The organism is uncultured Bacteroides sp. (assembly GCF_905207245.1).
Lineage (GTDB): Bacteria > Bacteroidota > Bacteroidia > Bacteroidales > Bacteroidaceae > Bacteroides.
On sequence record NZ_CAJLKP010000024.1, the window covers coordinates 1 to 57671 of the forward strand.

The 57671-nt window shown below is 43.8% G+C and carries 46 protein-coding genes and 1 pseudogene (1 of these 47 running past the window's edge); 15 read left to right on the plus strand and 32 right to left on the minus strand.

Annotated features, from left to right (window positions below; all coding sequences use genetic code 11):
- The 5 genes and pseudogenes from QZ135_RS09480 to QZ135_RS09500 form a co-directional block, all read left to right on the plus strand.
- Positions 1–339, plus strand: a pseudogene (locus tag QZ135_RS09480) (glycoside hydrolase); the annotation flags it as partial.
- Positions 340–537: 198 nt separating this feature from the next.
- A complete protein-coding gene (locus QZ135_RS09485; RefSeq protein ID WP_294608348.1) occupies positions 538–1590 on the plus strand; it encodes a glycoside hydrolase family 43 protein in 1053 nt (350 codons plus the stop codon).
- Between the two features lie 29 nt (positions 1591–1619).
- Complete coding sequence (gene xyl3A / locus QZ135_RS09490; protein WP_294608349.1) at positions 1620–4208, plus strand: xylan 1,4-beta-xylosidase; 2589 nt, start codon at positions 1620–1622, stop codon at positions 4206–4208.
- Between the two features lie 97 nt (positions 4209–4305).
- Complete coding sequence (locus tag QZ135_RS09495; RefSeq protein WP_294608351.1) at positions 4306–5637, plus strand: family 43 glycosylhydrolase; 1332 nt, start codon at positions 4306–4308, stop codon at positions 5635–5637.
- Positions 5638–5666: 29 nt separating this feature from the next.
- Positions 5667–9764: a two-component regulator propeller domain-containing protein gene (locus QZ135_RS09500; protein WP_294608353.1), complete on the plus strand. Its 4098-nt coding sequence runs from the start codon at positions 5667–5669 to the stop codon at positions 9762–9764.
- A gap of 85 nt (positions 9765–9849) precedes the next feature.
- Here QZ135_RS09500 and QZ135_RS09505 read toward each other — a convergent pair whose 3' ends face one another.
- Entirely contained in the window at positions 9850–10320 is a 471-nt protein-coding gene (locus tag QZ135_RS09505; RefSeq protein ID WP_294608355.1) for a hypothetical protein, read from the minus strand.
- A 112-nt stretch (positions 10321–10432) separates the two neighbouring features.
- Between QZ135_RS09505 and QZ135_RS09510 the strand changes: the two genes are divergently transcribed.
- Positions 10433–12073, plus strand: coding sequence for a tetratricopeptide repeat protein (locus QZ135_RS09510; protein ID WP_294608357.1), 1641 nt, complete (start codon positions 10433–10435; stop codon positions 12071–12073).
- A gap of 6 nt (positions 12074–12079) precedes the next feature.
- Here QZ135_RS09510 and QZ135_RS09515 read toward each other — a convergent pair whose 3' ends face one another.
- Positions 12080–14386 (minus strand): TonB-dependent receptor, encoded by a 2307-nt coding sequence (locus tag QZ135_RS09515; protein ID WP_294608359.1) that lies wholly within the window; start codon positions 14384–14386, stop codon positions 12080–12082.
- A 393-nt stretch (positions 14387–14779) separates the two neighbouring features.
- Here QZ135_RS09515 and QZ135_RS09520 point away from each other — a divergent pair, with 393 nt between their 5' ends.
- From QZ135_RS09520 to QZ135_RS09530, 3 genes are all read left to right on the plus strand, one after another.
- Positions 14780–15988 (plus strand): ATP-binding protein, encoded by a 1209-nt coding sequence (locus QZ135_RS09520; protein ID WP_294608362.1) that lies wholly within the window; start codon positions 14780–14782, stop codon positions 15986–15988.
- 64 nt (positions 15989–16052) lie between these two features.
- On the plus strand, positions 16053–17471 hold the full coding sequence (locus QZ135_RS09525; protein ID WP_294608366.1) for a BatD family protein: 1419 nt from the start codon (positions 16053–16055) through the stop codon (positions 17469–17471).
- 14 nt (positions 17472–17485) lie between these two features.
- A complete protein-coding gene (locus QZ135_RS09530) occupies positions 17486–18262 on the plus strand; it encodes a VWA domain-containing protein (RefSeq protein ID WP_294608368.1) in 777 nt (258 codons plus the stop codon).
- Between the two features lie 132 nt (positions 18263–18394).
- Here QZ135_RS09530 and metK read toward each other — a convergent pair whose 3' ends face one another.
- From metK to QZ135_RS09575, 9 genes are all read right to left on the minus strand, one after another.
- Entirely contained in the window at positions 18395–19687 is a 1293-nt protein-coding gene (gene metK / locus QZ135_RS09535; protein WP_294608370.1) for a methionine adenosyltransferase, read from the minus strand.
- Between the two features lie 265 nt (positions 19688–19952).
- The gene (locus QZ135_RS09540; protein WP_294608372.1) at positions 19953–20963 is read right to left on the minus strand and encodes a lysylphosphatidylglycerol synthase transmembrane domain-containing protein; all 1011 of its coding nucleotides are present in this window, start codon (positions 20961–20963) and stop codon (positions 19953–19955) included.
- A gap of 87 nt (positions 20964–21050) precedes the next feature.
- On the minus strand, positions 21051–21515 hold the full coding sequence (folK, locus tag QZ135_RS09545; protein WP_294608374.1) for a 2-amino-4-hydroxy-6-hydroxymethyldihydropteridine diphosphokinase: 465 nt from the start codon (positions 21513–21515) through the stop codon (positions 21051–21053).
- Positions 21515–22573, minus strand: a complete 1059-nt coding sequence (gene queA, locus QZ135_RS09550) for a tRNA preQ1(34) S-adenosylmethionine ribosyltransferase-isomerase QueA (protein WP_009130071.1) — start codon at positions 22571–22573, stop codon at positions 21515–21517. Before queA ends, folK begins: the two co-directional genes overlap by 1 nt.
- 116 nt (positions 22574–22689) lie before the next feature.
- Positions 22690–23385 (minus strand): tRNA pseudouridine(55) synthase TruB, encoded by a 696-nt coding sequence (gene truB, locus QZ135_RS09555; RefSeq protein WP_294608378.1) that lies wholly within the window; start codon positions 23383–23385, stop codon positions 22690–22692.
- A 3-nt stretch (positions 23386–23388) separates the two neighbouring features.
- Complete coding sequence (locus tag QZ135_RS09560; RefSeq protein WP_294608381.1) at positions 23389–24192, minus strand: undecaprenyl-diphosphate phosphatase; 804 nt, start codon at positions 24190–24192, stop codon at positions 23389–23391.
- Between the two features lie 49 nt (positions 24193–24241).
- Entirely contained in the window at positions 24242–24484 is a 243-nt protein-coding gene (locus tag QZ135_RS09565; protein ID WP_294608384.1) for a DUF3098 domain-containing protein, read from the minus strand.
- A 45-nt stretch (positions 24485–24529) separates the two neighbouring features.
- Positions 24530–25411 carry a permease-like cell division protein FtsX gene (locus tag QZ135_RS09570; protein ID WP_294608386.1) on the minus strand — a complete coding sequence of 294 codons (882 nt, stop codon included), beginning with the start codon at positions 25409–25411 and terminating at the stop codon, positions 24530–24532.
- Positions 25412–25435: 24 nt separating this feature from the next.
- Positions 25436–26338, minus strand: a complete 903-nt coding sequence (locus QZ135_RS09575; RefSeq protein ID WP_294608389.1) for a class I SAM-dependent methyltransferase — start codon at positions 26336–26338, stop codon at positions 25436–25438.
- A gap of 433 nt (positions 26339–26771) precedes the next feature.
- On the opposite strand from QZ135_RS09575, the gene QZ135_RS09580 reads away from it, so the two are divergent.
- Both QZ135_RS09580 and QZ135_RS09585 read left to right on the plus strand, forming a co-directional pair.
- Positions 26772–27269 (plus strand): DUF3836 domain-containing protein, encoded by a 498-nt coding sequence (locus tag QZ135_RS09580; RefSeq protein ID WP_294608390.1) that lies wholly within the window; start codon positions 26772–26774, stop codon positions 27267–27269.
- Between the two features lie 177 nt (positions 27270–27446).
- Entirely contained in the window at positions 27447–27905 is a 459-nt protein-coding gene (locus tag QZ135_RS09585) for a DUF3836 domain-containing protein (protein WP_294608392.1), read from the plus strand.
- 67 nt (positions 27906–27972) lie between these two features.
- Here the strand turns inward: QZ135_RS09585 and QZ135_RS09590 are convergent, their stop codons facing one another.
- From QZ135_RS09590 to QZ135_RS09670, 17 genes are all read right to left on the minus strand, one after another.
- The gene (locus QZ135_RS09590; RefSeq protein WP_294608394.1) at positions 27973–28374 is read right to left on the minus strand and encodes a zf-HC2 domain-containing protein; all 402 of its coding nucleotides are present in this window, start codon (positions 28372–28374) and stop codon (positions 27973–27975) included.
- On the minus strand, positions 28371–29567 hold the full coding sequence (locus QZ135_RS09595; protein WP_294608396.1) for a hypothetical protein: 1197 nt from the start codon (positions 29565–29567) through the stop codon (positions 28371–28373). The genes QZ135_RS09590 and QZ135_RS09595 overlap by 4 nt, the downstream gene beginning before the upstream one ends.
- Complete coding sequence (locus tag QZ135_RS09600; RefSeq protein ID WP_294608398.1) at positions 29564–31045, minus strand: hypothetical protein; 1482 nt, start codon at positions 31043–31045, stop codon at positions 29564–29566. The genes QZ135_RS09595 and QZ135_RS09600 overlap by 4 nt, the downstream gene beginning before the upstream one ends.
- Positions 31045–32835 carry an SH3 domain-containing protein gene (locus QZ135_RS09605; RefSeq protein ID WP_294608400.1) on the minus strand — a complete coding sequence of 597 codons (1791 nt, stop codon included), beginning with the start codon at positions 32833–32835 and terminating at the stop codon, positions 31045–31047. The genes QZ135_RS09600 and QZ135_RS09605 overlap by 1 nt, the downstream gene beginning before the upstream one ends.
- A gap of 174 nt (positions 32836–33009) precedes the next feature.
- Positions 33010–34329, minus strand: a complete 1320-nt coding sequence (locus QZ135_RS09610; RefSeq protein ID WP_294608402.1) for a hypothetical protein — start codon at positions 34327–34329, stop codon at positions 33010–33012.
- Positions 34330–34352: 23 nt separating this feature from the next.
- Positions 34353–35333, minus strand: coding sequence for a hypothetical protein (locus QZ135_RS09615; RefSeq protein WP_294608404.1), 981 nt, complete (start codon positions 35331–35333; stop codon positions 34353–34355).
- Between the two features lie 21 nt (positions 35334–35354).
- On the minus strand, positions 35355–35750 hold the full coding sequence (locus QZ135_RS09620) for an energy transducer TonB (RefSeq protein WP_294608406.1): 396 nt from the start codon (positions 35748–35750) through the stop codon (positions 35355–35357).
- A 31-nt stretch (positions 35751–35781) separates the two neighbouring features.
- Positions 35782–36837, minus strand: a complete 1056-nt coding sequence (locus QZ135_RS09625) for a carboxypeptidase regulatory-like domain-containing protein (RefSeq protein WP_294608408.1) — start codon at positions 36835–36837, stop codon at positions 35782–35784.
- A 29-nt stretch (positions 36838–36866) separates the two neighbouring features.
- Entirely contained in the window at positions 36867–37766 is a 900-nt protein-coding gene (locus QZ135_RS09630) for a DUF5683 domain-containing protein (RefSeq protein ID WP_294608411.1), read from the minus strand.
- A 15-nt stretch (positions 37767–37781) separates the two neighbouring features.
- Entirely contained in the window at positions 37782–38429 is a 648-nt protein-coding gene (locus QZ135_RS09635) for a hypothetical protein (RefSeq protein WP_294608413.1), read from the minus strand.
- Between the two features lie 538 nt (positions 38430–38967).
- Positions 38968–40263: an HlyD family efflux transporter periplasmic adaptor subunit gene (locus QZ135_RS09640; protein WP_294608415.1), complete on the minus strand. Its 1296-nt coding sequence runs from the start codon at positions 40261–40263 to the stop codon at positions 38968–38970.
- 21 nt (positions 40264–40284) lie between these two features.
- Positions 40285–42471, minus strand: a complete 2187-nt coding sequence (locus tag QZ135_RS09645; protein ID WP_294608456.1) for a peptidase domain-containing ABC transporter — start codon at positions 42469–42471, stop codon at positions 40285–40287.
- A 46-nt stretch (positions 42472–42517) separates the two neighbouring features.
- Positions 42518–43723, minus strand: a complete 1206-nt coding sequence (locus QZ135_RS09650) for a TlpA disulfide reductase family protein (protein ID WP_294608417.1) — start codon at positions 43721–43723, stop codon at positions 42518–42520.
- Positions 43724–43893: 170 nt separating this feature from the next.
- Positions 43894–44103, minus strand: coding sequence for a hypothetical protein (locus QZ135_RS09655; protein WP_294608419.1), 210 nt, complete (start codon positions 44101–44103; stop codon positions 43894–43896).
- Positions 44104–44196: 93 nt separating this feature from the next.
- Positions 44197–45735 (minus strand): vitamin K epoxide reductase family protein, encoded by a 1539-nt coding sequence (locus QZ135_RS09660; RefSeq protein WP_294608421.1) that lies wholly within the window; start codon positions 45733–45735, stop codon positions 44197–44199.
- A gap of 24 nt (positions 45736–45759) precedes the next feature.
- Positions 45760–46170 (minus strand): DUF3244 domain-containing protein, encoded by a 411-nt coding sequence (locus QZ135_RS09665; RefSeq protein ID WP_294608423.1) that lies wholly within the window; start codon positions 46168–46170, stop codon positions 45760–45762.
- A 74-nt stretch (positions 46171–46244) separates the two neighbouring features.
- A complete protein-coding gene (locus tag QZ135_RS09670; protein ID WP_294608425.1) occupies positions 46245–47981 on the minus strand; it encodes a hypothetical protein in 1737 nt (578 codons plus the stop codon).
- 361 nt (positions 47982–48342) lie between these two features.
- Between QZ135_RS09670 and QZ135_RS09675 the strand changes: the two genes are divergently transcribed.
- On the plus strand, positions 48343–49431 hold the full coding sequence (locus QZ135_RS09675; protein ID WP_294608427.1) for an acyltransferase: 1089 nt from the start codon (positions 48343–48345) through the stop codon (positions 49429–49431).
- 186 nt (positions 49432–49617) lie between these two features.
- On the opposite strand, the gene QZ135_RS09680 is transcribed toward QZ135_RS09675, so the two are convergent.
- Together QZ135_RS09680 and QZ135_RS09685 are read right to left on the minus strand one after the other, a co-directional pair.
- Positions 49618–49752: a hypothetical protein gene (locus QZ135_RS09680; RefSeq protein ID WP_294608429.1), complete on the minus strand. Its 135-nt coding sequence runs from the start codon at positions 49750–49752 to the stop codon at positions 49618–49620.
- A gap of 372 nt (positions 49753–50124) precedes the next feature.
- On the minus strand, positions 50125–51405 hold the full coding sequence (locus QZ135_RS09685; RefSeq protein WP_294608431.1) for a nucleoside hydrolase-like domain-containing protein: 1281 nt from the start codon (positions 51403–51405) through the stop codon (positions 50125–50127).
- Between the two features lie 79 nt (positions 51406–51484).
- Between QZ135_RS09685 and QZ135_RS09690 the strand changes: the two genes are divergently transcribed.
- Positions 51485–52333 carry a helix-turn-helix domain-containing protein gene (locus QZ135_RS09690; protein WP_294608433.1) on the plus strand — a complete coding sequence of 283 codons (849 nt, stop codon included), beginning with the start codon at positions 51485–51487 and terminating at the stop codon, positions 52331–52333.
- A gap of 361 nt (positions 52334–52694) precedes the next feature.
- Here QZ135_RS09690 and miaB read toward each other — a convergent pair whose 3' ends face one another.
- Positions 52695–54062: a tRNA (N6-isopentenyl adenosine(37)-C2)-methylthiotransferase MiaB gene (miaB, locus tag QZ135_RS09695; RefSeq protein ID WP_294608435.1), complete on the minus strand. Its 1368-nt coding sequence runs from the start codon at positions 54060–54062 to the stop codon at positions 52695–52697.
- Positions 54063–54387: 325 nt separating this feature from the next.
- On the opposite strand from miaB, the gene QZ135_RS09700 reads away from it, so the two are divergent.
- Both QZ135_RS09700 and QZ135_RS09705 read left to right on the plus strand, forming a co-directional pair.
- Positions 54388–54831 (plus strand): hypothetical protein, encoded by a 444-nt coding sequence (locus QZ135_RS09700; protein ID WP_294608436.1) that lies wholly within the window; start codon positions 54388–54390, stop codon positions 54829–54831.
- Positions 54832–54913: 82 nt separating this feature from the next.
- Positions 54914–56410, plus strand: a complete 1497-nt coding sequence (locus QZ135_RS09705) for an acetyl-CoA hydrolase/transferase family protein (RefSeq protein ID WP_294608438.1) — start codon at positions 54914–54916, stop codon at positions 56408–56410.
- 117 nt (positions 56411–56527) lie between these two features.
- Here QZ135_RS09705 and dacB read toward each other — a convergent pair whose 3' ends face one another.
- Positions 56528–57671: the 3' portion of a D-alanyl-D-alanine carboxypeptidase/D-alanyl-D-alanine-endopeptidase gene (gene dacB / locus QZ135_RS09710; RefSeq protein WP_294608458.1), read on the minus strand. The gene runs 278 nt beyond the window's last position; only the last 1144 of its 1422 coding nucleotides appear in the window; its start codon lies beyond the right edge, outside the window; it ends in the stop codon at positions 56528–56530.

Consider the following 57671-nt stretch of genomic DNA (forward strand, 5'->3'; position numbering starts at 1 on the left):
TGCATTACGAACTACCTGCTCTATCGTTCGTTCCCCGAACTGATAGATACTGAATATATCTACAGAGGACTGAACTATCTGTACGGTTGCCATCCGTGCCACAATCTGTCCTTTGTTTCGGGAGTAGGCGCACAGCCCAAAAAGGTAGCCTATGGTAACAACCGCGCCGACTTCAGTTTCATTCCCGGAGGTGTAGTGCCGGGCGTCAGGATATTGAAACCGGACTTCCCCGAGAACAGAGAGGATTATCCTTTCCTCTGGAGCGAAAATGAGTATGTAATAGATTTGGCAGCAAGCTACATCTACCTGGTGAATGCAGTCAACAGCCTGCTGAAATGAAGTGCTTGATGCTCTTCTTTTACAGAACACTTATGCCCCGTCAAAGGGGCACAAGTGTTGCATAAAAGCCCTGCCAGCAAGAAAAATCCTCCTAAAAAACAATTTAGTACCCCTCTCAGAAGGTATTACCTGCTACATTTGCAGTCAACATCAGTATTTGAGAAGTTTTTTTGAAAAAGCATAAAAAGAACTACAACTATGAAGAAATGGTTTCATGTCCTACCGGCTTTATTTGTTCTTTGTCTGATCGCCTGCACTCAGACAAAGAACACAGAGCTACAATACACGTTTATCGGTGGCGGAGAAGGGAGCAAAGCAGACACCACTTGTTTCGACTCTTTGCAGATGAGCGACCCATTCATCCTTGCAGATGAAGCAACACAAATGTACTATCTGGTCGGAAGCGGTGGCAGTTTATGGAAAAGCACGGATATGAAGATGTGGACAGGTCCCTATCAATACATCACCGTAGATACAACTTCGTGGATAGGAACCTCCCCAAGAATATGGGCGCCGGAACTCCATAAATATAAAGGCAAATATTACTGTTTCGTCACCTTTACCAATCCCCAGATCATTGTGGATACTGTGCCCAACAGGTATAACGTGCAACGCCGCGCCACTCATATTCTTGTATCCGACAAAGCCGCAGGTCCTTATCATCCCATCAGCGACAAGAACTATTTACCAGAGAACTGGTCTACACTCGACGGCAGCTTTTGGGAAGAAGACGGGGTGCCCTATATGGTCTTCTGCCACGAATGGATGCAAACCATCAATGGAATGGTCAATTATATCAGGCTTGCTCCGGACTTATCAGAATCAGTGGGAACCTCCACCATCCTTTTCAGAGCATCCGAAGCCACATGGCCAAGAGACATGAGGGTGATAGGCGAACTTACTTTCGGTATGGCATTAGGAGGATATGTAGCAGATGGTCCATTCTTGTTCAGAACGGACACAGGGCGTTTGGGAATGCTCTGGTCCAGTTGGAGCGACAACCGTTGCGCCCAGGGAGTAGCCTACTCCGAGTCGGGCAAGCTGGCGGGTCCCTGGATTCAGTACAATACCCCTTTGGTTCCCAATAACTCAGGACATGGCATGCTGTTCCGCACATTCGACGGAAAGTTGTTGATGTGCCTGCACCACCAAAGCCTCGACCCCGAACACCCCGGTCCACGAAAGCCGACTCTGCTGGAAGTTGATACTTCGGGAGACCAGATTAAAATACTGGGAAAATACCACCCTTAGCAATAAAGTAACTTATATACAATAGTATCATGAGAAAGATAATAGTAACATGCGGTTTGTTGTTCTCCTTATCGGGATGGGGACAAACATTGCCGTACCAGAACCCCGAATTAAGTCCGGCAGAAAGAGCCAAGGATTTAGTGTCACGCCTGACTTTGGAAGAAAAGGCACTCTTAATGTGCGACGATTCGGAAGCCATTCCGCGTTTGGGAATAAAGAAGTTCAATTGGTGGAGCGAAGCCCTTCACGGAGTAGCCAATCAGGGAAATGTAACCGTTTTCCCCGAACCCGTCGGGATGGCTGCTTCATTCAATGACAAGCTGGTATTCGAGATATTCAATGCAACCTCCGATGAAATGCGTGCCAAACACAACGAACGTGTACGCAATGGACTGGAAGACACCCGTTTCCACAGCCTTTCCGTTTGGACTCCCAACGTAAACATCTTCCGTGATCCCCGCTGGGGACGCGGTCAGGAGACCTATGGAGAAGATCCGTATCTGACTTCTCAAATGGGTATTGCAGTAGTGAAAGGACTGCAAGGGCCTGAAGATGAAAAATATCGCAAGCTCCTTGCATGCGCCAAACATTATGCCGTGCATAGCGGTCCCGAATGGAGCCGCCATTCAGCCAACCTGAACAACATCAGCCCCCGCGATTTATGGGAAACCTATCTGCCCGCATTCAAGGCACTGGTGCAGAAAGCCAATGTACGTGAGGTGATGTGCGCCTATCAACGTCTGGACGATGACCCTTGCTGCGGAAGCACCCGTCTGCTCCAACAAATCCTCCGTGACGAATGGGGATTTAAATACCTCGTGGTTTCCGATTGCGGAGCCATTGCCGACTTCTGGACCTCCCATAAAAGCTCCTCCGATGCCGTACATGCCGCCGTTAAAGGAACAATGGCCGGTACGGACGTGGAATGCGGATATGGATATGCTTACCAGAAACTGCCGGAAGCAGTGTCCAGAGGGCTGATTACGGAAGAGGAAATAGACAAGCATGTGCTCCGTTTGCTGGAAGGACGCTTCGAACTCGGAGAAATGGACGATCCATCATTGGTTAAATGGAGCCAGATACCAATGTCCGTAGTCAACAGTAAAGCTCACAAGGACTTGTCACTGAATATGTCACGCCAGACAATGACGCTTTTGCAGAACAAGAACAATGTATTGCCGTTAAGCAAATCCATCCGCAAAATTGCAGTTATCGGTCCCAATGCCGACGACAAGCCCATGTTGTGGGGCAACTATAACGGAACGCCCAATCAGACTATTACTATTCTGGACGGCATCAAAACCAAATTGAAGAAGAATCAGATTATTTATATGAAAGGCTGCGACCTGGTGAATGACAAAACACTGGAATCCTACCTCGACCAATGCAGCATAGATGGGAAACCGGGCATCAAAGCTACATTCTGGAACAATTCGGAACGCCAGGGAGAACCGGTTTCTTCTCTCCGAACCACCCAGCCCATCAATGTAACCACATACGGATTGCATACTTTCGGCCCGGGAGTGAACCTCGAGAAGTTCTCGGCCAAGTACGAAACAGTATTTACCCCCAAAGAGTCAGGCGAAGTCCTCCTCAATCTCGAAGGTTGCAGCTACTTTGAGTTATTAGTAAACGGCCAGTCAATGACCAAACGGCGCACCTGGAGAACCACTGACACCCGCACCATGTTGCAAGTGGAAAAGGGAAAAGAATATAAGATAGAAATACTCTATGCACAAGTGGAAAACTGGGCCGCAAACCTGAAGTTCAACCTCGGCAAAGAATTGCCGATTAATTACGACGAAAGCATTTCCAAGCTGAAGAACGTAGATATGGTAGTCTTCGTAGGTGGCATCTCACCACAACTGGAAGGAGAAGAAATGCCTTTGAACCTTCCCGGTTTCAAGAATGGTGACCGCACAGATATAGAACTGCCGGCGGTACAGCGTAACTTCCTGAAAGCCTTAAAGAAGGCCGGCAAGCGAGTTGTATTTGTCAATTGTTCCGGATCGTCTATGGCATTGCTACCCGAAACTGAAAGTTGCGACGCCATCCTCCAGGCATGGTATGGAGGAGAATTAGGCGGACAAGCGGTGGCCGATGTATTGTTCGGTGACTATAATCCTTCCGGTAAGTTGCCCATTACTTTCTATAAAAGTACGAAACAACTGCCCGACTATGAGGATTATTCCATGAAAGGACGCACCTACCGGTATATGTCCGACCCTCTGTTCCCGTTTGGATTCGGATTAAGCTACACCGATTTTACCGTAGGCACAGCCCGTTGCAGCAAAACCCAACTTCGCACAGACGAGTCGCTAACCTTGACCGTACCGGTCTCTAACACAGGTAAACGCTCCGGAACGGAAGTCATACAAGTATACATCCGCAAAACAGATGATGCCGACGGCCCATTAAAGTCATTGAAAGCCTATGCCCGCGCAGAACTTGCAGCAGGGGCTACCCAGGACATAGAGATACAACTACCGGCCGAATCATTTGAATGTTTTGACCCTTCCACCAATACAATGCGGGTGGCACCGGGTGAGTATGAATTATTCTATGGAACCAGTTCCGCAGCCAAGGATCTGCAATCCATCAAAGTCACTTTACTATAAAAAGGAAGCCAGCCTATTTCATGGCTTCATCCTATTTTTATTTATCTTTGTATCCGGGTGAAGAAATAGAGAACCGGTACACTCAAAAAAACAATTTATGAAGAACAAAAGACTATTTTTATTATCCGCCTTTCTGGTATTAATAGGTACACTGCAAGCTCAGAACCCGATTATAAAGGATCAGTTCACCGCTGACCCCACAGCAAAAGTCTTTGAAGGTAAGATATTTGTTTATCCTTCACACGACATTCCAAGCCCTATTGAACGATTGAAAGAATGGTTCTGCATGGCAGACTACCATGTATTCTCGTCAGAAAACTTAGTGGACTGGACAGACCATGGAGTGATTCTAAGCCAGGAAAACGTGCCTTGGGTAGCTCCCGGTTCCTATTCCATGTGGGCTCCCGAATGTGTGTACAAGAATGGAAAATATTACTTTTACTTCCCCTCCACCCCCAAAGGTGAGGGCAAGCGTGGTTTCAGTATCGGAGTTGCCGTAGCCGACAAACCTTATGGTCCTTTCACTCCGCAAGCCACCCCCATCGAAGGAGTAAACGGCATCGACCCTTGTGTGCTCATTGATAAAGACGGACAGGCCTACATCTACTGGTCGGGTCGCGGAATGTCGGTAGCTAAGCTGAAAGACAACATGCTTGAACTGGACTCCGAGCCCATCAAAATAGAAGGATTGCCCGAAGGTTTTAAAGAAGGTCCTTTTGCATTTGAGCGCAACGGGAAATATTACTTCACGTTCCCTTGGGTAAAAGAGAAAACAGAAACATTGGCCTACGCTATGGGCGACAGCCCTATGGGACCTTTTGAATTCAAAGGCATCATCATGGATGAGTCACCGACCGGCTGCTGGACAAATCACCATTCATTAGTGGAATACAAAGACCAGTGGTATCTGTTCTACCACCACAATGACTACTCTCCCGAATTTGATAAAAACAGATCGGCACGTATTGATTCCTTGTTCTTCAATCCTGACGGTACTATCCAGAAGGTAACCCCCACCCTGCGTGGAGTAGGTATAACAGATGCCCGGAAGGAAATACAACTCGACCGGTACAGCCGGTTGAGCAACCAGGGAGCTGCTATCGACTACCTGGACCAAACAAACAAGTTTGAAGGTTGGAAAACCATATTAAGCAAAAACGGTGCATGGGTGCAATACAACCGGGTAGATTTCGGCAACAACGTTCCCCGGAAAGTAAAGGCAAGAGTTTCCTCGGAAGACGGAGGGATACTACAAATACGTATAAACGGAACAGACGGTCCGGTTATATCAGAAGTCAAAGTTCCCAAGAGTGATAAATGGACTGAAATCGAATCGCCTGTCCGTTCCGGTCAGAGCGGTATCCATGATTTATATGTATCACTAAAGGGAAACGGAAAGGTCGAAACCGACTGGATTACTTTCCAATAATCCTCTTTGAGTAAGCCTCCAGACCGGATATGAAGTACATGAAAATAATAGCGCTACTCACAACCCTGCTCTGCATCCTGCAAGGGCAGGGTTTAGTCGTTGCCCAAAATAATCCGAACCAATACAATTACCTGTACCTGACTATCCAGAACGGACTGTGCGACAACTCTATCCAGGCTATACACAAAGACCGCAACTCATTCATGTGGTTCGGAACATCCAACGGGCTCGACCGATACGACGGCTATGAACTGAAACACTACTCTACCGCCCCGAGGGAACCTTATCAGTTTATCGAAAGCAATTTCATCAACGACATTGACGAGGATGACAAAAGCTATTTGTGGATAGCTTCCGAATCCGGAATCATGAGCATCGACCTCCTTCACGAAAACCTCAATTTCTATAAAGACTATTCCGGCAAAAACAATAACGTACTCTACTCCCCCGTTCAGACAATACTTGTCGATGACTTCAATAATCTCTGGATTGGTAAAAGCGACGGTCTCGCCTACATCATACTGAATGAAGAAAGACAGATAAAAGATATACAGATTTTGAAGAAAGATGTGGATATCAAAACGATTGTGAACCATGGAGGCGACATCTGGGCAGGAGGCGATAAATGCCTGTTGCATTTCGCCCCTTCCGAGAAGGAGGGTTACAACAGCATACCCGTGACCCTGAACCTGGATATTTCAAAGTTGACCTTCAACTGTCTGTTCTCTTACGGAGACTATCTGTGGATGGGTACGCAGAGCGGTTTATACTGTTACAACACCCAGAACCAGTTCTGCATGCTCTATCAACATAATCCAAACGACCTTTGCAGCATCTCTTCCAATTTCATCACAGACATTGGAAAAAACTCATCCGGCGACATCATTGTAGGTACCCGAAACGGGATAAACATTTACCAAAGAGACAACCGATTTGTAACTTTCAGCAAGGGCACCCAGCCCCAGTCGCTGAACGACAATATCATCAACCGGATATTTGTGGACGAGAACGACAATATCTGGGTAGGAGCCAACTTCGGAGGCATTAATATCATGTCTCCGCAACGCATCACTTTCACATATGCACTGCAAAGGCATGAACAGGGCTCTCCCAATATCATCAGTACCGTATTCGAAGACAAAGAGGGCAATATCCTTGCCGGCATTGTAGACGGAGGATTAGCCATTAAGAAGAAAGGCAGCCAGTCGTTCTCTTTCTACAAGCATAATCCGGGAAACCCACATTCGCTGGCCCACAACAATATCTCGGACATCATCCAGGACTTCCACGGAGATTATTGGATATCAACCATTGGCGGGGGACTGGACAAGCTGGCAAAAGCCAACCTCTCCAATCCAGTCTTCGAACATTACAACAGCTTCAACTCTGCCTTACCATCCAATGACATCTACGACATTGCACTGGACTCAGTTAGAAACGCACTATGGATATGCACCAGCAGCCACATCAACACACTCGACTTCTCGACGGGAGTCATCAACCGACTGAAGTACTATACCCAGTCAGGAGAGCCCGTCCACAACATGAACACTATCTTCATCGACTCAAAATCCAGATTATGGATAGGTGGCAACGGCGTCTACGTCATCGACTTGGAAGACTCAAGAAACAACTACGAATGTATATACTACCAGTATAAGCTGGATAACCCCGAAAGCAAGATCAATGAGAAAATAACCTGCATCTTTGAAACCCAGAAGGGAGAGATTTATCTGGGCAGCCTCGGAAACGGCATTTATCTGCTGGAAGACGGAATCAATGCGGGAAAATACAAGTTCATGAATTATGCCGTACGCTGCGGTCTTTCGGATACCAGCATTTCCAATATACTGGACGACAAGAACGGGAACTTGTGGATCAGCACACTCAAAGGCGTCTACTTCTTCGACATCACCACCAAACGGGCCTTCAAGTTTGATGAAGGAGACGGATTGTTAGTGCCTCAGTTCTACAAGCGGTCGGGATGTAAGGCAGCCAATCATAATATGCTGTTAGGCACTATCGACGGGTTTGTCACCTTCAGCCCGTTAGTCAGCCTACCCAAGCAGAAGCAACGGACAGTCACCCTTACCAGTGCCGTCTGCGACGGGAAGCAACTGATTCCTTATCTGGACAGCGATAATCTCCCGACGAGTATATCGACCACCAAAGAGCTGCACTTATATCCGCCGCAGAATTCCTTTGAAATCACCTTCAGTTGCCTGGACTATCTGGAACAGGAAAAAGTGTTCTACTCCTACCGCATACTCGAACTGAAAGAGAACAGGAACATAGGCCTCGTGAAGAGAAATGCCAAATACACCAATCTTTCTCCCGGAAAGTACACGCTCGAGATACAGTGTACCAATCATGACAACACCTGGTCCGCCAAACCGACCACGCTCAGCATCATTGTGCACCCGCCATTCTATAAAACCACCTGGTTCTACTCACTGATAGCCATCCTGATTATATCAATCCTGATTTATATCGTCTATTCATATAATGCCAGGCAGAAGCACATACAGAAGCTACTGAAAGAAAAGATAGAAGTCATGTCCCGGCAAATGGAAGCCATCAATAAAGAAAAGCTCTCATACTTCACCAATCTTGCACATGAATTCAAAACTCCGCTAACCCTGATACAAGGGCCGGCAAGCCAGCTTATGAACCAAGCCACCGACCCCGGTGAGAAGGAGGACCTGCAAATCATCAACCGCAACGCGCAATATCTGCTTTCGCTGGTCAACCAACTCATCGACCTACGCAAGATAGACACCAAGAACCTGACTCTCAACTCCGTCCGCTTCAACTTCAGTAAGTTCCTGGACACCACCATCATGGACTTCTCCAACTTAATGAAGGAACGGAATATACAGTTCGAGAAAATATACCGCCTGAAAAGCGACCATATCTATTCGGACAAGGAAAACCTGCATAAGATATTGTTTAACCTTTTATCGAATGCCATCAAGCACACTCCCGACAAAGGGAAAATCACGATACATGCCAACCAGTTCACCGACAAGTCGAAGAGGCTTATACAGTTCATCTCCGTCACCAATAGCGGCAGCACAATAGCCCCCGATGAGGTGGATAAGATATTCAACCGTTTCTACCGGATTCCCGACCAGAACAAATATACAAGCTATGGACAAAGCAGCACAGGCATCGGCCTGCACATCGTAAAAGAAATTACCACGCTGCTGGGCGGAACCATAAAAGTAAAGAGTTCGGAAGATGCAGGAGTATCTTTCAGGCTCTACTTCCCCATCACACTGGCCAATGAGTCTGAAAGTGAGGCTCACTCAGAAGAATACAGCAAGCCCGTACCGGTAGAGGACAAAATAGAGCCTTTCATCCCCATTGACAGGAGCAAACCCACCCTGTTGCTGGTGGAAGACAATCCGGACATGCGCCACTACATCAAGAATATGCTGAAAGAAAAGTATAACATTGCTGAGGCAAACAACGGCGAACAGGGCTACAAGGCGGCACAAAATATTATGCCCGATTTCATCGTGTCCGACTTGATGATGCCCGTCTGCGACGGTGCCGACTTCTGCAAGAGAATACGCGAAGACAAGCTTCTATGCCACATTCCATTCCTGCTTCTTACAGCAAATTCGAGCGAGAATGCCCGGATAGAAAGTTATGAGAATGGGGTGGACGGATATATCACCAAGCCTTTCGAAGAGTCTGTTCTCTTGGCTAATATAGACTCCATACTGAAAAACAGGGACCTACGCCAGAAGAAATTTGTAGAACAGGACTTAGACCCTATCTTGCTGGAAGTGGGGCAACCAGACCAGCAATTCATGAATGATGTGATGGATATATTGGAGAAGAACTATGCGAACCCCGACTTCGGCGTGAAGGAACTGACAGACAAACTGAACATCAGCTATACGGTCATCTACAAGAAGTTCATTTCGCTCACCGGTCTGCCTCCGGTGCGTTTCCTCCAACTGTACAGGTTGCAGATTGCAAAGAAGATATTGGAGAACAGTACAAACAACGTCATTGTATCCGAGATTGCTTACCGGGTGGGGTTTAACGATCCCAAGTACTTCACCCGCTGCTTTGTGAAGCAATATAAGAAGACACCCAGCTCGTTTTTTAAGTAAAGCTTCGGGAGCGTATTCCGGAAGCTTTGCGAACGTGATCATGAAGCTTTAGGAACGCGTTCATAAAGCTTTACGAATAAATGGCTCATTTAATGGTGATTAGGTCGCCATCCGTGAAGCCTGCCGTGATGTGCTCCACCCGGAAGAGGGAGATGTCTGCCAGTTCGTCTTTCAGCTCTTTCAGCACTTCCACCAGAGTCTTCAGCACTTCCTCCCACGGAAGACGGCTGGAAAGTTGCAGGTTATCGCAGTTCCTTTCTCTCGGCTCAAAGTCTTCCTCACATGCCCAGTCATCATCTTCGGCGTCGTAGTGCCTGGAACCGGTCAGTTCCAGGGTATAGCAACTGTCACCGTTCTCCTCGGCTGCTTCCCAGAGGTTGAAGTTCAGCGCAACGATATCGGCGGGCACAGTTTCGTGCGCGTCAATGTAGAGAAGCCACCGACGCACAATATCTTTTACCTTCGGTTTATCTAAAGTTTCCATAGGGACAAGCAAAGCCTGCGAGTCCGGCACCTCTTCATTTCCTCCGAAAAGGGAGAACAGTTTCTTTAGCATATTACTCATTTTTAGTCTATTCAAAAAACATACCGACAACCACTTTGAATCTGCAAAGGTAATGACAAACCATAAATATATAGTATCTTTGCCCTGATAAATACCAACAATCATGAAGCATCTTGCACTCTTACTACTCGCCATCCTTCTACCATCATGCAATGCCAATCGGCAAGCAAATGATATAATAGACAAGGCCGAAGCCATTGTCTTCCACAACCCGGACAGTGCCCTCGCCCTTCTGCAATCCATACACGAACCAGAAGCGCTGACCGACTCCGTACGGGCAAAATTCTGGCTGGTCAACGGGCAGGCACACTACAACTGCAACCGCTCCACAGCCGAAGATTCCCTGTTGAGATATGCGCTGGACTACTACAAGGAACACAACGATATTGTACGAACAACTCAGGCATACAAACTGTTCGCACAACACCTCTGGTGGAAAGGCAACCGGGCAGAAGCAGCAAACCTGTTGCGCGAAGGAATGGAAACCGCACAGGCAGCACAGGACACTGCCTGCACTCTCCAACTACTCCGTTCCATCATCACTCAAAGCACGGGAGACGAGAATTTTGAAGATGCCGTGAAGTACCTGAAAGAATTACTGGAAACAGACAGAAATTCTCCGGACACCTATGTAAATTACAATATGCTGGGCATCGCCTATTATTATCTCCAGCAGAAAGATTCCTCCTTATGCTACCTGCAAAAAGCCTACGAGGCAGTCAATCAGCCCGACTGCGACCTCAACTCATGGGGACTTGTGTCACGAAACTATGCGGACATTCTCAGTGACTTCGGCGAACACCGCAAGGCAATCGACATCCAGCGCGAAGTGCTTCGTCGCTACCTTGCAGCAAACGATAAATTCGCATCGCTCTCTTACAGCTCCCTGGGCAGGTATTACCTGAATATCCACCGGATGGATTCAGCTAAATACTATATGCAAATGAGCAAGGAAACCTACTCGCCTTACATCGACCGGGACTTGTCATTGAGCAACTACTACCTCATCCAGAATACCCTGATGCAATATATTTCCACCAATCAGTTCCTCATCAAGGATGTCACGCTCTTCTCCAACCGGATGTTCGAGGACTACCTCAACCGGGAGAAAGTGATTGCCGAGAAGAACGAAAGCAAGCGGGTACTGGAACAACGGAACCTCTACTTGTCCATTGCCAAACAACGGGAGCAGATGTTACTCATCATTGTGCTGTTGGTTGTCGTTCTGGCTGCGGTACTCGTAGCATTCTACATCCAACGGAGAAAGAAGTTGCTGGAAGAAAAGGAAGAAGAACTGGACACGCTGAAACATCTGTGGGCCGATGTAGAGAAGACGAATAATGAAAATGACCAGTTCTTCAAGAAAATCCTGCTCCAACAAATGGGTATCATACGCATGGTAGCCACCAACCCCACGCCACACAACCAGGAGTTCCTGTCGCAGATGAAGCGCATCACCCGGGAAGATATTCCCACGGACGACCTGCTGGCTTGGGAAGACCTTTATAAAGTGATTGATTCCATATATGACAACTTCTACACGCACGTTCTCACCCGCTTCGGCAATGTGCTGAATGAGCGTGAGCTACAACTCTGCTGCCTGCTGAAAGCCAACTTCTCTACGAAAGAAATCAGTGTAGTCACCCAGCAGAGTGTGCGCACGGTCTATCAACGGAAAACAACTATTCGCCAGAAGCTGAATATGGATGAGAAAGAGGACATTGCGGATTTTCTGAGCCGGTAAACTCTCTTATTTCTTCCCGGACAGCACACCCGTATCCGAGTCACTATTATTAAGCACCTTGCCCTTCGAATTATAACCTCTGCCGAAGTCGAGCCTGAACGAAACATTCACCATGAATATCGGACTCAGGTTGGTAGAGAAAGCCACCTGCCGGCTGCCGGCCAGATGTGACACATTCTCTATTTCCTGTTCATACCGCTTGGTGAACGGGTTGAGCACTCCGGCCGAAACGCTCCATTTCTCCTTATTATAGCCCAGCATCATGGAGTGCAGCTTTTCTTCTTTAGTAATTGTCTCGCCCCACAACGTATGGTTGCTGGTATTCATTTCCGCCATGAACGTCCAATTCTTATAAGCCGCCATCAGGCTGCCACGAACACCAAAGTTGGTATGAGTGTGTGTATAAGTATTCCCCCGGCTGATATAACGGTTCAGGAACGGTGTCACTCTGATGGCAATGTATTCTTTCCATGGAAGTATCTGGACAGATGTCTCCAGGTTAATCCTATGGAAGCCTTTATGGTTCTCCATAGTGCGGATAAACTTTCCATCCTCAAAGTAAGTACTCTCCATCACAGGTTTGTTGTCATAACTGTAGCGGGCAAAGATGTCAACAACCACCTTCTTGTGCATCCAGCTTGCACTGAAAGTGTTGGAATAGAAGCGGACGGACTTCAATCCGGGATTTCCCCGGCGCACTTGTAGCAAGTCTATGGGTTGCGAGATGTCGTTGAGGTCGGACAAAGAAGGGGAATAGCCGGAGATATAACCGTTATATCTGAAAAACAGATTCTCCTTCGGAGTATAGGACAGGCGGATGGAAGGCTTGAAGATATAAGTTTCGTTATGCTTCCCTTCCTGCGAATTGTAGGTTCGCATGCCACCTATGCCCAGCGTATAGGCAACCTTATTGATATTGTGCTGATATTCTGCAAAGACGTACGTTTCTGCGGTGCTCATCTCCACCTGTTCTTCCACAGCTCCCGAATATTCGTTGCTGAGATAAGCCTGCGTGTGCTTGATGCCTCCGGAGAGTTTTCCGTTCTTGAACTTCTTATCATAAATGCCTTCGGTGATGAGGGAATACTTCCTGCCGTCAATAGAGGAACAGACAGTCGACGGAGTTTCGTCCGGAAGGCTTTCCTGATAGGTGCGCATGTTCTCACTATTCAGATAAGTACCTACCACGTTGAAGGTCAGGCTCTGCTGATGCTTCATGCTGCGCTGATAGTAAACGTCCAGCGAAGGAATCCGCAACTTCGAAGAAAGGCGGTCGGATATGGAGAGGATATCTTTTCCCTGGTATAAGCTGCTCTCCCGGTCGGAAAAGGAGTTGGGAGTATCGTTATAATTATTCCGTAAAGCGACATTCAGCATTTGCTTGTCATCGTCCTGCAAGTTATAGGTCAGGGAAAAGTTAAAGTCGTCGTACTTCACCGGAGTAGGTTTGCCAATCTCCGTGCGCTCCAAAGTGTTATCGGGGAAGCGGAAAGTTTCATAGTTCTCCCGCGTCCACTTTAAGTCTCTCCGTCCCCAATAGGCATAGGCGCTAAACTCAGACTTCCGGTAGTTATACTTGGCAGAAAGGTTGTTTTCGCCATAACCGTTAGCTGAAAGGGCATTCGATAAATCCGCCGCAATGGTTCCGCCGGAGTCTTTTCTTTTGACGATGTAATCCAGCACCGCCCCTACACTGCCATAGCGCAAACCGGGATTATCGTGATATTCTATTTTAACAATATCCGCAGGGCTCAAAGCAATTACTTCCGCCTGAGTAACCTCTACTCCGTTTATTCTGAATTGCACACTCTCTCCACCGGACATTTTCACGGAATTATCCACCGGATTAATCAAGATGCGGGACAATTGCAGATTCCGTAAAAGGGACAGTCCATTGGTAGACGCTTTTACCTGTGCTTGTGTGGGAAGGATAATCTGACGGTCGGTTTTCTTCAGGACAGGGTTAGCGCGTACAGTAACCCCTTCCAGCATTACGCCCGAGTTCAGTAAGGCAATATCTCCAATAGACAGGTTCTTTTCCAGGTTCCGGATGTCAATGCACACCGTTTCATAACCTACATAAGAGGCAGTGACTCTAAAGTTTCCGTTTGCCACATTATCAAAAGAGAAATTCCCTTTGGTATCTGTAACAGTTCCTTTTACAAATAACGAATCAGAAGTCAGCAACTGCACTGTAACAAATTCCAGTCCCGACTTTGCATCTTCTTCTACAACCCTGCCTGTTATCTTGTTTTGGGCAACTGCCATAAGGGATACAAGCGACGCAATGCATAAAATAATCATGTGTTTCATAAACCTAATTTTTTGAATGATTTGATGAGACAAAATTAGGCTGAAAATAGGGTTCGATTGATTTATATCGACAGGTTTATAAAGTGCAATCGATTTTGCAACACACTGATAATCAAAAGAGAGCAATCAAAGATTTAGGAAAAAGTTTATATTACCTCCTTGGACGTTTATATGCCAATTGCAACACTCCTTCTATCGCATTATCATTTTGACAAAATGTATTTTCTGATTGTCGAGAATCCGTTGTGTCCGTCCAAATACCCACATAGCATGAAAGAGGCATAGCGAAGATTCATTTGCCAGCAACAAATGAAATCGTTTGCCAATAAACTACGAAATCATTTGTTAGTAACAAACAAAATAGTATATTTGCGAAAAACAACTCTAAATAAGATGATTAGACAAGAAGAGATATCAGCTATACTGGACGCACAAGCCGATATGTTTCGCAAGAAAGAGCAGGGTCTGACACGAGAAGCACTGATTTCAGTGCCTGCCATCCCATCGTTTGCCACTATCATTACCGGTATACGCCGTTGTGGCAAAAGCACTCTTTTGCGCCAACTGATGTCCCGAAAATATGACTCAGCACTCTATCTAAACTTTGAAGACATACGCCTCGCCAACTTTGACACTGACGACTTCACCCGCTTGCAACGGGAAATTGAGCGGCGTAACACCCGTGTACTCTTTTTCGATGAAATACAAATCATCCCTAAATGGGAAATCTTCATCCACCAAATGCTCAATGAAGAATATACCCTGTTCATCACCGGTTCCAACGCTTCCTTATTAAGCAGCGAACTGGGCACTCACCTCACCGGCAGACACATCCCCATGGAGTTGTTTCCTTTTTCTTATTCGGAATACCTATCTTTCAAGAACCTCCCTGCAGATGAAGATTCACTTTTAAATTATCTGCGCAACGGCGGTATTCCCGAGTACGTGAAGAACCAAGCTGAAATAATCCTGAATACACTGATTGATGATATCCTGATACGGGATATCGCTATCCGCAATTCTATCAAAGACGTAAATTCGCTGCGGGCACTGGCTGTATATCTGCTATCCAACATTGGGAATCTGGTATCAGCCGGTAAACTGGTAGGGATGTTCGATATAAAAGCGGCATCTACCTTTCTGGATTATTTCTCTTTCTATCAACAATCTTATTTATTGGAATTTGTACCTATATTCAGCTATTCGCTAAAAGTACAGTCCCGAAACCCCAAAAAGGTTTATGCCATGGATTTAGGACTGGCGAACGAAGCCTCTGCCAACTTCTCGGATAACACCGGACATAAATTGGAAAACCTCATCTTCCTGCATCTACGGAGGAAATCGGGAAACATCTGCTACTACAAAGAGAAAGGAGAATGCGACTTTGTTGTCGTTGAAAAAGGCAAGGTATTGCATGCCATCCAGGTCTGCCACCAGATAACCGACCAGAACTTCGCACGCGAATATAACGGGCTGCTCGAAGCAATGAAAGCATTTAATCTATCGGAAGGTATTATTGTAACAACTAATCAGACCGATTCTTTTGAAGAAGACGGCAGACACATCCGGCTGATGCCCGCCAATCAATTTCTGCTCTCATAAGCCGATAAATCTCTAATTCGTAACAGCTTATTTTTTAATTGTGAGGATATACTTAAGCATAAATATGAAACGCATATATACATCATTACTAGGAATTCTATTTGCTGCAATCTGCATGGCAAATACCGATTTAACTCCCGGACAAATGACCGGCAGGAGTACAAAAGGGCTTTACGGAAAAGTGAAAACAGCCGTTTACAGCACCGGAGAAACCATTACCTTCAACAGGGAAGGCAATATTATAAAAGTACAAGAAGAAAAATATACAACTACCTACTCGTATATTACCCCCACCAGATATGTAGCTGATAATAATTCGTACTTCACCTACAACATCGTGTTCACAGACAATATGCGCAAGGAAGTTATGGATAACCCTGAGAAACTGAGTGATGATTATACCTTTGATAATCAAGGCAGAATCAGTAAAGCTCTTTTTGGAGGCTATAGCGGACATAATGAAACTTACTTTTACAATGGCTCAGAAAAACACCCGGCTAAAACCGTGATAGAACTTTATGACGAAATGGGAAGAACCACCATTACTTATGCATACCAGTATTTGAATATTGATGTACATGGAAACTGGACAAAGAGAAAAGTAAACGGAACAAGGAAAGACGTAGAATACGAAGATGGAAAGCCTGAAAAGGTAACTACCGAAAGCAAAAGTTTCATTGAAACTTGTACTTTAACTTACTTTGAAGACAGTTCTGTGCCCGGCAAGACACCACCATCTATTGAAATAACCGCTCCTGAAACAACCGGAGTAAATGGACAATTTAAATTAATCTTTTCCTTACAAAGCAAACCACAAAACGTAAAACTGAACTCCTCTGGCAACTTTGAAGTTTTAATGGGACCAGCGACCTCAACTTCCACTACTGTCAAGGCAGGTACAACAATTACCAAATTTGGATTTACCTATATTCTGACCCCTAAACGTAAAGGGAAACTACCGCTTCCTTCATTAACGGCACAGGTCAACGGACAAAATGTAACCTCAAAACCTTCTTATATAAACGTTACTGATAACGGAGCCGTTAACTCCGGTAAACCAACCACAACAAAAAAAGACAGCATCTTTGTAAAAATCATATTGGATAAGGAGACTGTCCGCAAAGGAGAAAGCGTGCTATGTTCATTGAAGATTTATACCTTAAACGATATATCATCAGTGGATGAGGTGTCACTTATTGATTTCCCATATTGCTATATCGAGGAGCAGGAACTGGAAAGCTCCCAAAACTATACATTAGAAAACATCCGGAATGTAACCTATAAAACTCTTATATTCAGGAAATTCAAATTAACTCCTTTACAAATTGGGCAGATCCGGATTCCATCTATCAACTTTTGCTTTACCTCAAAGGAAACGGTGGCAAGTGAAGATCCTTTTGACTCCTTCTTCAACGGTTCCCTCTCCAAAGAGATAAAGCATAGCGTATCTACCAGTCCGATAACGCTCAATGTTACTCAATAAAAACAAAAAAAGTCATGAACAGAACAATAGGAATTCTTGGAATATTGCTATTCACAATCATTGGCAATCTCAGGGCTGACGGCAACGAGCGGAAAGTAATGTTGGTTTTGGACATATCCAGTAGCATGTTGGCAAAAGATATAGCACCTAACCGGTTGGCACGGTGCAAAGACTTAGCTCGAATCTTTATAGAACAACATCCTGATGTACCTATCGGCATCACCGCTTTTGCCGGAGTATGGGAGGATATCTGCATACCCAGAACCGACCATAATACAGTTCAGTCTCATCTGAAATCTCTGCGTACCGGCAGGTTGAAAGATGGAACAGCTATAGGATCAGCTTTATTATCAGCAGCTTCTTTCCTAACGGGAACCGGAGGAACCATTATATTAATCACAGATGGGGTTGAGAATTGCGGCACCGTCTCTACAAGTACAGCAATCGAAATCCTGAAGCATTATAACATTAAGCTGAACGTAATTGGCATAGGAATAAACGGAATGGTGCCTTTTCCATACCAAACTCCCGAAGGGGAAAAGATTATAAACGTCAAAATGACTTTTGACCCAAAATATCTTTCAGAAATAGCGACAGCTACGGGAGGTAGATATTATGGCGTATCTTCCATTCAGGACTTTCTAAATATGCTACATGAATTAGACAAACCTACATGGCTGGAACTTCCACAAGGGGTCAGGGCTTCTGAAGATTGCCATATGACGGAAGAAGTGATGAAATGGGTCATCAAAAGGGTAACTATGGGAGGGTCGGACATCCCTCTGCCTTAAATTCCGGAAAGGAAATCCTATTATTTTGCTGTGACAAATAAAAAGCCGTCCTCCCCCTTTCACAGAATGAAAGGAAACAGGGCGGCTTCTATGTAAATAGCCTGTAAAGCTACGCTGATTACTAACTAAAGACTACAAACCGAAAGCAGCTTTCACCTTATCCACATAATCCAGTTTCTCCCAGGTGAAGAGTTCTACCTCTACATCCTTGTCGCCTTCATAGCGGGATTTGAAGTGCTTGGTTATCACCTGCGGTTCACGTCCCAGATGACCGTAAGCGGCAGTTTCCTGATAAATCGGGTTACGAAGTTTCAGGCGGTCCTCGATAGCCTTCGGACGAAGGTCGAAAAGCTCATCAATCTTCTTCGCAATCTCACCGTCGCTCATGTTTACATGGCTGCGCCCATAAGTGTTGACATAAATATTGATGGGGCGTGCAACGCCGATGGCATAAGACACCTGCACCAGCATTTCATCGGCTACACCGGCAGCCACCAGGTTCTTGGCAATGTGACGGGCTGCATAAGCGGCACTACGGTCTACCTTCGAGGGGTCTTTACCGGAGAAAGCACCACCACCGTGAGCCCCCTTGCCTCCGTAAGTATCCACAATTATCTTACGCCCTGTTAAACCTGTATCTCCGTGAGGACCGCCGATAACGAACTTTCCGGTAGGATTAACGTGGTAAGTGATGTGGTCGTTGAACAATGCAAGTACTTTCTCTGCATGAATAGAAGCTATTACACGCGGCATCAGAATGTTGATTACATCCCGGCGGATGGTAGCAAGCATTTCTTCGTCCGCTTTCAGTTGGGCAGCTTCGCTGTCGTCAGCCGGCTGGATGAAGTCATCGTGCTGGGTAGAAACTACAATCGTATCGATGCGGACGGGCGTGCCGTTATCATCGTATTCAATGGTTACCTGGCTCTTGGAGTCGGGACGGAGATAAGTCATCTCCTTACCTTCGCGACGGATGTCGGCCAGCACTTGCAGGATGCGGTGCGACAGGTCAAGAGAAAGAGGCATGTAATTTTCTGTTTCGTTAGTAGCATAGCCGAACATCATTCCCTGGTCGCCTGCTCCCTGTTCCATAGGGTCCTGGCGCTCTACACCACGGTTAATGTCGGGACTTTGCTCATGAATAGCGGACAATACGCCGCACGAGTTACTTTCGAACATGTACTCGCCCTTGGTATAGCCGATTTTCTGAATTACTTCGCGCGCAATGAGTTGTAGGTCAACGTACGCTTTGGTTTTCACTTCTCCAGCCAGCACTACCTGTCCGGTAGTTACCAGAGTTTCGCAAGCTACTTTCGAACTGGGGTCGTAAGCCAACAGTTTGTCAAGCACAGCGTCCGATATTTGATCGGCCACTTTGTCGGGGTGTCCTTCAGACACCGATTCGGATGTGAATAAATATCCCATTTCAAATTAAAAATTAGAAATTAAAAATTAAAAGAAGTATGGAGGTAAATGTGAGTAGGAGCATCAGCACGAAGCCGCCAGAAAAGGATGTTGTTTTAGCATTTTTTTCTGTGGTTGCAAGCTACTCAAATCTTTCCACATTCATTTTTCGGGTGCAAAGATAAAGGTTTTCTATGAATATGGAATACAATCAAGAAAGTATTAACGAAAATATGCGCTTGTAATCAGAAAAATACCTATACATAGGTAAAACGGCAGTGCTTATTCAACTCTCAGAAGAAGGCTCTTCCGGCTTTCTATTGCCAACCTTAATCAGAACCATCCCGATAGCTATCCACAGCAACTCGCGCAGCCGGGTAATCAGCCCCACATAAACGCCCAATGCCGCAGACATGTGCAATCCGTCCACCGCCAACGCCAGACCACCCTCACGCGCTCCCAACTGCATCGGGAAAAAGAATATCAGATTGCTGAACAGAGAAGAGAAAGCCAGTATCAGCACACAGTCCCACCAGTTGACATCCGGAGTGAAGACACTCAGAATGATATAGATTTCAATACTGGAAATGATTCGGGCGGAAAGTTCCAGCAGCAACGAACTGTAGAAGGTAATCTTATGCTGGCTATGCAGCAAAGCTATCTGACTGTCTATCTGCTCCAATGTTGCTTTCCGGATGGCAAGGAAACGGCGTGCCCATTTCTTTACGAATGGAACCTTTTGCAGGAAAAGGAAGGTTTTCACCGTCATGCCGTTCTTATATCCGCGGGAAAAGAAATAGATGGCCAATAAACAGAAAGCACCTGTTGCAGTAAGCAGCGCAGCCATGAAAGAATTAATGGGATACAGGGCAATGTAGAGGAAGATGGAAAGGAACCAAAACCAGAAATGAGAAAAGATATGCATCATTACATACAGAATGACGGAGGAAGTGGCTTTACTGACACCAACGTAAGGGGTCAGTTCCATAATCCTGTATGGCTCGCCACCCATCAGGCCGCCGGGAGTGGCATAGTTAATGGCAAAGCCTGTGATGGACAACTTACAGACCGTCCGGAAGGGAACATGATATTTACGGTCGTCCCTGATTATCAGATACCAGGAACAGGTATTTATCAGGTAGACAAAGAACCATAGCAACATGATTACCGGAAACCAGAAACCGACTCGTTTCAGGTTCTTCCAGATGTCGGAATAATCCATATCGAGCGTGCAAAGCATAATGGCAATGGCGAGTATGCCGAAAAGCAGAAATAAGTTGCGGTATTTATTCTTCATTATTACTTCATTTGCAGGGCATATATATGCAGCCTGCTGGATATATAGATGGGAAACATTGGATATATAGATGCAGGAAGCCGGTTATTAATCAAGCATATCATGAAAGATATTTCCCAATGTTTTTCCCAATACCGGATGCATTACATCGGGGGCAATCTCCGCCAGTGGCTCCATCACAAAACGTCGCTTCTGCATCAACGGGTGGGGGAGTTTCAGGGTAGGAGTATCAAGAACAAGATTGCCGTAGAGCAACAGGTCGACATCTATCACACGGTCACCATACACACCGTTCACTGATTTATGGGTACGCCCCATCTCCCGCTCGATAGCCTGGGTTATAGAAAGTACCTCCAGTGCCGGAAGCGAAGTCTCCGCACAAACAGCAGCATTCAGGAAAGCATTATCAGAAGCAAATCCCCACGGGGCAGTAGCATAAAAAGCGGACAGGGAAACAATCTTCCCTATCCGCTCTTCCATATGTTGCACGGCAAGACGGAGGTTCTGCTCCTTATCGCCGAGATTCGTTCCTAAACCGAAATAAACGTTCATTACTTGTCTGTAATCAACATCGCATCCCCATAGGTACCGAAGCGGTAACCTTCCTTCAAAGCCACGTTGTACGCCTCCATCACCTGGTCGTAACCACCGAAAGCGGCAACAATCATCAGCAATGTGGAAAGCGGCATGTGGAAGTTGGAAATCATTGAGTTCGCTACCGTAAAGTCGTAGGGAGGGAAGATGAACTTATTTGTCCAACCTTCGTATGATTTCAGGTGTCCGTCTGTGCTCACGGTGCTCTCAATGGCACGCATCACGGTAGTACCAACGGCACAAACCTGTCTGTTCATATCTTTGGCACGGTTTACGATGCTGACAGCCTCTTCGTTTACAATCATCTGCTCAGAGTCCGTCTTGTGCTTCGTGAGGTCTTCCACATCAATATCGCGGAAGTTACCCAAACCGGCATGCAATGTGATATAAGCGAAGTCGATACCCTTGATTTCAAGACGTTTCAGTAACTCGCGGCTGAAGTGCAGACTGGCAGTAGGAGCCGTCACCGCACCTTCGTTGCGGGCAAAGATGGACTGGAAACGTTCTGAATCATCCGGCTCTACAGGACGGTTGATAATGCTATGAGGCAGAGGGGTTTCGCCCAGTGCATACAAGGCCTTCTTGAACTCATCGTGCGGACCGTCATAGAGGAAACGGAGCGTACGACCACGGGACGTCGTATTGTCGATAACCTCGGCTACCATAGAGTCGTCGTCACCGAAATACAGCTTGTTGCCGATACGGATTTTACGTGCAGGGTCCACCAATACGTCCCACAGACGAAGTTCTTCATTCAACTCGCGCAAAAGGAACACTTCAATACGGGCACCTGTCTTCTCCTTATTGCCATACAGACGGGCAGGAAATACCTTGGTATCGTTGAAGATGAACACGTCCTTGTCATCAAAGTAGTTCAGGACATCCTTGAATTCTTTGTGTTCAATCTCGCCTGTCTTTCTGTGCAGCACCATCAGGCGCGACTCATCTCTGTACTTTGTCGGGTGCAAGGCAATCTTCTCTTCCGGAAGCTTAAATTTAAATTGCGATAGTTTCATATTATTTGAGTTTTTAAGTTTTAAGTTTTTGAGTTCATTAGTAAGCTACGAGCTACAAGCTACAAGTGCCATGCGGTTTATAGCGTAGCCACTTGTAACTCGTAGCCTGTAGCTTGTCACTCTTCTATCTCCTGAGCGTCTATCCACTCCTTGAAATCCATCGGGTCAAGGCAATCCGCCAGCCGGACATCTCCCACGCGGGTACGTTCCAAGGCTGTCAGATGGGCACCGCTCTGTAGCGCCTCACCGATGTCGCGAGCCAAGGCACGGATATACGTACCTTTGCTGCATACCACGCGAACCTTGATTTCCGGCAGGTTGCATTCCAGCAACTCTATCTCGTCAATCACCAGCAACTTCGGTTTCAATTCTACTTCTTCGCCCTTGCGTGCCAGGTCGTAGGCGCGCTTGCCATTCACCATACAAGCGGAAAAAGCGGGGGGCACCTGCTGTATCTCACCGATGAATGTTTTTAATGTCTCTTCCACCAACTCCCGGGTGATGTGCTCCGTGGGGTAAGTGGCGTCTATCTCGTGCTCCAAGTCGTAGGAGGGAGTGGTGGCGCCCAACTGAATGGTGGCAACATACTCCTTCGTATGATATTGGAACTCTTCAATCCGTTTCGTAGCCTTACCGGTACAAACAATCATCACCCCTGTGGCCAGAGGGTCGAGCGTGCCGGCATGGCCTACTTTCAATTTCTTCACTCCCATCCGCCGGCAGATGTGGTAACGTGCATGTCCCACGACCTTGAATGAGGTCCACCCCAGCGGTTTATTGAAATAAAGTACTTCTCCTTCTTTAAATTTCATTCGTTATCCTTGCATTTGTGACAAAACGATGGTTACAATACCGGCAATCGCACAATAGATGGCGAAGTATACCAGCTTGCCCTTCTTCACAATGTTAATCATCCATTTACAAGCCAGGCAACCCGATACAAAAGCGGCAATGAAACCTATCAGCAATGACAGCGTTGAAATGCTGCCTGCAATATCTTCACCTTTCATCAACTTCAAGCCATCCAGCAATCCTTCGCCCAATATCGGCGGCATCACCATCAAGAAAGAGAATTGAGCCAGTTTCGCTTTATTATCACCCAACAATAGCCCTGTAGCAATCGTGGTGCCCGAACGTGAAAGTCCCGGAAGCACGGCGCAAGCCTGGGCCAGACCGATAATGAATGCATCTTTCATAGATATATTCTCTTTCTGCTTCGGCTTATAATAATAGGAGAACGACAGCAAAGCAGCCGTCACCAGCAACATGCAGCCCACAACCAGCAGGCCCGAACCAAAGACAGCTTCCACTTCATCTTTAAAGAACACACCTACAATACCTATAGGTACCATCGAAATCAATATATTGATTACATAGCGTGTCTCGTCATTCATCTGCCACTTGAACAGTCCCTTGAATATCCATTCGATTTCCTTCCACAGGACCACCATCGTACTGAATACCGTGGCTACATGCACCACTACCGTAAATGCCAGATTCTCTTCTCCTTCGATGCCAAACAATGCCGAACCGATAGCCAAATGTCCGCTACTGCTTACCGGCAGATACTCCGTCAAACCCTGGATTAATCCCAGGATGAGCGCCTCAAACCATTCCATGTAATCTAATTATGAATTATAAAATATAAATTATGAACGATGCAGGTTGTCATTCTTTCATTTCTTGTCCACCACGTGGTTTGCGTAATACGGCGTATATCATGAGCAAGAAACCCACAAGGCAAACCAACGGAGCTACCTTGATACGTCTCGCACTAAAAATATCCGGTTCAAAGTGTGTCGGCGTGGACACCGGACCGGTCATCAGGATAAAACCGATAATCACCACCGCCATTGCAACGGCAAGCAGGATAAAGTTGGTCTTATCGAAAGCAAATTTCTGTTTACTCATCTCTTTTATATTATAAATAACATTACTATTCTACTAATTACTCACCTATATATAATACAGCGTGCTCGCCTTCATCCGCAGGAACTTATTGATGGAGAGATACGCGCAGAACCACGTGATGCACACCCCGAACGCAAGCACCGAAGCGGAAACCATCAACATGACGTCGGGCGTAATTACACTAATCAGGTCGGGTTCGTACACCACCAGCCAATATGCGGCAGCCCATAAGATGCCATCGGCAATGACAGCCGCCAACACACCAATCCAGAAATTTCGCCACAGGAACGGACGTCGGATAAAGCCCCAGCTTGCCCCCACCAGCTTCATTGTATGGATGAGGAAGCGTTTGGAGTAAATGGTCAGCCGGATAGTGTTGTTTATCAATGCAAAGGATATGAAAGCCAGTAATACAGCCAATCCCAGCAGCATCAGGCTGATGTTACGGATATTCTCATTGACCATATTTATCAGGTCTTCCTGATAGCGCACTTCCTGCACATTGGTATTCTTCTTTATTTCTTTTTCTATTTTAGCTATACTGTCCGTATTCGCATAGTCGGAATGCAGCTTCACCTCGATGGAAGCGTGTAGAGGGTTGTATCCCAGAAAATCCTGCGGGTCTGTTCCCATCGCCTCAATCTGTTCGTGGAGTGCCTGTTTCTTCGAAATATATTCGGTGGAGCGTACAAAAACTTCCTTGTCCAGCCTCTTCTGTAATTTCAGAATATCAGCCTCCTTCATATCATCACTGATGACAATGGAGAAATTAATATTCTCCTTCACATAGACGGAAAGATTATGAGCAGTCAGCACGAAAAACACCACTAATCCCAACAACAGCAACACCAACGTCGTACTGATGCTGGACGTGATGAACTGCATATCAAAGTAGGATACAGAATTATTTTTGCTTTTCGTCTTCATGCCTTACCACCTTATTTATCTATCTTATTTCTGCTTTTTCCTGAACACATAAATCATCGAACTGCTCCGCTCCTTACTTCCCAATGCGCTGAACCACGCCAGCGTACCACTGAGCATCCCCCGGAAAAAAGTCAGGGAATGACCCATATATTTCTCGCTTAGCATCGACACATAGAATGCATCGAATGGCATAGGATGGCGCGCAGCCAATATAAGTTCATGCTTAGCTCCCAATCTCTGGATGCTGCCGGGTGTAAAATGCCACAAATGCCGGGGAACATCATAAGCAGCCCAATGCGCACCGTATTTCTTTGCATCATACGAAGAGCAATTGGGTACGGCAATAATCAGTACACCCTTTTCCGTCAGTAGGTTATTTAGTATGTCCCATGTCTCATTCAGGTGTTCCAGATGCTCCATAACGTGCCACAACGTAATAACATCAAAGCTACCGGGAGCAAAATCCTGTAATGCGGTATGAGGCTTTACATCAAGATTGAAGTGTTCCTTGGCAAATACACGCGCCTGCGTATTCTTTTCCACGGCCTCCACCTGCCAGCCCCGCCGCTTCATGGCATCGGCAAAGTATCCTGTTCCCGTACCGATGTCCAGTAGACGCCCCGTCTTGCGATGTGCTTCACGAGCCACCAGACGGGCTTTACGACCCAGCATATAACTGCGCACCCAGTGGTACACCTTATTCATGAGGCCTTTTTTCGTATCAGAATGGGAAATGTAATCGGGAGTTTCATAATATCTGCCTATCTCGGCCTCCACAGGAAAATCCTGCGTAAAGAGAAAACCGCAATCCTGACAACGGCACAGATAAAATGCTTCGCTGGAAGCATAATGGTCTATGCAAGTCATAGCACGCTCTATATGCGCACTACCGCATACCGGACAGACTTTTATGGTGAGTTTATTCATTGAACGTTCTGCAATAATGAAGCGCAGCCCGAACCGGTCGGACCGCACTATACCCGAATTTGGTGCAAAATAACAAATAAAAAGTGACCTATAGGGCTTTCTTTAAGGAGTTTTAATAAAAGAGAAAGACATGATACACTTATCAGAGTTTTGGCACACCTTCATAACACTTTTACACCCGCACTCAAAATTTTTCTCCAAAAACAATCAGTGTTCGATAATAAGCGGACAACTGTCCGATAATGAACAGCTACGTCAATACTGTATTTACTGATATTCAACAACTTACCACTTTGGCACAGGAATTGACTATTATTAAGCGAAAGCGGTCAGCAAAAAAATAAAGTTCATCTGCCACTTTTCAACAAGTAGTTCCGTCTAACAGATAGAGCGAAAGCCCAATAGAAATAGTAACAATTAAAAAATAAAGATTATGAAAACTACAAGTTTATTTAAAGCAGTCGCATTGGTAGCTATAATGATAGCAAGTGTTCTTAACTCCGAAGTGAAAGCTCAGGACGGTTTCATAACTAATCAGGTGATGAACGGCGATTTAGTCGCTTCAAAGACTATCTTCAAGCAGGACGGCTCTTACCTACGTAACCATATGCAATATACTTTCACCTACGACGACCAGAACCGCCTGGTAAGCAAACAAGCTTCCAAATGGGATGGTGTGAAAGATGCATGGGTACCTTATTTCATGATGACCTACCAGTACAGCGATAATGAAATAACCATGAATTACGCCCGCTGGAATGAGTCTCACAAAGCTTACGACGAGGCTGTTCAGAAAAGTGTCTACGAATTGAATGATGAAAATATGCCGACGGCCTACAAAGCCTACAAGCAAGATAATAAATCAGATTGGACTCTGGTGGACCACAAACAGATGGACTTCACGACTAATCTATTGGCAATTGCAAGATAAAAATACAGAAATTAAAGTTAACAATTAGGTAAAGCACGGACCGGGAGGTTCGTGCTTTCTTTTTAAATGGGAAACTCATTTAGCAACCAAAAAAAGTTTTACCGAAATGCAACTTTCTTAGTAGATAGTAACGTCTAATAGAAAACAAAGAATAATAACCATTTAAAAATAAAGATTATGAAAACTACAAGTTTATTTAAAGCTGTTGCATTGGTAACTTTAATGATAGCAAATGTTCTAAACTCCGAGATAAAAGCTCAGGATGAATTTATTACGAATAAGGTGATGAACGGCAAATTGGTCGCATCGAAAACAATCTTCAAGCAAGAAGGCTCTTACCTCCACCGCTATATGCAATACACTTTTGCGTACGACGCCCAGAATCGTCTGGTGAGCAAAGAAGCTTCCAAATGGGATGGAACAAAAGGTACATGGACCCCTTACTTCAAGATCACCTTCCAATACAGCGACAATGAAATAATCACAATTTATGCCCGCTGGAACAAGTCTCACAAAGCTTATGATGAAGCCGTTCAGAAAAACGTCTACGAACTGAATGATGAAAATATGCCGACAGTATACAGAACACACAAGCAGATGAATTCCACGACCAATCTACTGGCAATCGCAAAATAGGAATTAAAGTTAAAATTCAGGTAAAGCACGGGCTGAGAAGTTCGTGCTTTTACATATTACCCGGAATTCATTCACAATGCATCACTTTTACCAATATAGTATCCGCCGGAATGGTATCCTGAGGGGCAATGCTATCTCTATTATTATGCAAAATCGGGGGATTTATTTTCAGCTCATGAGAATCACCCGGTGAAAAAGTCCCTCCCCTCTGAGTGAGGAAATAATAACAGGCCCCTCCCCCCATCAATATACAGGTCACTGAGGCCGCCACCATCCAAATACGAAATGGAATATTCCGTCGCTCTTTCTTCCCTATAGACTGAACCATGAGACGTAAACGAACCAATTCTTTCCCGCATTCTTCACAATTCAGCAAATGCTGTTGAAATTCCGTTTCCTCCTCCCGACTCATCCGGTTTTGTATATATAACCAGATATCGGAATGCTTATACCCACATTGCTTCTTCATTTTACTACCTCCTCTCCCACAACAAAGGGCACATAACCTTTGTGTTTATATTCAATAATCAGACTGACCGTCCTTTTTTTCAGATACTCTTTGCCACGGCTAACAGATTTCCGCAGATTATCCAACTTTCGCCCATCAGACGCCCCATACAATGTCCAGGCAATTTCTTCATACTTTTTATTCTCCACATAAAGCATTGATATAGCTTGTGCCACATCCTGCATGCCTTCCACTAATTCATCATAAACCCTGCCATGCCCATAACTCAATATATCCGCCAAAGCACAACAAACATCATATTCATTCTTCTCATTCACTTCAAGTAAATAGGCAAACCGGCCATCTATCTTTTCCGAACCCGGCACAACGGAATCCTGACATTCCAGATACTGCCAATCTTCATCTTCCAATAGAATTTCCTCCTGTCTTTTCTTTTCCGTCCTAAGCCATTCACGAAATTTATTACGCCCGGTCATCTGTAATGAGTTTAGCAGATGGCGCGCCGATTCAACCTGAGCTAATTTTCCCCGCTCCAATTGCTCCTGGACAGAAATCACCGTTTCCATACTCACTTCTTTCACCGCTTCCTCATCCTCCTTATTCTTCTCTACCACCAGAAAGCGGATAAAGCGATGAATTAACCTCCATATTTCTTCCCAGAATTCATTATCCTTTACTAACAAACGCTCATATAGCAATGTGTATTTCAAAGGGAACAAAGAACATACCCCATTGATACAGCTTTTTTCCAATTCTCCGGGAGAAGCAAACAGTGTACCGTTACAACACATTTCCTGATAGAATTTCATGAAAAGGTCCGAAGACAATCTAAAAGCAACTGTCCTTCCGTTTTCCATCTTCAACTCCTCGTCAATCGTTGCTTCCGTCTGCCGCCTTTGAATAGCAGATAATGCATTTTGTGAGAGCCGCCTCACCATTCGAAACATGCAATGTTTCTCCGCTTTCCGGCGGAAGAACTTTGCAAATCCTCTCCGGGAATACCAATTACTCAGCAAATGTTCCTTCCACTCTCTAAATTCTACCAAAGAGCAGCCATCTGGCAGGAAAGCATTATTTCCACAAGACAACTCTTTCACAGCAGCCCGTTTATCCGTAACAAATCCGCTATCCTCCAATGCATAACGTTCACATTCTTTCGTTACTATTTCTTCTATCAGTTGATTATTCGTCATAGTCTTATCACTTTAGGACGCTTGTTTTTGCAGAAAGGCATCACTTGTCCCACTTTTGCATTCATGTAGGTAGGATCACATATGATATAATTTTCCCCTTTCAACTGGACATAAGCGCCTTTCAAATCCTCCTTAGCCATATTGACAGCAGTTGCCACATGCCCCGGATAATCGAGCAACAACACCTCTTTTCCAAAAAGCCGGTTGACCAGATGAGCAAAAAGAATAGAACGGTCTTCACAATCACAAGCCGGATAATAGAAGTTTTCTTCTATAAAAAATGGTTTCTCGTAACCAAACTGCTCATGGTCCGTTTGATAAGAGAATCCTGCCTGCACCCACAAGAGGAGTTGGTTAAGAACTTCTGCCAACGGTTTGTCTACCAACTGGGCAGAAAGAGACGATAGTAATTGCTTCATCAACTTATCGTCAGGAGTTGCACGGGCATACACCGACAGTTCACATGACGGATATTCTTTATAAAACCGTATCTTATTCTGATTTACTTCTCCTTTCACTTCCAATCCGGCCGCCTTGATGCAAAAAGCTTTCGGCTGCATGGGAAGTAGCAGTTCCTTATCAATCATTAATGACAGATAAGGAGTCTGAATCAACTTATCCGGCAACTGATAGGTAAATATGTTCGAATAAGATTTCAAGTCCTTATCAGAGATAACATAATACGTGCGCCCATTCATCTCCAGATAAGAGCAAGCATACACCTTCTCACGGATAGGAACCAACAAAACCAGAAACCGGTCTATCCGAGCCAAGCGTACATCGTAGCCGGACTGTACTAAAAGAAAGTGCTGGAATACTGTCCGGCAATCCTCACCTTGCAGAGTCGAGAGCCGGGCAGCCACTTTCTCCACCAGCAGAAAATAAGCCCAGTCATTCATCTGCATTTTTTCTTTATAGCGGAGCATGTCGGCCAATAAAGAAGAAAAACGGCTGTTAGCTATCTCCTTCCACAGATACCCTACAGCTCGTTCTGTGACTGCAGGCAGAAAAAACTGGCGGTTCTGATAATGCACCCCCAATTTAGCCCCAAAGTAATCCAATAGCAGGGAATCTGCAGCTTTCCGGGAGAAAACCTCTGAAGAAATCCTATCCGGTATATTTTGTTCCGCCTCTTCTTCCGCTGCAAGTGCCTGTTCAGCTTGGCTGTTTATCACTTCCGCTGCACTCACAAGTACTTCACGATAATTCTTCTCTTCCTGAGCCAAGATAGGAGAGAGTGGTTTCGGTGTTTCGTCAGGAGTCTTTCCCTGAAACAAATGATACTCTTTCCATGCCTTGCTCAAAAAGTCTATATACTCTTTATTGATTTCTTTCCGGAAATCCCCATACTCACCTTGCAGCTCTTTGCGGAAGTCGATAAATTCATCTCCTTCAGATGAGTTGCTATTCTGCGCAGATATCCGTACCGGAAGACAGGCGAAGAGAAACAAAGCCAACAGCATAGATCTAATCTTCATCAAAGCGAAAGATTAACAGATTCATTATTATCAAAGATAATCCTCACATTTCCAGACTTGTTTACAATATTTTTTATAAATCCCGTCTGAGGGGCGCCCGTGCTAAACCGAAAGATGGGTTTCTCTGTTGCATCATCAAACGAGTAACATACCAATACGCGATTTCCAGTTAAACCATTTCCAACAATAAATACAAAATCCGTATACTTACTGTTTGCATTATAAATCCGTGGATAGAAAACAGTATTCGGCTTCTGATCTACGGGATTTGCATAAAATTTCCAGGCATGCTGCCCACTTTGCAAATGGTTTTTCTTGAAGTAATCAAGTATTGCCAATCGGCATTTAGAGGATTCAATACACTCTTTGGCATCATTATTATCCCACACTCTGTCCAAAAGAGCAAAATCCAGTGAGTCGAGCAAGTAAGGTGCAGCCATCACTCCTTCCTGTCCGTCCACTTTTACTTCTGCCCAGTCACCGAGTTTGTTGTATGTGATTACTCTCGTTCCATAAGGCACTTTTCTTAAAATATTGGACTCTATTCCTGCCGTTCTCGAAGAACGGAGAAATACATTGTTGGCCACAACGTATGTACGAGGTGCATCTTTGTCTTTGGCATAAGGCACATACCACAAAAAATATGTCGATATTCCTCCAACAGCCAACAGTACACCTGCAAGAATGGAAATAAGTACTATGTGCCCATTCTTTGACGAACGAACCATCGGAGCAGCAGTCTCTACAGATTGCACTCCGGCAGTCTTCCGGTCTTCTTCCTTCGCTTTTGTTTTCCAACTTTCCCTGATTGCATCAAATGAATCATCTTTCGCAACGGAAGAGGGTTGAAATCTCTCTTGTTCCGGCATGGCAGCACTACTTGTTTCCGGTGCAGGATTAGAAGCAGACGGCCAATATGCCTTGTATTTATCGTCCGATGTTTCTTCTGCAGGTGGCGTAACTGTAGAATCAGATATTCCAGAAGAAACGGAAGAATCAGGAGTGGAAATTCTCTCAAGCATGATTATTTTAGCAGCTCTGACAAGCCGCTCATTATAATCTTCTTTATGTTGCAATATGGTTTTCAGTTCCTCATCCGAGCGCCTCCTTACCTGATTCAGGAATTCATCCGCCTTTTCCTGTGCAGGATTCCTTGTCGGTCTTCCGGAACTAATAGAGGAACTACTTGAGGAAAACAGCATTACCATTCCGCCGTATACAATCCAGAGAGTATGCCCAACACCAACAACTGCAAGAAAAAATATCAGGGAAAACAAATATAATAATGCTACTGCTGAATTATAATCCGTAAAAGAATCAAATAAAGACACGTTATCAGATACAGCAATAGCTCCACCTACTATAAAGCATAACCATCCTGCTATACACCAGATAAGTGCAGTACAAAAATATTTCCGATGTTCCTTCCTATGAATACCAATAGTCGTCCAAGCGGAAAATTGCATCACCAAACCAGCTAACAAAGACAACACGGCACCGGCTCCTATCCCAAATCCACCAAATCCGCTACTACCTCCATCAATAGTTTTATATAACAACATGATTCCCGCAGTGACTGGCATCCATGCCGTATAAAACGACAACCAAGGCAGTCGTTTGAAATATTGTACTATCGGATTAGCTATATACAATATCAAAATGAAATACAAAAACAGTATAAACTGTGATACTGGCAGAAAGGAGGAGTCTGCAAAAGATGATGAAGAACGATTCATCTTGGCAATCAGATTAATCCCGTCAAAAGCAGAATATGAGGTATCATAAGACATCCCATACGTACTTCGCCCGCCTATTTGAAGTGTGACCCACGGCAGAAACAAACATATCAGCAATATTACAGAACATACTATTTCAGTGATCTGAGATGTTGACCTACCTTGTAAATTTTCTCCTGCATTTTCCATATTTATATCAAATTAGAAATCAAAATAACCCGACTAATTTCAGTTCACTGTCAAACTGAAAGAATATCGTTTAGAGCTACCTTCCGGCCTCCAAACTCCGGAGAACGATTTCCCGGGTATCCATTTCCCTTTAAAAGTTCCTGCCCTTTCATTATTGCGATAGGCAGTCAAGGTAATATTATCCTCGTTTAGTTCATAGTGTTCTTCATCTATACTTGTAGTTCCACTCAGTTCATAGCGTTTCTGCTCCGCTTCAAAATAGAAGGCTCCATCTATCCGTCCACCATAATTAGGTATCTCCATCCTTATTTGACCAAAATCATCGACAAAGCCGCTATATATATACCCCTCTGTAAGTTTAAGGTTTTCCTTAGGAGGCCGGTTATCCATTTCTTCTTTAGTAAAGAACAACTTATCATAGTTAATCATTGTTTCTGCCATTCCCTTAGAAAATAAATAGTTACGTGCATCCTTAATTTTTATTGTTTTCCAAAGCCCTCCTATCAAGTAATCGGATTCTATATTCAATCGTGTAGGCTTGTATCCGGTCCTATAATCAGATTCATATATTCCTACCGGAAACCAATTATTTGTAGGTGTGATGCAGGCAGAGACCGTCTCAGCATCCACTTTTTCCCGAAAACCGGGAAATACTAAAGCAGCAGGATAACGGTAGGTTTTTCCATCCTCCAAACGAAGCGCTATCACATCTTCCTCTATATCATATTTCATTTGGCACAATTGAAGCTTTCCGTTATAATCTGCGACTACAGAGAATTTTCCTCCATCCAAAGGTTCAGTTGTGACAGTTGCCTCTAATGAACTTTCCGGGAAGAAAAATCTATTGTCATAAAGCAAACCATTACCGGCATTGGCAAATCCCCATAGATATAAGGGTAGATAAGCAAAAGCATAAGGTATATCCTCATCATCCGGTTCGTCATTGCCCTTCAGAATAGATTTTAATCTGAACATTCTGCCATCTTCTTTAGAAAGATATTTAAAAACAGGTACAATGGCAGAGGATGGCACAATAACTGCAGGAACATATTCCTTTTTTTTCCAACCTTTAACCATCATACTTACTTTATAGTTTTTCACTGAATCAAGATGCTCTTCTTTCAGTTCAGAATAAGGATAAGCCATCACTTTCTTACTGAAAAGCAACTCTAAAAACAAAGTATCATTCCTGTGATAGTTTCTGCATAAATCAAATTCCTCTAAACTTTTCACATTTTGGCTGCCGCTGAATTGTACAATAGAGATATTGCTTATTTCTTCTCTGCTGCTTACCATCTTATCAAGATTGCAACTCGCAAAAATGACAACCGCACTCATCAATAATAAAATCTTTCTCATAATATCAGATTATTAATGTAACGTTAAAGAGAATAAAAGCGAAAAGCCAACCCGTCTATTTCGCTACAAAGGTTATTCATCTGCTCGTAAATATAAATATCCTTACTCTCATATTCCTTTTTCAAAACATCTTCCACTAACCTTTTAAGGGCATATTCCTTATTGAAGTCACTCTCTTTTTCCTTATCTTTTTCCTTCATGTATTCAAATACTGCATAAGGAGTTGCCTCTATCAAAGCAAGCGTATCAATTCTTTTACCGTTTACGATTACATAATTAATGGCAAATGCAAACTTATATTTGCTAAGAACAGTTTTAAAGTCGGACGATTTAATCGTTTCATCAATCTGGAACTTTACCATAGGTGAGTCCCTGACTACAACAGGAGCACTGAAAGGGCTACTTATCTCTGCAGAATGATAATGAGAGAACATATCCGAGAAGGAAGGCTCTTCATCCATTTCAAACAAATCATAATCAAATGATACGCCATCTACGGTTCCACGAAGTGGTGTCACTTTTAGTACAAACTTCTTGGAAGTTACAATAGGCTCGCCTCCCCATGGGGGTTGCATATATTCCTTTTCAATATCAGCCAAATCAACACGAACATAATTCGTAGGTCCATGGGTATCCCAATAGCGCTGCCAAATATCACAAACGGAGTCTGCCGAAGCCTGATAATGACCATATTGCGATTCCCATCTTTCAGCAAACTCTTTTCTGTGTGATTCCTGAAATTCCGTATCCAATATCGTACTTACAAATTTGTAGAACCGTTTGTAAGTCAAGTCCTGCCACATAGCTTTCTGGGAGGAGGTCTGCAAATAGTTTCTATGCATTTCCACAAACTTGTAAGCAAAAGAAAAACCAGGTTCCTTCTTCACAGCATTCTCTACTTCTTCCAGAGTAAGTGGTTCTGCAATAGTTCTGTTTAGAGCACTATCGCAAGAAACAACCAGAAGAAGGAACATGGTTCCTATAATTATTTTAGCTATCTTCATAAGCCCTCTGTTCAGTCCGAATTAACGAAGCATCGCTTTTATAAAGCGGAATTCCTTCTTCGGGAAGAATCGAAGTCCTACCTGTACTTTCATTGTAGCAGGTTGCCCGTCCACAAGACCGGGATTCCATTTAGGCATCATATTGACAAGCCGCAAGGCTTCCTCGTCCGCACTCACCAAAACTCTGGCCTTCAGTTTTACATTTTCTATTTCTCCGGTTTCGGTGACAGTAAATTCAATAATTACCTCACCCTGCCCCGCACTTGCTATTGCAGGCTTTTTAGGTTTAGCATTTCTGTTAAAGAACTCCTTCATAGCTTCCTGACCACCGACGAATTCGGGAGCACTGTTCTGCGCTACCAGATTAAATGACACTAAACAAAATAACCCCACTAAAAAAATAATCTGCTTTTTCATAATGTATTTTTATTTAAATGAATAATAAATCTTACCACTTTATATCTTCAAACTTCAGTTCCGTATTCAGCACCTGCCAGGGTTCCGACTTTTTCTCTATCGTAATCTGATAACGTGCTACGGAATACACATCGGAAGGTACATTTTTCAGGACAATCTGTCCCGGGATAGAGACATTCTTAGGAAACAATACAGGAAGTATGTTAGCCGCTTTATTGGATATCTTAAACTCACTATTAGCGGAATCATATGAGTTCCCTTTGTTATCAAGCCCTCCGTAACTTTTAAATGTAAGTTTCACATCCTCGCCCGTGTTCGTCACAGTAAACCGGAATTCAACCGTATTACCAACCCTGGTGCATCCTGCAAACTCTGTCTTTAGTTTTGTATCCCAGGGAGTGACCGCCCCGCAACTGCCTCCATCCGGCTGTTCGCCGCCACTACTCTCATTCAATGAAACGGAAACTTCAACAGAAAGCGATTCGCCTTCTGCATCTATCAAAAGAATGGCTGTCTCGTCTTTCTTAATCCGACTGCGATCTATATTCACTACAATGGTACTTTCTTTGGCAGACGCCGTACTTCCACTTGCAGGCGTCACACTCAGCCATTCCGCCGAAGATGCTTTGGATACAGACCACGAAATGGACTTACCGGAAGTACCAATATTCTGTATAGTAAATGTTTTGCTTGTTGACTGGCTGCCGAAGTTGAGCGAAGCAGTACTCAGCCGGATAGCAGAAGCCCCCCCTTTCAACACCATATCTCCGGATGCTTTCTCACCGGCTATCACCGTTATCCGTTTAGTATTCGTCTTATAACCTGTTTTAGATATTTGAATGGTATACTGACCGGGTTCCAAATCCTGAAACTCATAGCTCCCATCGCTGCCTGTATTTGCCGTTTTCCCATAAGGAGAAAGCCCCACATGTGCATCCTGCACCGGTTCACCGTTATCCGAATCGTTCACAATCCCGTAAATCGTTCCTGTTGTTTCCACTTCATCTTTGACGCAGCTCTGAAACAATCCGCAGGATAACAGTAAAACTCCGCCCATAAACAGGTTACCAAGTAATTTAGTCTTCATACATATTTATATTTTGTTATTTATTCCATTTAAAACCGTATAGCCAATGCCATACCGTTACAATCTCCCGCTGACGGATAAACAGCCAAGCGCACAGGTTTGCGTGTGATACTTCTTTTACGACCATTAGCCACAAGAGCATCAATCAAATTGTATACATACAAAGCCGCCGCCCCGCCGATGCACACATTGCGGACATTTTCCCAATTATCAACTTTTGTATTGTAAATTTTCAGGTGCTGAGGCTGCTCACGCATCTTCTTCACATACGAACTACGCAAATTCTCCGCTACTAGAATGCCGGTCACTAAAGCGACCTCTCCTCCAAGTATGCAAACCCCTTTGGCAGTATTTCCTTTATAAAGCTGTCCCCATCCGGGAACAATCAGCGACCGGGCAAATCCTCTCATTCCATACTTCCGGCTAAACGACAAACGGTCGAAATCCGGATTCACCTTGTCAGCAATTCCATACAGGGAGTAACAACGATAAACCCGCTCGCCGTTCGGATAAACAACATATTCCCAGTATTCATCATATTTACAGGAAACCACCGTCACTTGCTCACCCTGTATATCATAAGAAAACCGATAGTTTTCACTTTCAGAAGATTTCCCGTTTTCCTGCTCAAGCTGAATCTCTGCAACCGCCTGTTCACTGATGCGGTGCGTCCTTTTAATATAGGTAGAAAGATTCAGCAGGCAACTGTGCCTTGCATCCTGTAAGTTCCGATGTTCCCCTTCTGTTATCTGATAATGGAAACCACCATTACCGGGCTTCGGAGTTTTATTTGCCAACCAGGCCGGACGTAGCTTTTCAGAACGTTCCAGCACCTTTTGGGCACAAACATGCAAGGGAGCACATGCTCCCAATACAATAAGCGTAATAAAGAAAATGCAATAGCTTTCTTTAAAAAATATCTTTTTCATAAATGCTGCCGTTGTTTATTCCACCTCACCATCAATGAACTTTTCCACAGACTTGGCATATTCATTACGAAGATTCGACTCTTCCAATGCATCCCTGATGGCCTGCGAGCGTTTCTTCCGCGCCGATTGCTTATCCACCAGATAGTAAATCTCATAACTGTTGAGACCATCTACTCCCTTACGAATCAAGGCAAAACTCTCTTCCAGTTCTCCTTTAATCGCTCCCTGAAATTTACTGATGCAAGCTTCCTGAAAACGGTTATACTCCGCAGGAGTTTCCGCCCCTTCGTCCACACCCATATCCCGCATAGCCTTTCCCCTCAGGTCTTGCCCCATTTTGGCAGCCATCTCCACAGATGCGGCATTAAGGGCAGCAGCCCTGCAAACGGTCACAGAACGACAACCGGTAGATGTACCAATTACTTCATAGAGGTCCGGATTTGCATCCATCTTTGCATAATGTTCGCTGAGTTTTCCTCGTAAAGTGCGGGTGTTCCCATGAATTTGCCAACCGGCCTGTTCCAGTTGCTGTAACTTCTCATTTAATTCATCCATACGCGTGTAAGTTGCTGAAGAAGCCTTTTTAGAACTGCCACAAGAAGCTAATAATGTCATGACAAAGGCCGCCAGAGCGACGGTTAAGAGTGCTTGTTTGTTTCTCATAATTCTTATCTATTTTAATTGTTTTGTTCTGAATAAAGTGGTATAAAACGAGCTAATTTCCTTGTATCCCTAACCAAAAAATCTACCAGATTTCACTAAAAAGAAAAAAGCCAGTTTTTATACCACTCTTACTCTAATTTTACTTTTTTCATCCGGTAAATCTTATTCGTCTACATAACTATTGAACGAAACATTAAAAATGTGACAGCAACAACAAACTTTTTTTCATAGTATTTTTTGAAGAAATGAAAAAAGGCGTGACGCTGCTTTTACTTATCCAATAGTGAGGCTCTGGTAAACCCGAATACAAATAAGTAAAAAACAGTCCACGCCCTATGCTTCAACAAGGGTGTAAACACGTACTATACTTATTATTCCTGTATTCGAAAGAAAATTTACCAGATTTTCACTATCAAGAAATAATAATTATCACATTTATATAATCATGTCATTGAAAAATCCTCTCTTTATAGAGCTAACTTTTCAATGTGACAAAATTAATGTAAAATTTTAAAGAAAAGAATGAAAAGAGAAAAAATCACAGATATTTTTCCCACAGATAGCGCAACGGGCCAAGCAACCTTCCGATCACACTCCGTTCATCCGTCATAACTTCCGCTATTCCGGTAAGCTCCCCATTAAATTCTAACACCTTGCCATATGATGTACATAAATCCTGTGGTAAACTTACGGTAACAGTATACATACTATCACTATCCGTCAAAAGAGAAACAGATACTACCGTTCCGGTCAGGAAACCGAATTCCATATAAGGATATCCCGTCACGCTGATATTTACCCGTTGGCCGAGTTTTACCTTGCCCGAACCTGTGACGGGCAGTTTTATCTTACCAATGATATCTCCCGTCCGCGAGGCTACAATGGAGAAAACCTTATCTCCGCTGTTCACATTCTGATTCTTCTGCCACACGTTGTTATAAGAAAGTATACCATGTGCCGGACTAATGAAAAGATACATCATTTTCCACTCTTCAATGCTCACCTGTAACTCATTATAAGCTGCTTTTAAGGCTGTCATAAGGCTGTTAGCCTCCCGGCTCCGCTCCATCTGGGTTTCCAGAATATTCTGCTGCAACTGTGCCTCCTGTATTTTAGCCGAAGAAAGCGAAGTCATCATCTGCTCTTGTCCCTGCTGCCTGTTCAGAAATACTTGCTTAGCCTCTTCATAATCCGACTGTGCCGTTAGCCCTTCGCCAAAAAGCTTCTTCTCCCGACTATGCACAGTTTCAGCTATTCGCACCTGCTCTTTGTCCAGCTCTGCCTGACGCTTCAAGTGCACTATATAGTTGCGATATTCCTGCAATTCTTTACGGGTAGCCTCTATTTTCTGTTCGTAAAGGTCTAAAGAAAGGAAATTACGATAATCCGTCAAACTCTTGATAAATGTGGCATAAACAGCCTGTATACTACCCAGAGCCAAACGTTCGGAAAATACTGTCCTGTGTATACAACTATCCGTCAGACAGAAATCCTGCAACACCTTCTCCAATAACAATACATCTTTCGTCTCTGCCGGATTTTCCAGTACGGCAATGATTTTGCCTGCTTCTATCCGCTCTCGATCCTTGCCATATACCTCCTTTATTTTCCCGCTTCCCCGCGCCACGATCCATACAGGCGGATGCTCCGTAGTAACCGTGATGTCTGCACTCACCACATCCGGATACTTAAAAAAGCATCCTCCGATAAAGAACATAGCCAACACAGCGAAGAATACCGTGATTCCCCACCTCACCAGCGCATGCGGCGGACGTGTCAGTATCTCCTGCACCTCCTCACATCTCAGTTCTATATCTTTATCCTCTTTCTCCATAACTTTCAGACTTCCGATTTATCAGAGTTCCAACTGATTTTTCACTAACCTGTAATAGATGCCTTTCACTGCTGTAAGTTCTTCATGTGTTCCCATCTCTGCTATATGTCCTTGTTCTATTACTACTATCCGGTCCGCATTCCTGACGGTACTCAGTCTGTGAGCTACCACTACCGATGTCCTTCCTTCAAAAAACTTCTGCAAATTTTCCATGATGATGCGCTCATTGTTAGCATCCAGTGCATTGGTTGCCTCGTCGAAGAAGATAAATTCCGGATTCTTATACACAGCACGGGCTATGAGGATACGTTGTTTTTGTCCCTGACTCAATCCATGCCCTTCCTGTCCTATTTTGGTGTTGTAACCCAGTGGTAATTCTTCAATGAATCCATGTATGTTTGCCACTTTTGCTGCATGGCGCAGGCATTCTTTATCGATGTGTTCCACTCCCGGCGCAATGTTCCCCGCAATGGTATCGGAAAAGATAAACCCGTCCTGCATCACAACGCCACACTGTTTTCTCCACTCCCGGATACTGTAGTTCTCCAATGGCGTATCTCCCAGCAGTATCTGCCCGCATGCAGGAGGATAGAAGCCCAACAACAGTTTTACCAGAGTTGTCTTCCCACTCCCACTCATGCCAACCACGGCTGTCTGCTTGCCTGCCTTTATCTCCAAATTGATGTTATCCAGTGTAGGAAATTCGTTCAACGGGTCGTATTTAAAACTTAGATTCTCTATTCTCAAGTCTTTTCCCACAGGTATTTCCCGTATCAATTGTCTTGTCGGTTCTTCTTCATCCGGCTTGTCACGCACTTCGCCCAGGCGGTTCATGCTGAGGCGCGCGTCCTGCATGTCACGTGCAAAAGCTATCAGGTCATTCACCGGACTGTTCAGTTGCCCAATGATATACTGTACGGACAGCATCATACCCAACGTCATTTCTCCCCGTACCACAAGACTTGCCACCAGACCCGTAATTATAATATTTTTCGTCTGGTTTATCAATACCGCTCCCGAATCCTGATACTGCCGCAAGGCAAGGCTGCGGATATTCACTTTGAACAGTCGTGCCTGTATTCGCTCCCATTCCCAACGCTTCTGCTGTTCGCAGGCACTCAACTTTATTTCCTGCATGCCATTCACCAGTTGCACCACTGTGCTCTGGTTTGCACTTTGCTGTGCAAAACGCTTGTGGTCCAGTTCCGCACGTTTCTTCATGAATAGCCAGACGTATGCTATATAAAGTCCACTACCGCCCATGAAGATAAGAAATATCATCCAGTTATAAAGCAACAGTACAGCACCGAAGACTACGATATTGAATGTAGAGAATACCATGCTCAGACTGCTTCCCGTCAGGAAATTCTGAATACGCGTATGATCGTTGATGCGTTGCAGGATATCACCTGTCATCTTAGTATCAAAGTATCCCATAGGAAGCTTCATCAGTTTAATCAGGAAATCAGAAATGAGGGCTATGTTAATACGCGTCCCCAGATGCAACAATATCCAGCCACGGATAAACTCCACGGCACTGCTACTGAAGCTCAACATCAGTTGAGCTATCAGTATCAGATATATAAAACTAAGGTTCTGGTTATTAATTCCAAAGTCCACAATGGACTGGGTGAGAAATGGAAGCATTAGTTGTATCATACTGCCTAAAAGCAGGCCTAATAGCAGTTGCCCCACCAAATTCCGGTAAGGGTGAAGATATAAATACAAGAATCCGAAACCTTTACGATTAATAGGCTCATCTTCATCCTTCATGACATAAAAATCGGGAGTAGGCTCCAGCAATAGCGCAACACCTGTATCTTCTTCATTTTTTCGTGAACTTATCCAACAACGGCAAAATTCTTCTTTGGTATATTTCAGTTTTCCTGCTCCGGGATCGGCAGCCCATACCTGCTGATCATTTATTTTGTAGACTACAACAAAATGCTGCTGATTCCAGTGTACGATGCAAGGCAGAGGAGCTTCTTGAAGTTTTGCATAATCTATTTGCACGCATATACTTCGAAAACCAAGTTTATCTGCTGCCTCGCTGATACCTAACATGGATACACCTTCACGGGTGATGAATGACTTTTCCCTCAACCCTTCCAGTGAATAACGTTTACCATAGTAAGCGGACACCATGCGGAGGCAGGTGGGGCCACAGTCCATGACATCATGCTGGATGTAGTGAGGGAAAGATTTCATAGCCATATAATCCTAAAATATTTTGAACACAAATGCTCTCAAAATCTCATTTTTGAATAAGGCTGTCTAAAACTTGTAGGAGTCTTTCACCATGCAAATCTTTGGCAATGATACGCTGATTATTATCTATCAAAAAATTTGTAGGAATTATTTCAATGTTTAACTGCCGTAATAATCTGGATCGTTGTCCATTAGGATATGTCCCTATTAAATGCTTAAACATTTGTGTCGAATCCTCATTTATAGCTCTCTGCCAAGCTGCTCGTTTATCGTCAAGAGAAACAGCATACACAGCAAAATTATTAGGATACTTCTGCAAAGCATATTTAATTGTTGGCGTTTCTTGGCGGCATGGCTTGCACCAACTTGCCCAAAAATCGACTAATGTATAATCTATACCTAAACTGCTTGTAGAAATTTTATTTCCTTCTATATCAAAGAAAGCAAGTTCCAATTTATTCCCTAAAGATAGATCAAGCAAATCAATTTGAGGTCTATTCTCCCTCAATTCAAAAAGTCTGTCTCCTGCTTTCTTTGACCCTTCGGATATAGGAGCAAGTTTTCTATTACTCACAGACTCCTGTAACATAAGATGCTCAGGGAATTTTTTAGCTAGCAATTTTGATAGTACTTTTATTTCTGTTTTTTTTTCCGGAAAATCTATTGACAATATAATATAAGCATCATAAACAATATGCCCCAATTTAGCCGTTTTAAGCCTGTCCATTGACCTAATAAACCACTCCGCTTTGAGATGGTTAATGCTATCTTTTTCATCCCTTGAAATTAAGTCCTGCAATTTCGAACGATATGTAATTCTCTCTCTCCAAAAGGCGTATAGACTATTGTTAAATTCTCCTTTAACTGCTTTTTTATAATAAAAAGATTCTCCGTCAGATTCTTCTATATTCATTATGACACATGAATCCGGTTCCATTGGAAGCGAAAAGTTAGGACCATTTTTTGAAAATAGTACCGCCGCTTCACATTCGATAGGTATATTTGCCTGCAGCTCTACTGTATGTTGCCCTTTTTCAATAAATGCAGAATCAAATATAACTCTTTCATTACCTGAGACCCACTCCTTGAAACCATACAGATAAACCCATTGATCCTCGCTACAAACATAATTGTCCAAAAGCAAGACAATCTTTGCTCTTTTCTCCTTGAGGTCAGAATTTACCTTTTGGGAAGAAAAACCTAACATTATTGTAAATACAGCAGTTAAAGATATGCAAACAATAAATTTCATAATGACATACTTTTAGTAAGAAGAAAAGCCCAAAGTTGCAATTTATAAAAACATTTAGACATATAAAAATCCATAATATATTTATATATCAGCAGACTTTTGGCTTTCCTAATTAGAGATTAAGTTCCATAAACAGAAAGAAACCTTAAAAACAGGCTCCTTTTTAGAATCTACTTACACACAACGGCATTTGCATCCGGGTGCTGATCCTTTAATGTTTTTTCAGCTTCGGCAATTGAAACATTTTGTTCGATAGTTACATCGAAACTTCCGCCCAAAGCATCATTATATGTAACATGACACTTACGACCGCCGCCTTTAACTGCACCCATCTGAACCTTGTTCAGCTTGAATGCTTCAAAACTACTTAAATTCTTCATAACAATAAAAAAATTTAAAGGTAAATAAAAAGGTTATCCCGGATTTTTTTAAGCTGATTCCAAAACAGCTATTACTTCGCGAAAATAATATCTTTATGTTAACAGATATCTTAAATCTGATAGCGGATACACTTCCGGTATATAATGCTTACTCACTATGACAGAGGGAGTCTTGTTTATTCTCTGTCTCCGGCAATATACCTGTTGCTTCATCCACAAGCCTTGTACCTCGGTTGTTATATTGTAATCATCCGCTTCTTTGATACATTTCGTTTCATACCACTCTTCCAAGAGTTGCATTGCCTTATCCCAACCATCCATGTAATAAGCTGCAATGACAATTTGCGCAATTTTTTCTCCCAACCTATCATTTGGAAATGTCAGAAATACCAATGATACAGAAATCCTTGAAGCTATCTCTCTCACATGACGATGAACCCTCGCACAATTTTTACAATTGGGATTAGTTATTATCATCACCTCACTACTTCCTGTCACCTGACTATGCAGCGTAATATCCGGACTTGCCATCTCCTCTATCTGAGGCTTTAGTGCCAATAACATCTGAAAAGTCTCCGAATTAAACAAACTACCAAGATGTTTCTTTAGAGAAACTCTTTCCCTCTCCTTGTTCCGGATAGTTTTTATTTGTATTTCAACAATCAAACAAATACATCCTATAGCAATAAATACGGAAAATGAAGTAAAGGAAAAGTCTATATCAAAATAGTTTCTTAACATATAAAGAGCAGCTACATTACCCCATACCGCCAAATTTACCAGCATGCAAAGCATGCACCCCTTATGAAGAATGAAAGCCTGATAAATAATGGAATATAGAGTAAACACCGTTGCAACGATACAGCAAATGGCAGAAATCCCATAAAAATCATTCCAGCGGATCAAAGAAAACAAAAAGAGAACAGCAAAGTAGAACAAAGATAATTCCCCTAATCCTACACCTGCTATATTTGCTCCCTTAGAATGAAGCACTTCATTACAGTTCACCGCCTTTCCTATATGGCAGAATGACTCCATGAATTGCTCATTCACCCATTCTTTGTAGAGGATAGCGATAGACGCAAGAATGCCAAAACTCAATGTACATAAATAGACAATAAAAACAGCTGATTGATTTTGAGAGAACGCAGTTTGCATCCCCAATATCAGGAGAAAAAGTACAGCGATGGCAAACTTATAACGCAGCAAATAGAAAATAACATTTTTCATTACATAGTAATGTTCATTCGAGGTCCTTTCAGTAGGCTCTCCGAATAAGACGGTACCTGTCCAGTGTGGCAAAAACTTGTCCACCGTCATACTGTGTTCTCGTCCATCTCCATTAATGAATTCTACGATGAAATCGCCCTTTTTCGTCACTACACAAAATTGATTTTTGTCCACCTGAAGCATTGTGATGAAAGGAGATTCCAATTGCGAAAAATAATCGGATGACGGAAGTTGATATACTTCATTCTTTACATGAAGCATATCCAGTGCATCACTGATACCTCGTATGCTACCTCCTAACGGAGTATCGAGCAAACGATGCACAGTACTTCTGCTCACCTTTACAGATAATACCCGTAAATAGTGATAGAGTACAACAGCGATATTATCAACTTCAGCCATGATTACCCTTGTTTATATAGAATATTATAAAGGGAAATATCCTTCTAACGTGATTTCATCAGAGATAAGTTCTATCATATAATCTCCTGTGTCTTTCCCGCTTAGATCAATAGAAAAACTTGCAGGATTGATAAACAGCTCAGAATAAACAGTTTCTCCAGTAGTTTCATTAATAACATTGACCGTAACAGCAGAGAATGCAGCCTGGAAGTCAACTATTACCACCTCATTATATAAGTAAGCATACACAGGTTGGGAAATAACACTACGAGTTTGGGGAGCATTTTCCGGAGTTATATCACCAACCGGCTCAATTGGATCTCTATCCCCATCCTTCTGGGTAAGCATTATCTCCATATTACCAGAAACGAACTGAGCGTTTGCAGAACCGGCAAAAACCAAAAACGAAAATAAAATAAATAATACCTTTTTCATATACATCAGACTTTTGTTTTATGGTGACCAAATTACGAAAGTCTGTGTAAACAAAGTGTGTCATAAGTGTGCCATCACCTATTTTTTTGCAAAATGTCTTCAAATTCACAATTTTGCTCAGCACCTATCCGCTTAAGCAAAGCACTTTTCTTTCGATAGAGTGTTCTTCTGGAAAGGTGCAACAAATATTCTAAATGAGAGAATGGAAAGCCTGCCAAACTTAAACACACCAAATGATGTTCTTCTTTAGATAGCTGGTACTTTACACAAAGATCTGTTATGGCATTATTCCACTGTACATCCATCCCAACAACAAATTCCTGCCATTCCTGATCGCTTATTTCTTCATCAGATTCATCCCTATCCTGATAATCTTGTATAATAGCCTGCATCTTCGCGTAAAGCGGTGAGTGCAGAAAAGCCTCTTTCGCTAAAGTCCGCCGCTTCAAAATCATCTCGTCCAGTTCTGCCTGCAATTTTGCTCTTTCTTCTTCATTAATCTGATGCGAAACCAATTCTTTTCTCAAGTTTTCAATCTCCAGATCTTTTTCCGTTATATCAGTCTGCAAATTAGCGTAATGTTGACTCAAATCCTGATTAACCTTTTCTAGTTGTTGCTTGTCCTTTTGCAACAAGTCATTTTTTCTTTGATATCGTTTGTATAGAGAAAAAGCAACTATGATAATCATTGCTGTTATCAATATAAAAGCATACAGGTACATATTTAAACGTCCTTTATAATATAGCTTTTGAAGCATTGTATGTGCATCTGCTTCTGCCTCAATCATTTCATTGGCAACTACACTCCGACGAAACTTATAAAGGCTATCTTTATATGCAGAACTGTTCCTCTCCAGTTCTACGGATAAGGCAGCATTTCCCTGAATCATTGCGATGTCTGCCAAGCGCATATAAGCGCCTGCCTTTTTTCCATAATCTTTACTCATTAAACTTTTATTAAGATAGAAAATTGCAGAATCATACTGTTCACATTTATAATAAGCATCTCCTAAAATCAAGAAAGCGTGATAAGATCGTGCAGTATCCCTTCGTAAGGAAAGATTTAGTTTTGCGTAATACAAAGCTTTTTCTCCCTGATTCATCCTACTGTACAAATTACTGAGTAAAGCTGAAATATTAGCTTTCAGACCATTATTCCTCACCCTATCTACTGCCCAAAAAGCATCTGACAATTTCTGTTCAGCAATAGGAAAATATTCCTTCCCTTTTGTTAAAGCTATAGAACCTTGCTTAGATAGTGCTTCAGCCCAAAGGGAAGTATCTTTTAACTCTTCGGCAATACCTTCCACTAACCGATAGATGGAATCTGCTTTTTCATTAAATCCCTGTATATTATAGATAAATCCTATATTATTGTACACCAATCCCAATTGTCTTTTTTCTTTCGCTTTCTCCGTCAAAGGTGCCGCAATAAGAAATTCTCTAAACGCTTTCGCCTGCCGGTTCATATCCCTATACACACATCCCCAATAATAATGTGCCTTTGCCTGCATGCGCACATCATTCGTTTTATCGTAATATGCCACAGCATAGCGTATCAACGAATCATCTGTCTGCACAACATAATTCTTATCCCTTGCCTGTGTCAACAATAGCGCATAATAAGCGCTATCAGCCTGTGCCGCAAAATTCTCCATTGAAATGCCCCGTAAGATACTCAACGCACTGTCCGGTTGGGATTGCATAAGAGAATTCGCCAATATCAACTGCTTGTTATCACTCTGTTCCTCGTTGCAGGCCAGCAATAAAAAAGCAGCAAAAAAGATTATGAAAGTTATATAGTTTTTCATTTTGTAGACTATACTATTAAATTGAATACTACAAAGATAAAAATTTCCATCAGAATATTACCTACTCATTACCTGAATAAAAAATAAGTAAATGAGCATCATTAATTCACACCTTCTTTCACAAGAGTATCTGTCATGCTGAGCGTAGTCGAAGCATCTACTTATAGATTCTTTTATAGAATATGCTTTTTACAACAAATCGTTTTTTCATATAACAATTTTTATAAAAAACATTGCTTACCTTTACCTCCGAAAATAAAGTAGTATTCGGAAAATCAACAAAATATTTCCGCCATAAATACATGAAAATAACAAACAGAAATCATCTTATACTAATTACTAACTTGAATACTCAAAAAAAATGAAACGTATTGTTTTCTTAGATTATGTGCGCGTGTTTGCCTGCTTCCTCGTCATGGTTGTCCACGCCAGCGAAAATTTCTATGGTGCTCCCGGTTCTACAGACATGGCGGGACCACAATCTTATTTAGCCAGTGAGGCCGACCGACTGTGGGTAGCTGTGTACGACGGCTTTTCACGCATGGCAGTGCCGCTCTTCATGATTGTTTCCGCCTTTCTTCTGGTACCCATGAAAGAAGAACAGACTTCATGGCAATTCTACCGCCAGCGTTGCCTGCGCATCCTACCGCCGTTTTTCATATTCATGATACTATACAGCACCTTGCCACTGTTGTGGGGACAGATAGATGGAGAAACATCATTTAAAGACATGTCGCGAATACTCCTGAACTTCCCGACACTGGCGGGGCACCTGTGGTTCATGTATCCCCTAATCAGCCTCTATTTATTCATACCCATCATATCGCCATGGCTGAAGAAGGCCACAGCAAAAGAAGAACGTTTCTTTATAGGGCTATTCCTGCTATCAACATGTATTCCGTATTTCAACCGATGGTTCGGTGAAGTGTGGGGACAATGTTTCTGGAATGAATATCACATGCTGTGGTACTTCTCAGGCTACTTGGGGTACCTCGTACTGGCACATTACATACGCGTACACCTGACATGGAACCGCTCGAGACGTCTCACTATAGGAACCATTTTAATGGTTGCCGGGGCTGCACTGACCATTTACTCATTCTACATCCAGGCCATACCCGGTGAACTTCATACCACGCCGGTAATAGAGATAGGATGGGCTTTCTGTACAATCAACTGTGTGATGCTCACAGCAGGCACGTTCCTTATGTTCACATGCATAAACCGTCCGAAAGCTCCACAGATTATAACAGAAATGTCGAAACTCAGCTATGGCATGTACCTCATGCACATATTCTGGCTTGGGCTGTGGGTAACAGTGTTCAAACAAACGCTGGAATTGCCCACCGTCGCCGCCATACCATGTATTGCAGTGAGTACATTCATCAGTTGCTACATAACGACAAAGATTATCTCGTTCATACCGGGCAGTAAATGGATAATAGGATAAATCATACCAATTAATCTTCCAAAAGCTTACTGTAAGACATGCATAAGTCTTGCGGTAAGCTCATAATATACATACTTTTTCTATCCCCGCTGTTCACATTTTAGCTTTATATTTTTTCTATAAATCGAATCTTTTAGTTGAATACTTAGCATTAGTGAATGTAAATCCTGGCATCTGAGACTTCTATTATTCTTTTTCAATGCTGAAAGGCAATAACTCCATGCGTTTCGTCAGACGTCCATACATAGCAGCTTTCTTGTCCTCAAACAGCTCCCTCATCAAAAAATAAATAGAGCCACAAGTGATAAAGTTAATTTTCATCTCACTCTTATATCAGTCCCACAATTCCTGCATATCTGCAAAAATGCTCTTGCGGACATAGAAGAACTCCTGTACTTCATCAATAACCAGATTCAGATGTTCTTTGGTAGCATACGAAAAAAGTATCCTTCCATTTCTTTTTCTCTACCAAAAAACTCCATAAAATATAGATTATCAGATTTATACTATTTATAATTCAGATTATAATAACCACAATTATAAATTCAAAGATATGATTTATTTTATAGAATCATCCATATCCTCCAAACTTCTTGCAAAAACGGGCACGAATGATATACCTTCTTCCTAAGAAAAAGGATTTGCCAAAATACGAAAGGTTATGTAAATTTCTTCATTGTGTAAGAAACTCAGTTAATTCTTCAGATATTGCAGTCGCTTTCCCCAGTCTTCCATAGCTGCCTGGCGCCACTTGTAGACAGTCTCGGCACCCTGAAGGTTCTGCCAGAACAGTGCGGGGTCGCTCTTATCAGTGTACCAGTTGGGACCTACCTTGTAGTCGGTGGCAGACTCTCGCCCCGGCCACAGATTTTCAATGGTTATGGCACCCTCCAACGCAGAAAAACCGGGTATGTCGGAGGTAATGGCATAGGGAAGTGTACCGGTGTAATACGTAGAGTGGCGCACGGCATAATCACCACCTCCAAGGTGGAATCCGTCCCATTCCTGCCGCCCTATGGTGAGAGTAAAGCAGGCCGAGTCGGCGGGAATATCGGGACGGTCAGGACCTTTGACGTGAAACTCGATAATCGAATAGATGGGTACGGTGTCCGCAGCCGTGGTGAGCCGGTGGAAAACCGGTCGCGAACTACGTGCGGTTAGTTCGAAGCTGCCTCCCCATGACTCGCCTTCGGGGTCATCGGGATTGCCATTCATCACATAAAGAAGTGCCGGTGTGTCGCCCATCTTGGGGATGCCCTTGTAATAGTTGATAAAGTCTGCGCCAAGATGTCCTGCACCTTTGATGTAAGCATCGTAATATCCGGCATTGTATTTATCTTTCACTTTGTTTTGGGTAATAAAACCCCGATAAGAAGCGTTGTCTTCAATCATCCACAGATTGGGGAAATTTTCGACTATATAGGCGTAGCTGTTAGTGCTCCATTTTTTGTTAGGACCTCCAATCCAGTAGACACGGATTTTATCAGCGATATCAGGTGCGTCGTGAAGGGCTTGGGCCACGTCGTCAAGTCCACCCCAAACAGATATCCACAACGGGCGTTCATCTCGCCTGCGCGCACATTCCACTATCCATTGGGAACCTTCGGTAGGAGTAAGGAACCCCCGGTAAGGAGCCGCCCCCTTGCGCCCCTGCTTGGTTATGGCACGGAGTTTCGCGGGAGACATCAGTCCCTTAATATGTTTGGACAGTTTGGGAAGATCTTTCTCGTAAAGGTCAATCATACGGAAAATTTCTTCCTGACTTCCCGAACCGTAAGAGGGAGAAGAAACAAGCCCCTCAAGGTCAAAACAATCAGTGTACATCAGCAGATGGGCCATCGACTGGTTATCGTCGGGATCCGTTCCTCCGATGTCAGTACTAATAAGCACACGCGGTTTAATAATGTCAATTGCCTGAATCTTTGTCCCGATTGAGCCTAAGATCAAAATGGCAAATAGTACCAATCTTTTCATGATAGTTTGCTAATTTAAGATTTATTCTGCAAATTTACGCTCGAAATTCAATTTAAACCACCCACAAATTCGTAAAAACATGTCAGATTCCGAGAAATTGAAGACTTTCGATGAAAAGCGTGGCGAGTTTAAGCCCTACGGCCTGACGTGTGAAACCTGGCGTCCGCAGCTTATGCCGAAAATCGACCGTCATAACGAGATTGAGCTGAACTATATTCCCGAAGGGGGCATTACCTATTTTTTCCCTACAGGAAAAGTGACGGTTCCACCTCGCAAAATTACGCTGTTTTGGGGGCTTATACCCCACAAGATCATTAAAAGTGAATCTGACGCACCCTATTTTGTAGTCACCATACCGTTTAACCTCTTCTTAAGCTGGAGGTTACCTTCAACCATCGTCGATAGAATTCTCGGAGGAGAAGTGGTAGTTGAGACCGTTGAGTCAGAATGCGAGCTTGACAAGCCAATGTTTGAGAGGTGGGTTTCTGATATGGCAGGCAAGCAAAACCAAGAGGCGGTAAGCCTTGAGATTCAAGCCCGAATATTACGGTTAACAAAAAACATGTCCGTATCCGGAACCAAGTTCACTGCCATACTTAACCCTGCCGACGCGTCGATTTTGGAAAGAATTGTGATCTATATTGCCCACAACTATAACCGCCCAATAAAGATTTCCGATATTGGCCGGGCCATAGGGCTTCACCCCGATTACGCCAATGCCATTTTCAAGAAGGCTTTTGGCTGTACATTGAGCCGTTACATAGCAGAAGAACGGATAGGGCACGTCAAACGCAAACTTATTCTGACAAATATGAGTATAACACAGATAGCTTTTGAATGCGGATTCAATTCAATCAGCCGTTTCAACAAAACCTTTCTTGACATCTGCGGGCAGACTCCCCGGCGCTATCGCGAACAAAACAGGTGAGGTTTTATCAAGTTTGTACTAAGCTTTATCGAAATCATACCAAAAGGCTATCATGCCACTTGAATATAAAATGGAATATCATCTAACGAAAAGTAGGCAATTGGGCATCTTTTTGAGAAAAAAGCCCAAAAATGAAAAGATACAAAAACGATTGGTTTACACAAATACAAGGGTTAACAAAAAAGAGAATCAACAACATACATGCCACAAAGAAAGTGTAGGTAAATTTACCTACACGCTGCCTCAATTTACTGCCACCACTGCGCTATCACCGATGAGCAAGGCAATACAGAGCATGAGTGCAAGCGTGTAGGTAAAAGTATATCATAAATTCTGTGTATACGCGCGCGAAGCGAGTGAATCAAACTTCCTCCCCCTTCAATGTAGCAGAACTCGCCTCGGTAATCTTTACCATTACAAAATCGCCCACACGGTGTGCACCGCGGTCGAATACCACCACGCGATTCTGTTCCGTGCGTCCCACCAACTGTTCACGGGAACGTTTGGAAACACCTTCCACCAGCACCTCATACACCTTGCCGATGCAACGGGCATTTGATTCCGCAGAAAGGCGATTCTGCAAAGCAATAATTTCATTCAACCGACGTATCTTCACCTCTTCGGGTACATCGTCCGGCAGATGCTTGGAAGCATACGTACCCGGACGCTCGGAATATTTAAACATGAAAGCGGAGTCATAACCACACTCCTCCATCAGGGAAAGGGAAAGTTGATGGTCTTCTTCCGTTTCGGAATGGAAACCGGAGAAAATATCTGTAGATAAACCACAATCGGGCACGATACGGTGAATAGCATCTACGCGTTCCAAGTACCATTCGCGGGTATATTTGCGGTTCATCAGTTTCAGGATACGCGAACTCCCGCTCTGCACCGGCAGATGGATATGCTTGCACACATTGGGAACCTGTGCAATCACTTCCAGCGTTTCATCGCTCATATCCTTGGGGTGCGAAGTGGTGAAACGGACACGTACACCCGGTGCAGCTTCAGCTACCGTGCGGAGCAACATAGGAAAAGTTACCACTTCACCGTCCGGTTTCTCAAAACGATAGGAATTGACGTTCTGCCCCAAAAGTGTGATCTCCTTATAACCTTTTGCCACCAAGTCAGACACTTCATTCAGGATGCTTTCCACATCACGACTACGCTCCCGCCCACGAGTATAAGGAACGATGCAGTATGTGCAGAAGTTATTACACCCACGCATGATGGATACGAATCCGGAGATATGATTGCCACAGATACGGGAAGGAATGACATCCCGGTAAGTCTCCGTTGTGGAAAGCTCCACATTGATGGCTTTTTCGCCCGCCTCAACGGCAGCAACCAAATCAGGAAGAGTGAGATAAGCATCAGGTCCCACTACCAAGTCAACATGGTGATTGGTAATCAGGTCATCCTTTACGCGCTCGGCCATACATCCCAGCACACCTACAATCAGATTGCGTTTCTTCTTCTTGAGTGAGTGGAAAAATTCCAAACGATTCAGAATTTTCTGCTCGGCATTGTCGCGGATAGAACAGGTATTCATAAACACCGCGTCAGCTTCCTCCAGCGTGTCCGCCACAGAATATCCAGCCATCTGCATCACAGAGGCAATTACTTCACTGTCTGCCACGTTCATCTGGCAGCCATAAGTTTCGATGAACAACTTCTTGTTGTCATCAGCAGTTGCAGATTTAAAGTCTGCTCCCGTTACATTTTCCATAATTTCTTTTTTTATTTCGGTTGCAAAGATACGCCTTCGGCACTAATTTACAGACGAAATGGGAGAAAAATAACACCCAATAGTTAGAATTTGAAGCTTTTCTGATAATTAATGTTAAGAGAGTAAACATTTTCAAGAGAGATATTTGGCATAGTTGGAATTATTTCACAAATTTGCGTAATGAAAGAAACATTAGATTTTTTCATAGTTAAGGTTTAGGTTAAAAAAATAAGGGGAGCTGTGAAGCTGCCCTTTTTTCATGCCTAAAAATTGGCTGTAATTCAGATAATTTAGTTACCTTTGGCGGTGAAAAACTTAAATGAGCATGGATGGCATATTACAGTTTCTGTTAATCGCAGGTATAATCGTTATCGGAATTGTCAAGCAATTCAAGAAAGAAGCAAAAAAGAATGCTGACAACAGCCCCGCTATGCCTATACCGGAAGAGGATATGGACGACACTGCAATGCCCATACCGCAAGGTTGGGGAAAAACTTATGGCGGTTATATTCCCGAAGGACCTGAATTGGAACCTGAACCGGCACCCATCACAAAGAAAGAATATCAATTCTCGGCTTCAAAGCATATTTTCGGAAAAGACTCTGAGGATATACATCCCCAGCATGCCGCCGCCCCTCCGAAACAAAAAATTTCTCCCCCTCCATCCACTCCCCAAAATCCCGCAACCGATTCCGAATACTCCATTCATTCGGCAGAAGAAGCACGAAAAGCCATTATTTGGTCGGAAATACTACAACGGAAATATTAATTGAGAATTGAAAATTAAAAAACAAGAGTTACATCTTCAGTAACTTATGAACTGATACACAGGAAAAATAACTAAATACATTATGGCATTCAATTACATCTCGGCAGCGGAAGCTGCAAGCCTGATTAAACATGGCTACAACATCGGCTTGAGCGGATTTACTCCCGCAGGAACAGCCAAAGCCGTTACGGCTGAATTAGCAAAAATAGCAGAAGCGGAACATGCAAAAGGAAACCCTTTTCAGGTAGGTATCTTCACCGGTGCCTCTACGGGTGACTCTTGCGACGGTGTACTTTCACGCGTCAAAGCTATCCGCTACCGTGCTCCTTACACCACCAATTCCGATTTCCGTAAAGCAGTGAACAGCGGAGAAATCGCTTATAACGACATCCACTTGTCTCAGATGGCACAGGAAGTTCGTTATGGTTTCATGGGCAAAGTGAATGTTGCCATTATTGAAGCTTGCGAAGTGACTCCCGACGGCAAGATTTATCTGACCGCAGCCGGTGGCATCGCTCCTACCGTTTGCCGCCTTGCCGACCAAATCATTGTGGAACTGAATGCTGCCCACAGCAAGAATGCCATGGGACTGCATGACGTATACGAACCACTCGACCCGCCTTACCGTCGCGAAATCCCAATCTACAAGCCGAGTGACCGCATTGGTCAGCCTTATATCCAGGTGGACCCGAAGAAGATTGTAGGCGTGGTAGAAACAAACTGGCCGGATGAAGCACGTGGTTTTGCCGATGCTGACCCGTTGACCGACAAGATTGGTCAGAACGTAGCCGACTTCCTGGCTGCTGATATGAAACGTGGTATTATTCCGTCAACCTTCCTGCCTCTGCAATCGGGTGTAGGCAATATTGCCAACGCTGTGCTCGGTGCACTGGGACGTGACAAGACCATTCCGGCATTCGAAATGTACACGGAAGTTATTCAGAACTCCGTCATCGGATTGATTCGCGACGGTCGTGTGAAGTTTGGTAGCGCCTGCTCACTGACTGTTACGAACGACTGTCTGCAAGGTATTTATGACGATATGGATTTCTTCCGTGATAAATTAGTACTCCGCCCGTCGGAAATCTCCAACAATCCGGAAATCGTTCGCCGCTTAGGTGTCATCTCTATTAATACGGCTATTGAGGCAGACCTTTACGGAAACGTGAACTCTACCCACATCAGCGGTACAAGAATGATGAATGGTATCGGCGGTTCGGGCGACTTCACGCGTAATGCTTATATTTCCATCTTTACGTGTCCGTCCGTTGCCAAAGAAGGCAAAATCAGTGCTATCGTTCCGATGGTGTCACACGCAGACCATAGTGAGCATGACGTTAACATCATCATCACTGAACAAGGTGTTGCCGACCTGCGCGGCAAGAGTCCGAAAGAACGTGCACAAGCCATCATCGAAAACTGTGCACATCCCGACTATAAGAATCTCTTGTTGGATTACCTGAAAATGACTGATGGTAAGTCTCAAACTCCACACGCCCTCCGTGCTGCATTAGGAATGCATGCCGAACTGGCGAAGAGCGGGGATATGAAGAATATAGACTGGGCACAGTATAAGTAAGCTACGAGTGACAAGCTACGAGCTACAAGTATAGATTAGTACGAGCTATAAGAAACGAGCTACGAGAGGTTTGCAATATTACAGCGCAACCACTCGTAGCTCGTAGCTTGTAGCTCGTCACTTAATCACTTCATCACACACGGCATCCTGAAAGGCACGTGCCTTAGCTCCTGAAAGTACATTCTGATTCATAATGGCAAAAGCAACCTCATGCCCGTTTGTTGTCCGCAAATAACCTGCCAGACAATTAATTGCTGTAAAAGAGCCTGTCTTGGCATGTACGTTTTTATGAGAAAGAGTTCCGCGTTGCATCCGGTACTTCAATGTTCCATCCACGCCACCAATGGGCAAAGCCTTATACAACTTTTGAAAAACATCCGTGCGCGAATAGGCAAACCTGAGGAAGGAAACCAGCAAATCGGGAGAGATATAGTTATAGTTGGAGAGTCCGCAGCCGTCAGCCAGTTTATAGTAATCCGCATCTTCCCCCAAAGCCTTTATCTGTTTACGGATAGCGCCAAGTCCGTCTTCATCAGAAATACGCTTCTTACCGGTGGCTTGTGCACCCAAACGGCAAAGCAAAGCCTCAGCATTCAGATTATCACTTTCTTTCATAATCTGGTTGACCACGTCCTGAACGGAAGTTTCAAATGAGGCCATTTGCACAGAAAGGCTATCCCTCTGCAATTCATTAAAAGCATACTCCGCAGGGCATTGGACACCTTTCGCTTGCAGACGTTCAAGAAATGTATGCATAAAAAAGTCCTGTGAAGAATAGATATTCACCGTACCGGTGCGCTTACTTTCCACATTTCCTTTAATAACTACATTGTTGCCATTCTGCAACCAATCGCGGGAAACGCCGAAGCGTCCGGCAGAAGGAGTACGGGATTTCGTTTCATTCGTTATGGTATAATAAGAAGAAACAGGAATACATTCTATATTTGCCGCATCACCTTTTACACCCGGAGAAGCAGTTATAGTAACCAAACCTTTATTCAGCATTAACGGCGAAAGATAGGGCTGGTAGGAAGCCGGAGTATCATCCCATGCCCAGCCACTGCCCCAGTAAATAGAGTCCTTCATAGAGACATCGCCATATACATTGCCCGCTATCACAGAAAAAGGAAAACGGCTCACCGTATTTACCAGCGAATCCAAAGCCTCATCATCAAACTCAGGGTCATAACCACCGACAACGTACAGGTCTCCCTTCAACGTATCCTGTTCAATCACCCCCTGGTACCACACTTCTGTCTTG

Coding starts and splice junctions, on each gene's coding strand:
- QZ135_RS09600 (WP_294608398.1), bottom strand. CDS start 31,045: ATGAAGATTAGATCTATGCTGTTGGCTTTGTTTCTCTTCGCCTGTCTT.
- QZ135_RS09485 (WP_294608348.1), top strand. CDS start 538: ATGAAGAAATGGTTTCATGTCCTACCGGCTTTATTTGTTCTTTGTCTG.
- QZ135_RS09565 (WP_294608384.1), bottom strand. CDS start 24,484: ATGAGTAAACAGAAATTTGCTTTCGATAAGACCAACTTTATCCTGCTT.
- QZ135_RS09665 (WP_294608423.1), bottom strand. CDS start 46,170: ATGAAAAAGGTATTATTTATTTTATTTTCGTTTTTGGTTTTTGCCGGT.
- QZ135_RS09510 (WP_294608357.1), top strand. CDS start 10,433: ATGAAGCATCTTGCACTCTTACTACTCGCCATCCTTCTACCATCATGC.
- QZ135_RS09500 (WP_294608353.1), top strand. CDS start 5,667: ATGAAGTACATGAAAATAATAGCGCTACTCACAACCCTGCTCTGCATC.
- QZ135_RS09610 (WP_294608402.1), bottom strand. CDS start 34,329: ATGAGAAAGATTTTATTATTGATGAGTGCGGTTGTCATTTTTGCGAGT.
- QZ135_RS09650 (WP_294608417.1), bottom strand. CDS start 43,723: ATGAAATTTATTGTTTGCATATCTTTAACTGCTGTATTTACAATAATG.
- QZ135_RS09560 (WP_294608381.1), bottom strand. CDS start 24,192: ATGGAATGGTTTGAGGCGCTCATCCTGGGATTAATCCAGGGTTTGACG.
- QZ135_RS09515 (WP_294608359.1), bottom strand. CDS start 14,386: ATGAAACACATGATTATTTTATGCATTGCGTCGCTTGTATCCCTTATG.
- QZ135_RS09620 (WP_294608406.1), bottom strand. CDS start 35,750: ATGAAAAAGCAGATTATTTTTTTAGTGGGGTTATTTTGTTTAGTGTCA.
- QZ135_RS09705 (WP_294608438.1), top strand. CDS start 54,914: ATGGCATTCAATTACATCTCGGCAGCGGAAGCTGCAAGCCTGATTAAA.
- QZ135_RS09700 (WP_294608436.1), top strand. CDS start 54,388: ATGGATGGCATATTACAGTTTCTGTTAATCGCAGGTATAATCGTTATC.
- QZ135_RS09590 (WP_294608394.1), bottom strand. CDS start 28,374: ATGAAGAAGCAATGTGGGTATAAGCATTCCGATATCTGGTTATATATA.
- QZ135_RS09630 (WP_294608411.1), bottom strand. CDS start 37,766: ATGAAAAAGATATTTTTTAAAGAAAGCTATTGCATTTTCTTTATTACG.
- QZ135_RS09645 (WP_294608456.1), bottom strand. CDS start 42,471: ATGAAATCTTTCCCTCACTACATCCAGCATGATGTCATGGACTGTGGC.
- QZ135_RS09615 (WP_294608404.1), bottom strand. CDS start 35,333: ATGAAGATAGCTAAAATAATTATAGGAACCATGTTCCTTCTTCTGGTT.
- QZ135_RS09520 (WP_294608362.1), top strand. CDS start 14,780: ATGATTAGACAAGAAGAGATATCAGCTATACTGGACGCACAAGCCGAT.
- queA (WP_009130071.1), bottom strand. CDS start 22,573: ATGAAACTATCGCAATTTAAATTTAAGCTTCCGGAAGAGAAGATTGCC.
- QZ135_RS09605 (WP_294608400.1), bottom strand. CDS start 32,835: ATGTCTTATGATACCTCATATTCTGCTTTTGACGGGATTAATCTGATT.
- QZ135_RS09575 (WP_294608389.1), bottom strand. CDS start 26,338: ATGAATAAACTCACCATAAAAGTCTGTCCGGTATGCGGTAGTGCGCAT.
- QZ135_RS09595 (WP_294608396.1), bottom strand. CDS start 29,567: ATGACGAATAATCAACTGATAGAAGAAATAGTAACGAAAGAATGTGAA.
- QZ135_RS09670 (WP_294608425.1), bottom strand. CDS start 47,981: ATGAAAAACTATATAACTTTCATAATCTTTTTTGCTGCTTTTTTATTG.
- QZ135_RS09570 (WP_294608386.1), bottom strand. CDS start 25,411: ATGAAGACGAAAAGCAAAAATAATTCTGTATCCTACTTTGATATGCAG.
- QZ135_RS09530 (WP_294608368.1), top strand. CDS start 17,486: ATGAACAGAACAATAGGAATTCTTGGAATATTGCTATTCACAATCATT.
- miaB (WP_294608435.1), bottom strand. CDS start 54,062: ATGGAAAATGTAACGGGAGCAGACTTTAAATCTGCAACTGCTGATGAC.
- folK (WP_294608374.1), bottom strand. CDS start 21,515: ATGAACGTTTATTTCGGTTTAGGAACGAATCTCGGCGATAAGGAGCAG.
- QZ135_RS09540 (WP_294608372.1), bottom strand. CDS start 20,963: ATGAAGAATAAATACCGCAACTTATTTCTGCTTTTCGGCATACTCGCC.
- QZ135_RS09685 (WP_294608431.1), bottom strand. CDS start 51,405: ATGAAAAGATTGGTACTATTTGCCATTTTGATCTTAGGCTCAATCGGG.
- QZ135_RS09625 (WP_294608408.1), bottom strand. CDS start 36,837: ATGAAGACTAAATTACTTGGTAACCTGTTTATGGGCGGAGTTTTACTG.
- truB (WP_294608378.1), bottom strand. CDS start 23,385: ATGAAATTTAAAGAAGGAGAAGTACTTTATTTCAATAAACCGCTGGGG.
- QZ135_RS09655 (WP_294608419.1), bottom strand. CDS start 44,103: ATGAAGAATTTAAGTAGTTTTGAAGCATTCAAGCTGAACAAGGTTCAG.
- xyl3A (WP_294608349.1), top strand. CDS start 1,620: ATGAGAAAGATAATAGTAACATGCGGTTTGTTGTTCTCCTTATCGGGA.
- QZ135_RS09690 (WP_294608433.1), top strand. CDS start 51,485: ATGTCAGATTCCGAGAAATTGAAGACTTTCGATGAAAAGCGTGGCGAG.
- QZ135_RS09495 (WP_294608351.1), top strand. CDS start 4,306: ATGAAGAACAAAAGACTATTTTTATTATCCGCCTTTCTGGTATTAATA.
- QZ135_RS09580 (WP_294608390.1), top strand. CDS start 26,772: ATGAAAACTACAAGTTTATTTAAAGCAGTCGCATTGGTAGCTATAATG.
- metK (WP_294608370.1), bottom strand. CDS start 19,687: ATGGGATATTTATTCACATCCGAATCGGTGTCTGAAGGACACCCCGAC.
- QZ135_RS09680 (WP_294608429.1), bottom strand. CDS start 49,752: ATGAAAATTAACTTTATCACTTGTGGCTCTATTTATTTTTTGATGAGG.
- QZ135_RS09635 (WP_294608413.1), bottom strand. CDS start 38,429: ATGAGAAACAAACAAGCACTCTTAACCGTCGCTCTGGCGGCCTTTGTC.
- QZ135_RS09525 (WP_294608366.1), top strand. CDS start 16,053: ATGAAACGCATATATACATCATTACTAGGAATTCTATTTGCTGCAATC.
- QZ135_RS09585 (WP_294608392.1), top strand. CDS start 27,447: ATGAAAACTACAAGTTTATTTAAAGCTGTTGCATTGGTAACTTTAATG.
- QZ135_RS09660 (WP_294608421.1), bottom strand. CDS start 45,735: ATGGCTGAAGTTGATAATATCGCTGTTGTACTCTATCACTATTTACGG.
- QZ135_RS09675 (WP_294608427.1), top strand. CDS start 48,343: ATGAAACGTATTGTTTTCTTAGATTATGTGCGCGTGTTTGCCTGCTTC.
- QZ135_RS09505 (WP_294608355.1), bottom strand. CDS start 10,320: ATGCTAAAGAAACTGTTCTCCCTTTTCGGAGGAAATGAAGAGGTGCCG.
- QZ135_RS09640 (WP_294608415.1), bottom strand. CDS start 40,263: ATGGAGAAAGAGGATAAAGATATAGAACTGAGATGTGAGGAGGTGCAG.